This window comes from Micromonospora sp. NPDC092111, assembly GCF_044755745.1.
Taxonomy (GTDB): Bacteria; Actinomycetota; Actinomycetes; order Mycobacteriales; family Micromonosporaceae; genus Micromonospora.
The window spans coordinates 287,981-343,765 of record NZ_JBIVRQ010000006.1 but is presented as its reverse complement, the minus strand read 5'-3'; the positions used below and the strand labels follow the sequence as shown (position 1 = coordinate 343,765).

57 protein-coding genes, 2 tRNA genes, 2 pseudogenes and 1 riboswitch (2 of these 62 only partly in view) are annotated in these 55,785 nt (G+C 73.7%); of the genes and pseudogenes, 23 read left to right on the top strand and 38 right to left on the bottom strand.

All coding sequences use genetic code 11. The features are described 5' to 3' along the window. From ACIQG9_RS15785 to ACIQG9_RS15760, 6 genes are all read right to left on the bottom strand, one after another. Positions 1-1,997, bottom strand: partial view of an AAA family ATPase gene (locus tag ACIQG9_RS15785; RefSeq protein WP_400402420.1) — the 5' portion only. The gene continues 751 nt to the left of window position 1, outside the view; the window shows 1,997 of its 2,748 coding nt (coding positions 1-1,997); it begins with the start codon at positions 1,995-1,997; its stop codon lies off the left edge, out of view. Positions 1,998-2,131: 134 nt separating this feature from the next. Further along, positions 2,132-3,619, bottom strand: coding sequence for a hypothetical protein (locus tag ACIQG9_RS15780; protein ID WP_400402417.1), 1,488 nt, complete (start codon positions 3,617-3,619; stop codon positions 2,132-2,134). Positions 3,620-3,624: 5 nt separating this feature from the next. After that, on the bottom strand, positions 3,625-4,155 hold the full coding sequence (locus ACIQG9_RS15775; RefSeq protein WP_400402415.1) for a hypothetical protein: 531 nt from the start codon (positions 4,153-4,155) through the stop codon (positions 3,625-3,627). A gap of 99 nt (positions 4,156-4,254) precedes the next feature. Beyond that, positions 4,255-4,530 carry a hypothetical protein gene (locus ACIQG9_RS15770; protein ID WP_400402413.1) on the bottom strand — a complete coding sequence of 92 codons (276 nt, stop codon included), beginning with the start codon at positions 4,528-4,530 and terminating at the stop codon, positions 4,255-4,257. Between the two features lie 100 nt (positions 4,531-4,630). Then, positions 4,631-5,380, bottom strand: a complete 750-nt coding sequence (locus ACIQG9_RS15765; protein WP_400402410.1) for an ABC transporter permease — start codon at positions 5,378-5,380, stop codon at positions 4,631-4,633. Between the two features lie 125 nt (positions 5,381-5,505). After that, a complete protein-coding gene (locus ACIQG9_RS15760) occupies positions 5,506-6,813 on the bottom strand; it encodes an O-antigen ligase family protein (RefSeq protein ID WP_400402407.1) in 1,308 nt (435 codons plus the stop codon). Positions 6,814-6,886: 73 nt separating this feature from the next. Between ACIQG9_RS15760 and ACIQG9_RS15755 the strand changes: the two genes are divergently transcribed. After that, entirely contained in the window at positions 6,887-7,237 is a 351-nt protein-coding gene (locus ACIQG9_RS15755) for a hypothetical protein (protein ID WP_400402404.1), read from the top strand. 18 nt (positions 7,238-7,255) lie between these two features. Here the strand turns inward: ACIQG9_RS15755 and ACIQG9_RS15750 are convergent, their stop codons facing one another. The 3 genes from ACIQG9_RS15750 to ACIQG9_RS15740 all read right to left on the bottom strand — a co-directional run bounded on the left by ACIQG9_RS15750 (position 7,256) and on the right by ACIQG9_RS15740 (position 10,330). Further along, positions 7,256-8,479: a multidrug effflux MFS transporter gene (locus tag ACIQG9_RS15750; protein ID WP_400402473.1), complete on the bottom strand. Its 1,224-nt coding sequence runs from the start codon at positions 8,477-8,479 to the stop codon at positions 7,256-7,258. A 235-nt stretch (positions 8,480-8,714) separates the two neighbouring features. After that, positions 8,715-9,683: a siderophore-interacting protein gene (locus tag ACIQG9_RS15745; protein WP_400402402.1), complete on the bottom strand. Its 969-nt coding sequence runs from the start codon at positions 9,681-9,683 to the stop codon at positions 8,715-8,717. A gap of 86 nt (positions 9,684-9,769) precedes the next feature. Then, positions 9,770-10,330, bottom strand: coding sequence for a GNAT family N-acetyltransferase (locus ACIQG9_RS15740; protein ID WP_400402399.1), 561 nt, complete (start codon positions 10,328-10,330; stop codon positions 9,770-9,772). A 418-nt stretch (positions 10,331-10,748) separates the two neighbouring features. Between ACIQG9_RS15740 and ACIQG9_RS15735 the strand changes: the two genes are divergently transcribed. From ACIQG9_RS15735 to ACIQG9_RS15720, 4 genes are all read left to right on the top strand, one after another. After that, the gene (locus tag ACIQG9_RS15735; RefSeq protein ID WP_400402396.1) at positions 10,749-11,465 is read left to right on the top strand and encodes a tryptophan 2,3-dioxygenase family protein; all 717 of its coding nucleotides are present in this window, start codon (positions 10,749-10,751) and stop codon (positions 11,463-11,465) included. Between the two features lie 65 nt (positions 11,466-11,530). Next, the gene (locus ACIQG9_RS15730) at positions 11,531-12,808 is read left to right on the top strand and encodes a tryptophan 2,3-dioxygenase family protein (protein WP_400402394.1); all 1,278 of its coding nucleotides are present in this window, start codon (positions 11,531-11,533) and stop codon (positions 12,806-12,808) included. Next, on the top strand, positions 12,805-13,971 hold the full coding sequence (locus ACIQG9_RS15725) for an aminotransferase class V-fold PLP-dependent enzyme (protein WP_400402392.1): 1,167 nt from the start codon (positions 12,805-12,807) through the stop codon (positions 13,969-13,971). Before ACIQG9_RS15730 ends, ACIQG9_RS15725 begins: the two co-directional genes overlap by 4 nt. Further along, positions 13,968-14,999, top strand: a complete 1,032-nt coding sequence (locus tag ACIQG9_RS15720) for a methyltransferase (protein ID WP_400402389.1) — start codon at positions 13,968-13,970, stop codon at positions 14,997-14,999. Before ACIQG9_RS15725 ends, ACIQG9_RS15720 begins: the two co-directional genes overlap by 4 nt. 70 nt (positions 15,000-15,069) lie before the next feature. Here ACIQG9_RS15720 and ACIQG9_RS15715 read toward each other — a convergent pair whose 3' ends face one another. Continuing rightward, positions 15,070-16,086, bottom strand: coding sequence for a methyltransferase (locus tag ACIQG9_RS15715; RefSeq protein WP_400402387.1), 1,017 nt, complete (start codon positions 16,084-16,086; stop codon positions 15,070-15,072). A 65-nt stretch (positions 16,087-16,151) separates the two neighbouring features. After that, positions 16,152-17,156 (bottom strand): LacI family DNA-binding transcriptional regulator, encoded by a 1,005-nt coding sequence (locus tag ACIQG9_RS15710; RefSeq protein WP_400402384.1) that lies wholly within the window; start codon positions 17,154-17,156, stop codon positions 16,152-16,154. Between the two features lie 211 nt (positions 17,157-17,367). Here ACIQG9_RS15710 and ACIQG9_RS15705 point away from each other — a divergent pair, with 211 nt between their 5' ends. The 4 genes from ACIQG9_RS15705 (at position 17,368) to ACIQG9_RS15690 (ending at position 19,378) form a co-directional block, all read left to right on the top strand. Continuing rightward, on the top strand, positions 17,368-18,771 hold the full coding sequence (locus ACIQG9_RS15705) for a hypothetical protein (RefSeq protein ID WP_400402382.1): 1,404 nt from the start codon (positions 17,368-17,370) through the stop codon (positions 18,769-18,771). A 21-nt stretch (positions 18,772-18,792) separates the two neighbouring features. Further along, positions 18,793-18,865, top strand: a tRNA-Lys gene (locus ACIQG9_RS15700). Between the two features lie 9 nt (positions 18,866-18,874). After that, positions 18,875-18,946: transfer RNA gene (locus ACIQG9_RS15695), tRNA-Pro, on the top strand. A gap of 51 nt (positions 18,947-18,997) precedes the next feature. Continuing rightward, positions 18,998-19,378 (top strand): YccF domain-containing protein, encoded by a 381-nt coding sequence (locus ACIQG9_RS15690; protein ID WP_400402379.1) that lies wholly within the window; start codon positions 18,998-19,000, stop codon positions 19,376-19,378. A 240-nt stretch (positions 19,379-19,618) separates the two neighbouring features. On the opposite strand, the pseudogene ACIQG9_RS15685 reads toward ACIQG9_RS15690, so the two are convergent. Beyond that, positions 19,619-20,071: pseudogene (locus ACIQG9_RS15685) on the bottom strand (ABC transporter ATP-binding protein); the annotation flags it as partial. Further along, positions 20,068-21,144 carry an ABC transporter permease gene (locus ACIQG9_RS15680; RefSeq protein ID WP_400402377.1) on the bottom strand — a complete coding sequence of 359 codons (1,077 nt, stop codon included), beginning with the start codon at positions 21,142-21,144 and terminating at the stop codon, positions 20,068-20,070. The gene ACIQG9_RS15680 and the pseudogene ACIQG9_RS15685, both read right to left, overlap by 4 nt. 187 nt (positions 21,145-21,331) lie before the next feature. On the opposite strand from ACIQG9_RS15680, the gene ACIQG9_RS15675 reads away from it, so the two are divergent. After that, positions 21,332-22,498, top strand: a complete 1,167-nt coding sequence (locus ACIQG9_RS15675) for a sensor histidine kinase (RefSeq protein WP_400402374.1) — start codon at positions 21,332-21,334, stop codon at positions 22,496-22,498. Beyond that, on the top strand, positions 22,495-23,127 hold the full coding sequence (locus ACIQG9_RS15670) for a response regulator (protein ID WP_400402371.1): 633 nt from the start codon (positions 22,495-22,497) through the stop codon (positions 23,125-23,127). The genes ACIQG9_RS15675 and ACIQG9_RS15670 overlap by 4 nt, the downstream gene beginning before the upstream one ends. Positions 23,128-23,195: 68 nt before the next feature. Here ACIQG9_RS15670 and mnhG read toward each other — a convergent pair whose 3' ends face one another. From mnhG to ACIQG9_RS15625, 9 genes are all read right to left on the bottom strand, one after another. Beyond that, positions 23,196-23,561, bottom strand: a complete 366-nt coding sequence (mnhG, locus tag ACIQG9_RS15665) for a monovalent cation/H(+) antiporter subunit G (protein ID WP_400402368.1) — start codon at positions 23,559-23,561, stop codon at positions 23,196-23,198. Continuing rightward, complete coding sequence (locus tag ACIQG9_RS15660) at positions 23,558-23,821, bottom strand: monovalent cation/H+ antiporter complex subunit F (protein ID WP_400402365.1); 264 nt, start codon at positions 23,819-23,821, stop codon at positions 23,558-23,560. Before ACIQG9_RS15660 ends, mnhG begins: the two co-directional genes overlap by 4 nt. Then, complete coding sequence (locus ACIQG9_RS15655) at positions 23,818-24,411, bottom strand: Na+/H+ antiporter subunit E (protein WP_400402471.1); 594 nt, start codon at positions 24,409-24,411, stop codon at positions 23,818-23,820. The genes ACIQG9_RS15660 and ACIQG9_RS15655 overlap by 4 nt, the downstream gene beginning before the upstream one ends. A gap of 11 nt (positions 24,412-24,422) precedes the next feature. Next, on the bottom strand, positions 24,423-26,003 hold the full coding sequence (locus ACIQG9_RS15650; RefSeq protein WP_400402363.1) for a Na+/H+ antiporter subunit D: 1,581 nt from the start codon (positions 26,001-26,003) through the stop codon (positions 24,423-24,425). Beyond that, entirely contained in the window at positions 26,000-26,452 is a 453-nt protein-coding gene (locus tag ACIQG9_RS15645) for a Na(+)/H(+) antiporter subunit C (protein ID WP_400402361.1), read from the bottom strand. Before ACIQG9_RS15645 ends, ACIQG9_RS15650 begins: the two co-directional genes overlap by 4 nt. Next, positions 26,449-29,268 (bottom strand): Na+/H+ antiporter subunit A, encoded by a 2,820-nt coding sequence (locus ACIQG9_RS15640; protein ID WP_400402358.1) that lies wholly within the window; start codon positions 29,266-29,268, stop codon positions 26,449-26,451. The genes ACIQG9_RS15645 and ACIQG9_RS15640 overlap by 4 nt, the downstream gene beginning before the upstream one ends. A 143-nt stretch (positions 29,269-29,411) precedes the next feature. Continuing rightward, on the bottom strand, positions 29,412-29,891 hold the full coding sequence (locus ACIQG9_RS15635) for a TrkA C-terminal domain-containing protein (protein ID WP_400402355.1): 480 nt from the start codon (positions 29,889-29,891) through the stop codon (positions 29,412-29,414). A 114-nt stretch (positions 29,892-30,005) separates the two neighbouring features. After that, complete coding sequence (locus tag ACIQG9_RS15630) at positions 30,006-30,959, bottom strand: ion transporter (protein WP_400402353.1); 954 nt, start codon at positions 30,957-30,959, stop codon at positions 30,006-30,008. A gap of 704 nt (positions 30,960-31,663) precedes the next feature. Further along, positions 31,664-31,801, bottom strand: a complete 138-nt coding sequence (locus tag ACIQG9_RS15625) for a hypothetical protein (RefSeq protein WP_400402351.1) — start codon at positions 31,799-31,801, stop codon at positions 31,664-31,666. A 155-nt stretch (positions 31,802-31,956) separates the two neighbouring features. On the opposite strand from ACIQG9_RS15625, the pseudogene ACIQG9_RS15620 reads away from it, so the two are divergent. Beyond that, positions 31,957-32,316: pseudogene (locus ACIQG9_RS15620) on the top strand (DUF6529 family protein); the annotation flags it as partial. A 94-nt stretch (positions 32,317-32,410) separates the two neighbouring features. Here the strand turns inward: ACIQG9_RS15620 and ACIQG9_RS15615 are convergent. Both ACIQG9_RS15615 and ACIQG9_RS15610 read right to left on the bottom strand, forming a co-directional pair. Further along, the gene (locus ACIQG9_RS15615) at positions 32,411-33,196 is read right to left on the bottom strand and encodes a 2OG-Fe(II) oxygenase (RefSeq protein WP_400402348.1); all 786 of its coding nucleotides are present in this window, start codon (positions 33,194-33,196) and stop codon (positions 32,411-32,413) included. Between the two features lie 58 nt (positions 33,197-33,254). After that, on the bottom strand, positions 33,255-35,453 hold the full coding sequence (locus tag ACIQG9_RS15610) for a tetratricopeptide repeat protein (protein ID WP_400402346.1): 2,199 nt from the start codon (positions 35,451-35,453) through the stop codon (positions 33,255-33,257). Between the two features lie 353 nt (positions 35,454-35,806). On the opposite strand from ACIQG9_RS15610, the gene ACIQG9_RS15605 reads away from it, so the two are divergent. Continuing rightward, on the top strand, positions 35,807-36,364 hold the full coding sequence (locus ACIQG9_RS15605; protein ID WP_400402345.1) for a hypothetical protein: 558 nt from the start codon (positions 35,807-35,809) through the stop codon (positions 36,362-36,364). A gap of 27 nt (positions 36,365-36,391) precedes the next feature. On the opposite strand, the gene ACIQG9_RS15600 is transcribed toward ACIQG9_RS15605, so the two are convergent. The 3 genes from ACIQG9_RS15600 to ACIQG9_RS15590 form a co-directional block, all read right to left on the bottom strand. Further along, positions 36,392-37,024, bottom strand: a complete 633-nt coding sequence (locus ACIQG9_RS15600; RefSeq protein WP_400402342.1) for an SGNH/GDSL hydrolase family protein — start codon at positions 37,022-37,024, stop codon at positions 36,392-36,394. Between the two features lie 116 nt (positions 37,025-37,140). After that, on the bottom strand, positions 37,141-37,677 hold the full coding sequence (locus ACIQG9_RS15595; RefSeq protein ID WP_400402339.1) for an RNA 2'-phosphotransferase: 537 nt from the start codon (positions 37,675-37,677) through the stop codon (positions 37,141-37,143). Positions 37,678-37,763: 86 nt separating this feature from the next. Further along, complete coding sequence (locus tag ACIQG9_RS15590; protein ID WP_400402337.1) at positions 37,764-38,612, bottom strand: SDR family oxidoreductase; 849 nt, start codon at positions 38,610-38,612, stop codon at positions 37,764-37,766. Between the two features lie 103 nt (positions 38,613-38,715). On the opposite strand from ACIQG9_RS15590, the gene ACIQG9_RS15585 reads away from it, so the two are divergent. The 4 genes from ACIQG9_RS15585 to ACIQG9_RS15570 all read left to right on the top strand — a co-directional run bounded on the left by ACIQG9_RS15585 (position 38,716) and on the right by ACIQG9_RS15570 (position 42,033). Further along, on the top strand, positions 38,716-39,084 hold the full coding sequence (locus tag ACIQG9_RS15585; RefSeq protein ID WP_400402334.1) for a winged helix-turn-helix transcriptional regulator: 369 nt from the start codon (positions 38,716-38,718) through the stop codon (positions 39,082-39,084). Between the two features lie 119 nt (positions 39,085-39,203). Beyond that, positions 39,204-39,315, top strand: a riboswitch (SAM riboswitch). Positions 39,316-39,582: 267 nt separating this feature from the next. Beyond that, complete coding sequence (locus tag ACIQG9_RS15580; RefSeq protein WP_400402331.1) at positions 39,583-40,452, top strand: ABC transporter substrate-binding protein; 870 nt, start codon at positions 39,583-39,585, stop codon at positions 40,450-40,452. Between the two features lie 40 nt (positions 40,453-40,492). Beyond that, on the top strand, positions 40,493-41,290 hold the full coding sequence (locus ACIQG9_RS15575; protein ID WP_400402329.1) for an amino acid ABC transporter permease: 798 nt from the start codon (positions 40,493-40,495) through the stop codon (positions 41,288-41,290). Beyond that, positions 41,287-42,033 carry an amino acid ABC transporter ATP-binding protein gene (locus ACIQG9_RS15570; RefSeq protein ID WP_400402326.1) on the top strand — a complete coding sequence of 249 codons (747 nt, stop codon included), beginning with the start codon at positions 41,287-41,289 and terminating at the stop codon, positions 42,031-42,033. The genes ACIQG9_RS15575 and ACIQG9_RS15570 overlap by 4 nt, the downstream gene beginning before the upstream one ends. A gap of 77 nt (positions 42,034-42,110) precedes the next feature. On the opposite strand, the gene ACIQG9_RS15565 is transcribed toward ACIQG9_RS15570, so the two are convergent. The 6 genes from ACIQG9_RS15565 to ACIQG9_RS15540 form a co-directional block, all read right to left on the bottom strand. Then, on the bottom strand, positions 42,111-42,527 hold the full coding sequence (locus ACIQG9_RS15565) for a DUF1801 domain-containing protein (RefSeq protein ID WP_400402323.1): 417 nt from the start codon (positions 42,525-42,527) through the stop codon (positions 42,111-42,113). A 122-nt stretch (positions 42,528-42,649) separates the two neighbouring features. Then, positions 42,650-43,603: a twin-arginine translocase subunit TatC gene (gene tatC, locus ACIQG9_RS15560; protein WP_400402321.1), complete on the bottom strand. Its 954-nt coding sequence runs from the start codon at positions 43,601-43,603 to the stop codon at positions 42,650-42,652. Positions 43,604-43,621: 18 nt separating this feature from the next. Beyond that, positions 43,622-43,921, bottom strand: a complete 300-nt coding sequence (gene tatA, locus ACIQG9_RS15555; protein WP_400402319.1) for a Sec-independent protein translocase subunit TatA — start codon at positions 43,919-43,921, stop codon at positions 43,622-43,624. Positions 43,922-44,135: 214 nt separating this feature from the next. Beyond that, complete coding sequence (locus tag ACIQG9_RS15550; RefSeq protein ID WP_400402316.1) at positions 44,136-44,384, bottom strand: hypothetical protein; 249 nt, start codon at positions 44,382-44,384, stop codon at positions 44,136-44,138. Positions 44,385-44,394: 10 nt separating this feature from the next. Beyond that, complete coding sequence (locus ACIQG9_RS15545) at positions 44,395-45,405, bottom strand: helix-turn-helix transcriptional regulator (protein WP_400402313.1); 1,011 nt, start codon at positions 45,403-45,405, stop codon at positions 44,395-44,397. After that, entirely contained in the window at positions 45,402-46,400 is a 999-nt protein-coding gene (locus ACIQG9_RS15540) for a helix-turn-helix transcriptional regulator (protein WP_400402311.1), read from the bottom strand. The genes ACIQG9_RS15545 and ACIQG9_RS15540 overlap by 4 nt, the downstream gene beginning before the upstream one ends. Before the next feature lie 113 nt (positions 46,401-46,513). Here ACIQG9_RS15540 and ACIQG9_RS15535 point away from each other — a divergent pair, with 113 nt between their 5' ends. After that, positions 46,514-47,509 (top strand): cation diffusion facilitator family transporter, encoded by a 996-nt coding sequence (locus ACIQG9_RS15535; protein ID WP_400402309.1) that lies wholly within the window; start codon positions 46,514-46,516, stop codon positions 47,507-47,509. Between the two features lie 150 nt (positions 47,510-47,659). Next, complete coding sequence (locus tag ACIQG9_RS15530) at positions 47,660-48,757, top strand: DUF3866 family protein (protein WP_400402307.1); 1,098 nt, start codon at positions 47,660-47,662, stop codon at positions 48,755-48,757. A gap of 150 nt (positions 48,758-48,907) precedes the next feature. Here ACIQG9_RS15530 and ACIQG9_RS15525 read toward each other — a convergent pair whose 3' ends face one another. The 5 genes from ACIQG9_RS15525 to rfbA form a co-directional block, all read right to left on the bottom strand. Then, positions 48,908-49,456 carry a carboxymuconolactone decarboxylase family protein gene (locus ACIQG9_RS15525; RefSeq protein ID WP_400402305.1) on the bottom strand — a complete coding sequence of 183 codons (549 nt, stop codon included), beginning with the start codon at positions 49,454-49,456 and terminating at the stop codon, positions 48,908-48,910. A 121-nt stretch (positions 49,457-49,577) separates the two neighbouring features. After that, positions 49,578-49,775: a hypothetical protein gene (locus tag ACIQG9_RS15520; protein WP_400402303.1), complete on the bottom strand. Its 198-nt coding sequence runs from the start codon at positions 49,773-49,775 to the stop codon at positions 49,578-49,580. 61 nt (positions 49,776-49,836) lie between these two features. Then, on the bottom strand, positions 49,837-51,195 hold the full coding sequence (gene pafA, locus ACIQG9_RS15515; protein WP_400402301.1) for a Pup--protein ligase: 1,359 nt from the start codon (positions 51,193-51,195) through the stop codon (positions 49,837-49,839). A 68-nt stretch (positions 51,196-51,263) separates the two neighbouring features. Further along, on the bottom strand, positions 51,264-51,887 hold the full coding sequence (gene rfbC, locus ACIQG9_RS15510) for a dTDP-4-dehydrorhamnose 3,5-epimerase (RefSeq protein ID WP_400402299.1): 624 nt from the start codon (positions 51,885-51,887) through the stop codon (positions 51,264-51,266). A gap of 98 nt (positions 51,888-51,985) precedes the next feature. Continuing rightward, a complete protein-coding gene (gene rfbA, locus ACIQG9_RS15505; protein WP_400402297.1) occupies positions 51,986-52,849 on the bottom strand; it encodes a glucose-1-phosphate thymidylyltransferase RfbA in 864 nt (287 codons plus the stop codon). Between the two features lie 88 nt (positions 52,850-52,937). Between rfbA and rfbB the strand changes: the two genes are divergently transcribed. The 4 genes in view from rfbB to ACIQG9_RS15485 are tightly spaced (each overlapping or abutting the next) and all read left to right on the top strand, a layout consistent with a single transcriptional unit that may run on beyond the window. Further along, on the top strand, positions 52,938-53,939 hold the full coding sequence (rfbB, locus tag ACIQG9_RS15500; RefSeq protein WP_400402295.1) for a dTDP-glucose 4,6-dehydratase: 1,002 nt from the start codon (positions 52,938-52,940) through the stop codon (positions 53,937-53,939). Continuing rightward, positions 53,936-54,823, top strand: a complete 888-nt coding sequence (rfbD, locus tag ACIQG9_RS15495; protein ID WP_400402293.1) for a dTDP-4-dehydrorhamnose reductase — start codon at positions 53,936-53,938, stop codon at positions 54,821-54,823. Before rfbB ends, rfbD begins: the two co-directional genes overlap by 4 nt. Next, positions 54,820-55,209: a DUF2304 domain-containing protein gene (locus tag ACIQG9_RS15490; RefSeq protein ID WP_400402291.1), complete on the top strand. Its 390-nt coding sequence runs from the start codon at positions 54,820-54,822 to the stop codon at positions 55,207-55,209. Before rfbD ends, ACIQG9_RS15490 begins: the two co-directional genes overlap by 4 nt. Next, positions 55,202-55,785 carry the 5' portion of a glycosyltransferase family 2 protein gene (locus ACIQG9_RS15485; RefSeq protein WP_400402289.1) on the top strand. 118 nt of this gene lie beyond the right edge of the window, so the window shows 584 of its 702 coding nt (coding positions 1-584); the start codon lies at positions 55,202-55,204; its stop codon lies off the right edge, out of view. The genes ACIQG9_RS15490 and ACIQG9_RS15485 overlap by 8 nt, the downstream gene beginning before the upstream one ends.

Sequence of the window (55,785 nt, the reverse complement as noted above, 5' to 3'; positions counted from 1 at the left end):
TGGGCGTCGGCGCGGCGTAGACCGGCCTCGGCGATCTCCCCGGCGGCGGCGAGCCTGCCCTGGTAGGCGTCGAGCGTCCCGGCCAGCCAGGTCTCACCGACCAGGCCGGTGCCGAGTTGCTCGCCGAGTTCGCGGGCCGCCGCGATGTGCTCGCCGGCGGCGGTGAACCGGCCCGCCAACAGCTCGGTCTCGCCGAGGTGGGTCAGCAGTTCGTGCTGCGACGGCTCGTCGCCGCGCGCCGCCGCCCGGCCCAGCATGTCGCACAGCCTGGTCCGCGCCCGCGCGTGGTCGTCGATCGCCTTCCACCAGATCGCCGGCACCGTGCCGGACAGCCACGACGGCTCACCGTCCTCCAGCTTCCGCGCCCGGTCCAGCAGCTCGGTCCGGGCGGACCCACCGGCCCGCACCTCGTGGAAGAACAGTTGCAGCAGTGAACTGGCCAGCAGCGCCCGGTCACCGGCGGTGCCGGACAGCAGCGAGATCGCCGCCTCGGCGTGTCGCCGGCCCTGCTCCGGACCGTCCTGAAACAGGGCCAGGTGGGCGTGGATGCGTCCGGCGAGGGAGGTGCCGCCACGGGCCGCGGCCAACGCGCGTTCCGCCGCCGACACCGCGACCCCGAGGTCGTCGGCGGCCCAGCCCACCATCGCCCGCAGCAGCAGCGCCTCCGCGCGTTGGTCGCCGGAGAGCTGGTCGATCGCCGCGTCGGCGGCCGCACCCGCCGCCGCGTAGTCGCCGCTGTCGAAGCGGCAGCGGACCGCGGCCAGCCGCCACCGGCCCCGGTCACCGGCCGCCTCCGGCGGGGTGATCGCCGCAGCCCGTTCGTACAGTTCGGTGGCGACCTCGCAGGCACCCCGGGCACGTTGCCGCTCGGCCGCGCCGGCGAGTTCGCCGGCGACGGCGGCGTCCGGTTCCACCGTGCACCGGGCCAGTTGCCGCGCCCGCTCGTCCGGGTCGGCCACCGCATCGGCCAACCGGCGGCGCAGCCGGCGACGGATCCCGGAGGGGATGCCCGCGCGGACCGCCGTGGCGTAGGCCGGATGGGCGAAGTCGATCCCGTCCGGCGTGACGACCAGCAGGCCGGTCTCCTCGGCGGGATCGAGCGCGGTGGCCGGCACGCCGGCGGCCCGCAGGTCGCCGAGCGTGGGTGCGGTCAGCAGCGCGGCCAGTCGTACCCCGTCCCGGCTCTGCGCGGGCAGCGCCCGCAACGCGTCGGCGAGCAGTTGCTGGATCGACGAGGCGACCGGCAGGTCCTCGCCCGGCTGCGGTGGCCGGGGTAGCCGCAGCACGGCCCGCGCCATCTCGATGGCCATCAACGGGTTGCCGCCCGCGTCCCGGGCGATCTGGGCGAGCAGTGGCCGGCTGAGCGTCCGACCCAGCCGCGCCCGCACGACATGGTGCAGGGCGCCGACCCCCAGCGGCGTCAGGCCGATGCGGGTGACCGGGCTCCCGGCCGGGCCCTGGTCGAGCCCGAGCGGCGCCCCGGTCCCGGCCGCGTCGTCGTGGCGGCAGGTGACGAGGGTGGCGGGCCGAACGGCCATCCTGCGCAGGGCGAAACGCATCGCCCGTTCACTCGGCGGGTCCAGCCACGGCGCGTCGTCCACCGCGAACAGCACCGGGCCGGTGGTGGCCGTGAGCGCCGCCTCCAGCAGCGAGCGGACGGCGGCCCCGACCGCGCGTTCGTCGATAACCTCGGTGGAGTGCGACGCCAGCAGCACCACCTCGGCCGCGGCCCGCTGCGGCGGCGGCAGGGCCGGCACCCCGGCGGCCAGTGGCCGCAGCAGGTCCGCGAGCGCCGCGAACGGCAACACGGCCTCGGCCTCGGTCGGGGCACAGGCCAGCACCAGCCAGCCCGCCCGCTCCGCCTCGGCGACCAGCGCCCGCCAGATCGCCGTCTTGCCGATCCCGGCTGGTCCGTCCACGAGCACGGACGCCCCGGCGCTCAACGATCGCCAGGCCTGGTCGAGGACGGCGTCCCGGCCGGGGAGCGAGGCATCCACGGCCGGAGCATGACACGGTCGCGCAAGCTGCGTCAGAGGCGACACACCCGGTCAACGAGCGGCAGCCCGCGCGGGTACCTGTTCCGGGCGCGCGGCGAGAGGATCCTGCCCGGACGGGCGGGACGCGTCGACCGTCAGCCCGGTGCGCGCCCGCAGACCTGGACGTTCGGAATGACCTCCTCGTTGCGGTAGACGGCGGCGCGCGAGCTGATGCCGTGCTCCGGTGTGATGGGTTTGATGTTCAACACCTTGATGGGTTTCAGCAGGCTCAGGAACTTGTTGATCACCTCGACGACCGGTTCCAGGATCGTGTAGCCGATCCCGAAGACGGCCTTCACGCCGATCCCCACCCCTCGACACTGCGCGTAGGGCGCGCCCAGGGCCGACCCCAGCGTCGTCCCGTACGAGGTGACCAGCTCGAAGTAGACGCCGGCCTTGAACAGGAAGGCGTTGATCCCGACGCCGAACCGCACCCCGTGCTCGATGAGCAGACCCATCACGCCGACCGGTACGCCGGTGAGGGAGTTGAGCAGGCTCGTCTTGCGCTGGAAGTTCTTCGCCACCCGGGGCCCGAAGGTGCCGTTGGCGTACCCGAAGCCGAGCGACCCGGCCAGCGCGAACTCGCCGGCCCCCTTGATGGTGCCCAGCTTCGCGCCGAACGCGGTGGTGACGGCCAGCGTCTGGCTGATCGTGAAGGAGAGCGGGATCCCCGCCAGCAGGCCGATCGGGAAGGAGATGTCGACCGCGATGGGGAACGCCTTGCGGTGGTTGCGGCCGTCCTGGATACCGGCCTCGAAGTCGACCTTGATCCCGAATCCGCCGCTGATCTCCAACTCGGCCCGGGTCACCTTGCCCGCGCCGATGGCGAGGCGGAAGTTCGCGTCCGGCCGCTGGAAGGTCAGCGTCACGGTCCCCCGGAGCCGGACGCCGCCGTCGTCGTACCCGAAGTGCGCGCCGACCCCGTCGGTGCAGCACGTCGAGTAGACCGAGTACCCGTGGGCCTTCGTGTCGACCCCGCCGCCGCGCTGCGGGGCGGGCGGATCGGCCGGCGCGCGTCCGGGTGGCCGGCGGACCGGTCCGCTGCGGCCCAACCTGCTCGGCGGCGCGGGTTCGTCGTCGGCCCAGAACGGCTCCCCGGCCGAGTAGATGACCGGTTCGGCGAGGGTGATGCCCTTCTTGTCGAAGGTGCCGTCGCGGATCACCTCGGTGAGGTCCACCGGGCCGATCGTCACCAGCACGTCGTCGCCGTCCTCGGCGAGGTCGAGGACCCGGCCGACGGCCCGCCCGGTGACGAACATGACCTTGCCGGGTGCGAGGTCACCGACGTTCCTCGCGTCCCCGTCGATGCGCCAGGTCAGCCCGTCGGGCGTCACCGACCGGATCGAGCGGCCACCCCCGCCGACGACGACCACGTCGGGTTGGAGGGTGACGTCGGGGCCCGGCGCCGGGGCCGCCCCGTACCGCAGCTCCTGCTCGCTCGCCGGCCCGGTCCCGCCGGATCCGGTACCGGGCTGGCCGCCGTCGCAGCCGGTCAGCACGAGCAGCACGGCGACGGTGGCCGCGACCACGGCCCGGACGCGGCGGGTGGGTGGCGTCCGGCCGGGGCGCGCGGGTCGGGACACCGTACTCACATCCGACCGGCGGCCGCGCGGGCGAGCGCCTCCATCGGCGTACGGTTCTCCGCCGGGTCGTTGAGCCGCACGAGCCGGATCGCCACCCAGACGCCCGACTTGGCGAAGAAGGCGGCGCCGTCCTCAAGGTATGCCTCGTCGCCGATGCCGGTCAGCGTCGTGAAGTCGTGGCCGAGTTCGCGGTCGATGTCGAGCATCTTCTTCGCGCCGTCGCCGACGTAGACCTCCACCTGCGCGGTCGGCCCGCTGACCGGCGCGGTGTAACTACAGGTGTCCCGGACCGGCACCGCGTCCTCCAACGGCGTGCCGGCCACCTGCTCCGCGTCCGCCTTGGGGACCAGGGCACAGGCGTCCGGCAGGGCGGCCGTCGTCGGCGCCGCGGTGGGTTCGTCGGCGACCGGCAGCTCGGTGCTGGTCGCCCCGGGCCGGTCGGTGGCGGCGGGCTCGCCGCCGAGCCGACCGCAGCCAGCCGGTACCGCGAGGGCGAGCACCGCGGCGCCGAGCAGGGCAAGGTGGTTCCGTCGCATCGTAGGCTCCCGTCAGGCCAGGATCTCGTCGAGTGGCTTGCGCAGCGGTTGTCGGTCGGCGTCGAGGCCGCAGCTACCCATGATCAGACCGCCGCATGATCACGTCTCCTGGGCCGCGTCCGGTGCGTCCGGCTGCTCCGGGGAGAGCCAGGCCGCCGGGCAGAGCCGGTCGACCTGCCAGCCCACCGTGGCGGCCGCGGCGGCCACCGTTGCCGCGTCGGGGCCCTCGACGATCGCGAGCACCACGTCATCAGCCGGCAGGTGCACCGCCGCCACCAGCCGGACGCCCGGCCACGGCGGCAGCGACGCCAGCGCGGGCACGCTCTCGCCGCCCGAGGAGTCGTAGCGCTCCAGCGCGAACAGTTGACCGGTCACCTCTCGGACGGTACGGCCGCGCCAGCGCCGGGGAATCGGGTGTTTCCCTACGCACCCAGCGGTGCGCCCGACCGTGGCCGGCACCACGGCAACCCGACGGTCACTCCGTGGCCCGGGACAGCCGGCCACGGGCCACCAGTTCGACGGTGAGCACGACCGCGACGGCCTCCACCGCCAGCAGTCCGACCAGGACGAACAGTTGGGTGATCCCGGCCGTGAGCGGACCGGCCCCGCCGAGCAGCACGCCGACGAACGCGCCGGGCAGGGTCACCAGGCCCACCGTGCGGGTCTGGTCCAGCGCGGGGATCAGCGCCTGGCCGGCGGCGGGGCGGCAGACCAGCAGCACCGCGTCGCGGGGCGGCAGCCCCAGGGCCAGTGCCGCCTCGACCTCGCCCCGCCGGCCGGTCAGCTCGTCGAGGGCGCGCCGGCCGGCCAGGGAGGTGGCGGTCATCGCCCCGCCGATCAGGATCCCGGCGACCGGGATGATCGCGATCCCGCGCATCGGCACCAGGCCGGCCAGCAGGAGCCCCGCCACGACGGAGAGGCTGCCCGCCACGACGGGGAGCCCGGCCCACCAGCCGCGCCGGCCGCCGGTGATCCGCCGGCCGGAGGTACCCGTCGCGACCGCGCACATCAGCGCCACGAAGCCGGCGGTGGCCCACAGCGAGGCGACGATGGCGGCGATCAGCATCGACACCGCCGCCAACTGGATCGCGGCGCGGACGGCGGCGACGGCGATCTGCCGCCCGTGCCCGAGACGTCCGAGGGTGGCCACGGCCGCCGCCACGGCGGTCAGCAGGACCAGGGCCACGGCCAGTCTGGGGCCGACCACCAGCATCGTCGAGGACATCGGTGCAGTCTCGCCCAGCGGGGACGAGCCGGCGGTCGCGGGTTCCCCGTCCGCCCGATGGTGTCGCGGGTTGCCCGTCCGCCCGATGGTGCGGTGGGCCGGCTCGTCCGCCGTCCGCGCACCGGTTATCGCGGTTGCGTCACCGGTGGCGGGACCGGCGGGGCGGCGGCGCTGACCGGCCCGCCGGGTTCCCGGTTGACCGGGCCGTCGACGGCGGCGACGGCGAGCCCGACGGCGAAGAGCATCAGCGACAGGTTGATGTCGGTGAACCCGTAGAACGGCGTGATCACCAGGGCGACCACCGGGACCACGCTGAGCCACCTACCGGGCGCGCTGACCGCGGCGGCCGTACGTCGGGCGGTCAGCACGAAGAAGCCGACGAAGATCAGCAGCGCCGGGATGCCGTAGCTGTAGGCCATCAGCCACAACTGCCCCTGGGTGCCCAGTGGTTCGGCGGCCTGGGTGGTGTCGACCAACCGGGGTCCGCCGTAGCCGAGCAACGGCGACCGCAGCACGGCGTCGACCGTCTGGGCGTAGAGATCGGCCCGGTCGGTGGTGGAATCGGTGTTCTCCACCCGGTGGGAGATCAGGTCGCCCACCGGGATGACCAGCGTGGCGGCCCACGCCAGCACGCCCACCGCGCCGATCGAGACGATCAGCCGCAGGTCGCCGCGGACCAGCGCCCGCAGGCCGAGGTACACCAGCCCAGCGCCGACTCCGATGAACATTCCCCGGTTGAGCGTCAGGAACGCCGGCACCAGGGCCAGCGGCAGGGAGACCAGCAGCGCGACGCGCAGCGCGCCGGTCCGGGCCGAGGTCAGGTACGCGATCACGCACGGCAGGAGCACCGCGAACCCGGTGCCCCAGTTGTTGGTGTACGGATACGGGGCCGCGGTCCGGTAGTACGGGGTCCGGCCCAGCACGTTGTACTCGGTGGCGTGGCTGTGCACCAGCGCCCGGATGCCCCGGTTGCCGGCCATCCCGTCCGGCAGCAGTACCTCCACCGGGGTGGTGATCGCGAACGTGGGCTTGAAGACGCCGATCCAGCCCAGCGCGACCATACCCAGCCAGTAGCAGCCGAGCGCGCCGAGAAGTCGCTGCCAGCGCGCTCCCTCCCGGGCCGCGTTGTAGACGTAGACGTAGACGACGAAGGCGGTGCCGAGGAAACCGAGCCGCAACGAGTACATGAACAGCCCGCTGGCCCGGTCCATCCGGGTCGCGCTGACCACGACGACCGCGATCAAAGCCAGCCACCACGTCGCCCCGGTCGGCAGGCTGACCCGGCCCCGGGTGACCAGGAACGCGGCGAGCAGCAGCCCGAACAACGGCCAGCAGAGCTGCAGACCGCCGAGCAGCCACCACAGTGGCATGAGGCCGAACATCGCGTACAGCGGCCAGAGTGGCAGCTCGGCCTGTCGGCTCCGGCGTGGCACCTGGTCAGTCTAGGTAACCAACCAAGATCCAGGCTCGGCCGAAAGTCTGGAACGAATGGGTAGGCTGTCGCCCATGCCGACCCCCGCAGCCGCCTCCGCGGACGACCTCGACAGTCCCCTCGACCTGCTCGACGGCACCAGCAGCACCCTCGCGTCGGCGCAGGTCGGCCCGTGGGAGGTGATGATCGGCGGCGGTCCGGACCGGTTCGTCCTGACGGCCCAGTCGGCCACCGCCGTGCTCAACGGAGTCCGCCCGGACAGCGCCGCCGACAGCGACGACGCCACGGTCGACCTGACGGTGGGCGCGCAGGCCGTGGACTATCCGGCCCGCTACGTCCTCGACCGTGGCCAGGTCAGCCGGGCCCTCGACGCACTGCACCGCGGCGCCCTGCACGACGGCTCCTGGGAGCACCTGGAGGTCTGACCCGCGGGGCCGGTGCCCTCAGTGCGCGGTCGCGACCGCCGGTACCGGCTCCAGGTCGGCGAGCCGGGCCGGCCGGACGACGACGAGCAGCACCACCAGCGCCGCCACCATGCCGCCGGCCACCACCAGGGCCATCGCCACCGCGCCGGTGCCCAGCACCCCCACCAGCGGCGCGGCCACCGCGCCGACGCCGAACTGCACCGCGCCGAGCAGGGCGGACGCGGTTCCGGCCGCCTCGCCGTGCCGGGACAGGGCCAGGGCCGGCGCGTTCGGCATGGCCAGTCCGGCCGCCGCCAGCACCACCCACAACGACACCAGCAGGCTCGGCAGGCCGCCCAGCCCGGTCGCGGCGAAGCCGAGCAGCGCCACCCCGGCCACCGTGCCGACTCCCAGGGCGACGACGAGGATCCGCTGGGGCGGGTAGCGGCGCAGCAACCGGACGTTGAACTGGGTCGCCCCGATCAGCCCGACCGCGCCCGCGCCGAAGGCCAGCCCGAACTGCTGCTCGTCCAGCCCGTACCCGTCCTGTAGGACGAACGACGAGCCGGACACGTACGCGAACAGGGCCGCCATGGCCAGCCCGGCGACCAGGACCAGGCCCACGAACGTCCGGTCGCGCAGCAGCGAGCCGTACACGGCCACGGTCGCGACCACGCCGCCGCGCTGGCGCCGCCGCGCCGGCAGCGTCTCGGCCAGGCCGAACATGGCCACCACCACCAGCAGTACGCCGAAGACGGCCAGCGCCACGAACACGCCGCGCCAGTCGGTCCAGCGCAGCAGCCCGCCGCCGAGGGTGGGCGCGAGCACCGGCGCGGCCCCCATGACCAGCAGCAGCCGGGAGAGCAGGGTGGCGAAGGCCGCGCCGTTGAACAGGTCACGGACCACGGCCATCGCGACCACCGAGGCGGCGGCGACGCCGAGGCCCTGCACCACCCGCAGGACGCCGAGGACCGCGATGTTCGGTGCGACGACGCAGAGCAGCGACGCCACGACGTGCAGCGCGATGCCGGCGATCAGCGGTTTCCGCCGGCCGACAGCGTCCGACAGCGGGCCGATCAGCAACTGGCCGAGGGCGAGCCCCACCAGCGTGCCGGTGAGGGTCAACTGGACCGCCGCCGACGTGGTGTGCAGGTCGGTGACGATCGCGGGGAGCGCGGGCAGGTACATGTCGATGGTCAGCGGACCCACCGCGATCAGCGAACCGAGGACGAGCACGAGCCGCAGCCGTTGCCGGCGGCTCATCAGGTCGCCGGGCGTCAGCGCGGCCGTCGGCAGTTCGTGGGGCGCGGTGGCGGTGGCGTCGGTCATCGGGAGGTCTCCGACCTGTCGTGGTGCGGCCGGGCAGAGATCGGTACGGCTGTCACACCCTGCTTCAAATCCGGATCCGGTGGTCTGATTCCCGGCCCACCAAGAGGTAACGCGGGTCACAGTCGACGGTCACGCCCGGACGGCCACCGCCGACCACCGCCGGCCGGGGTCAGGCCGGGTCGGCGCGACCCAGCCGCCAGTATCCCATGAACGCCACCGCCCGGCGGTCCATGCCACGCTCGACGACCAGGTGTCGACGCAGGGCGCGGATGACGCCGGCCTCCCCCGCCAGCCAGGCGTACACCGGTACCGGCGCGGACGGGGCCGGGACCTCCCAGAGCACGGTCCGGTCGACGTCCACGTCGCTGATCGGCGCGGCGACCGGCTCCGCCCGGCCGGACAGCAGGTGCTCCGCTGCCGCCGCGACGGCGGGAACGAGGCGGCTGCCGTGCTCGCCGCCGTGCCGGGCCAGCCACCCGACCAGGACACCGGGTGGGGCCGCGACGGTCAGCTCGTCGGCCGGCTCGGGCACCTCCAGCAGCACCTGGCCCCGCGCGTCGTGCGGCAGCCGTTCCAGGATCGCGCAGATCGCGGGTACGGCGGTCTCGTCACCGGCCAGCAGCAGCCGGCCCGCGGTCGGTGGCCGGAACTCGACCCCGCCGTGCTCGCCCTCGTAGCCGGCGTCGGGTCCGAGGATGCCGGCCTCGTCGCCGGGGCGGGCCCGCCGGGCCCACCGGCTGGCCGGGCCGCCGTCGCCGTGCAGCACCAGGTCGATGTCCACCTCGGCCAGGTGGGGCCGGACCGCCCGGACGGTGTACGTGCGTACGGGGCAGCGCTGGTCTTCGGGCAGGGCCCGCCAGTGGGCGTACCAGTCGGCACCGCCGGGCAGGTGGACGCCGCGCTGCCCGGCCACCGGCAGTACCACCTTGACCCGCTGGTCGAAGCCGTTGTCGGCGAACCGGTCGAGGTCCGGGCCGGTGAAGGTGACGCGGAGGAACGACGGGCTGAGCCGGCGCACCGAGCGGACCTGCACGTCGAACAGCCGCCACGGCGTGACGGGCAGGGTCCGGGTCCCGACGCCGGCCGCGCCGGGGCGGGTGGTCCCCTGCCGCGGCGACCACGCTTGATCATTCACCATGAGGTTAGGTTAGCCTAAGCTCATGGTGGGCGGCGAGGGAGGTGCGCCCCGACCGCCGTCCGGGTGACGACCCCGCCCACCCGGGCTCACCCGCCCACCGCGCCCCGGTCCAGGAAGAGGAGCTGGGCCCGCTTGTCCGGCAGGTCGATCTGCGGGCCGGGCACGAAGCCGGCCCGGACGAGCCGGGCGACGGCCCGGTCGTTGCGCGCGTCCGGCTCGGCCACCAGGCGCAGCCGACTCGGATCGGCCAGCACGAAGTCGAGGAACGCGCCGAGGACCACCCCGGTGAAACCGGGCTCGGCACCGCCGTCCGGGGGGCCGATGAGCAGGTGGATACCGAAGTCGCCGGGCCGCACGTCGTAGCACTCCCCGACCGGGTCGGCCGCCGGCTCGTAGGTCTGGAACAGCGCCACCGGCCGGCCGTCCCGGTGGACCAGGTAGGCGTGGTGGGTGGCGAGCGAGTCGACGTACGCGTAGACCTCGCGCACCCGCTCGCGACTGGCCGCCCGCATGCCCCAGAACCGGGACCGCTCCCGCGTCACCCAGTCGTGGATCACGTCGGCGTCCCGGTCGGGCTCCACGGGCCGGATGGACACCTCGCCGAACCCGTCGATCCGACGCGTGCGGGAGGTCGGGGCAGTCGTCATCTCACTCCTTCGGGGCCTGACCGGGCGACCACCGTCGACCGCCACTCTCCACAGTCGGCCGTCCACCGTGCGTGGTGTTAGGGCACCCTAACCACAAATCGATCGGTGAGCAATCACACACGCCCGGCCACCTCCCCGACGGACAAAACCGGAACACCTAAGGCCAACAGGACCCTTCCCCACACCGCGACCGACACCATGTGACATGCCTACCATTCGTCGCCATTGACTGACGTGGGCCAATCTGTTATCGAACGCTTCCGGATAGCAGGAAGTCAGGAAACCTTCCCGAAACCGACACCAGAAAGATCGGACCCGGGGGTGACATATTGCTGTTCTTCGTTGGATAATTTCGGCCGTCATACGCCATGGCGTCGTCGGTTCCTTGGGGCCGTGCCGCTAACCGGAGGGAAAATCGGTGAAACGCGACCAGTCACCCGTGCTACCGGGCGACGGTGCCACGGACTACGCGCGCTACATGCGCACGGAAGCGCTGCTCGACCTGCAACGACACCCGGGAGAGGTGCTGCACCGCGACGAGCTCCTGTTCCAGGTGGCACACCAGTCGACCGAGCTGTGGCTGAAGCTGGCCGAGGCCGAACTGACCGAGGCGGTCCACCGGGTCGACGCCGGCGACCCGGCGGGGGCCGAGTCGCTGCTGACCCGGGCGACACTCGCGGTACGGCTGGTCACCGACCAGCTTGAGATCTTCCGGCACCTGTCGCCGGCCGCCTTCCAGACGATGCAACCGGCGCTGGGCAACGGCTCCGGCGCCGAGTCACCCGGCTGGCGGCGGGTCCAGGCCGCGAGCCGGCAGCTCGGCCGGGCCTTCACCGAGCACCTCGCCACCCGGGGCGCCACGCCGGCGACGTTCCGACCGACCGACCCCACCGACCCGGCCCACCGACTGGCCGAGGCGATGCTGGAGTGGGACGAGCGGGTGTCGCTGTGGCGGGTGCGCCACCTGCAGGTCGCCCTACGGATCGGGGGCCACGCCCCCGCCGGCACCCCGGGCAGCCCGGCGACGATGCTCGCCAAGCTCACCGGGCACCGGTTCTTCCCCGAATTGTGGCAGGCCCGGGTGGCCACCGCCGACACGCCGACCTGCGCCCATTCCCGACCCGACTCGCCCTGACAGTCCGCCCGCCCGAAAATCGTCGGTGCCCGCACCGTCGTAACTGACACAAACGGAATCCCGAGGTGCGGTTCGTGCGCGAACTGACGAGTTGGCTGTCCGGTGCGTCCGACCCCGATCGTTTCCCGTATCCGGCCGTGTTGGCGGAATTTCATCGGGTCGGCAAGCACTTTGTCGAAAAGGAACTGTTGGCCCTGTTGGACCAGGTCCGGGCGGAGGTGGCCGCGCGGCCGACGCCCGCCCCGCTCCTGTCCGCCTTCCTCGACGTGACGCTCGACAAATGGGATGCCCGGTACGACTACCGCAGCTACCTGGCGCTACGCCTGCTCCGGCTGCCCGGCGCCGAGGACGGCCTGGCCCACCGGTCCGACGACGCCGACCCGGCCGAGGGGAGACGCGACCGCGACCGGCTCCTCGTCGACCTCGTCGCCGACGCGCTCGCCTTCGAACTGGACGCCGCCGCCGACGCCACCGACCTGCTCCCCGAACAACGCCCGGGGCCGGCGGTGGTCGACAAGCGCTGCCGGCTCGGGGTCCGGGCCGTCGCCGCCGCCCTGGCCCGCCTCGGTCTGGCCGGTGCGGTCACCGACCCGGATCCGGCCACGGCGGCGGCCGAGCTGCACACCCTCGCCTCGGCCACCCGCGACACCGCCGGGCAGCGGGTCCTGCGGTTGAGCATGCTGCCGGTCTACGTGTCGCACGACGAATACCTGTTCATCCGGGTGCTCCAGGCGTACGAGTGCGTCTTCGCCGGGGTCGCCGACGAGCTGCACGCCACGGTCACCGCCCTGTCGACGGGTCACCCACCGGCGGCGGCCGACCGGCTGGCCTACGCCTGCGACCTGCTCACCACCGCCGGCCCGCTGTTCTCCCTGCTGGCCACCATGCAGCCGGCGTCGTTCCGGACGTTCCGGGAGTACACCGAGGGGGCCAGCGCCATCCAGTCCCGCTCCTACAAGCTCATGGAGTCGCTGTGCCGGGTCCCCGAGCCGGCGCGGCTGGACTCGGCCGCGTACCGGTCGGTGCCGGAGGTACGCGACCGGGTGCGGGCCGGGCAGCCGGTGATCGACCAGGCGTACCGGGCGGCAGTGCGCGCCGGCCGGCTCGGTGGGCCCGACCGTGACCTGGTGCGGCGGCGGATGGCGACGTTCGCCGAGGCGGTGCTCCAGTGGCGGCGCACCCACCACCGGCTGGCGACCCGGATGCTCGGCTCCCGCCCCGGCACCGGCTACACCGAGGGCACCCCCTACCTGGCGGCGGTCCGCTCGATCCCGGTCTTCACCACCGTGCCCCACGGTGCCCGTCCCGCCCCGAACGACCCGACTGGAGGCTGCCCCGAGTGAGCGGACCCGACCCCCACCCGCCCCGGTGCCTGGACGCCGCCGCGCACGCCGCGCTGCGGGCCGAGTTCCCGCTGCTGGACACCTGCGTCTACCTGAACAACAACTCCACCGGCGCGGTACCGAGGGGCGTCGACGAGGTGCTCGCCGACTACGGGGCGACGCTGCGCACCTGGCGCGACGACGTGTGGCAGGGCTGGCACGTCGGCCTCGACCGGTACGCCGACTCGGTGGCCGCCCTGATCGGCGCGCCCCCGGGCAGCGTGGTCACCGACGCCAACCTGAGTACGCTGCTCGCCCGGGTGGCGTCCTGCTTCGACTACCGCCCGCCGCGGGACCGGGTCGTCACCACCGACCTGGAGTACCCGACGGTGCCGTTCATCTTCCGGGCGTTCCGCCGCTACGGCGCCCGCCACCACCCGGTCGGCACCGGCGGCCCCCGGTTCGACCAGGACGCCCTCGAAGCGGCGATCGACGAGCGGACGCTGCTGGTCTGCGTGCCGCACGCGAGCTTCACCTCCGGCGCCACCATCGACCTGCCGCGCCTGGTCGCCCGCGCCCACGACGCCGGCGCCCTGGTCGTCGTGGACGCCTTCCAGACCGTCGGGGTGGTGCCGCTGGACGTGACCGCGCTCGGCGTCGACGTCGTCCTCGGCGGCGCGCACAAGTGGCTCTGCGGCGTCGGCACCGCCTTCCTCTACGTACGCCCGGAGCTGGCGGTGGAGCTGGAGCCGGCGGCGACCGGCTGGCAGGCCGGCGACCGGGCGTTGACCTTCCAGCCGTCGACCGGCTGGGCGCCCGGCGCCCGACGGTTCGCCGGCGGCACGCCGTACCCGCTCACCTCGCTGCTCTCCCAGGTCGGCCTGGACCTGCTGGCCGGGGTGGGCGTCGAGGCCATCCGGCGGCACTCGCTGGCGCTGACCCAGCGGGTCCTGGACCGGGCGGCGGCGGCCGGCATCGACGTGGTCAGCCCCACCGAACCGGACCGGCGCGGCGGCGTGGTGTGCCTGGACGTCGCCGACGGCGAGGCGGTCAAGCGGCGGCTGGCCGAACGGGACCTGATCTGTAGCTGGCGGAGCTGGCTGCGGGTCGGCCCGCACGTCTACAACACCCTGGACGAGGTCGACGTCTTCATGGACGCGCTGGAGAAGGAGCTGGACCGGTGACCGTCACCCTGTCCCCGCGGGCGCTGATGAGCCTGCTCGCCAACGGACCCAAGGCCATGGACGTGCTGGAGACCGCGCTCACCATGGGCCTGCTCGACGCGCTGGAACCCGGGCCGGCCCGCCTCGACGCGCTGGCCGCCCGGTTCGAGGTGCGGACGCTGCGGCTGTACAAGTTCCTCGACTGCCTGGAGAGCCTCGGCTTCGTCACCCGCGGCCAGCAGGGCGACGGCCTCGCCGGGACCACCTACCGGGCCGTACCGGGGCTGCGGGACGCCGTCGCCGCGGTGGTCGGTCCGGGCGCGCTGGAACGGGACCGGGACCGGTACCCGTGGCGGCTGCTGCACGGCCGGCTGGCCGAGAGCCTGCGCGGCGAGGTCAGCATGAGCGACGACGACTTCGCGTGGCCGCCGAAGACCGACGCGCAGACCGCCGACTTCGAGCGCAGCATGGCCGTCGGGCTCGGCCCGGTGACCGAGACGATCCGGCGGCACGCCGACCGGCTGTGGTCGGACCGGCGACGCCTGCTGGAGGTCGGCGGCGGCGACGGCACCCTCGCCGCGCACGTGCTCGACAGCACCCCGACGCTGCGGGCCGACGTGTACAACCTGCCGGCGGTGGCCCCGCTGGTGGCGGCCACCCGGGTCGAGCGGGGCCATCCGGACCGGTTGGGCTTCGTCGGCGGGGACTTCCTCACCGAGCCGCTGCCGCCGGGCTACGACGCGCTGTCGTTCGTCCGGGTGCTGCACGACTGGCCCGACGAGGTGGCCCGCCGGCTGGTCGAGCAGGCGTACGCGGCGCTGGAGCCCGGCGGGTTGCTGCTGATCTGCGAGGAGTTCCGCACCCCGGACCGGCTGGCGATGCAGTTCTTCTGGAGCTACTTCCTGATCGGGGTCGACAGCTGTGTGAGCCGGCTGCGGGAGGTCGAGTACTACACCGGCCTGCTCAAGGAGGTCGGCTTCGAACGGGTGGCGGTGCTGCCGGGCGGCTGGGAGCTGGTCACCGCGTACAAGCCGGGGACGGCCGGCTGACCCGTCCGCCGGCGGCGTGAACGGCCGCCGGCGGACCCCGGCCCGGCGCGGGGCGGGGCGGGGTGCGCGGTCAGGGCCGGCGGGCCACCACCGCGCCGTTGGCGCCCGGGGCCTCGAACGGCACCGTCCGGACGTCGACGAAGCCGGCGTCGGTGAGCCAGGCGGCGTACTCGGCGCCGGAGTAGTTCTTGCCGCCCTCGGTCTCGACGAGCATGTTCATCCCCATCAGCGCGGCCTCCGACGGGCCGGTGCGCTCGTCGTTGAGCAGCAGCTCGCAGACGACGACCGCCCCGCCGGGCGGCAGCGCGACGTGGCACCTGGCCAGCAGCGCGCGGTTGGTCGGCTCGTCCCAGTCGTGCAGGATCATGCTGAGCAGGATGACGTCGTGCCCGCCCGGCAGCGCCGGGTCGGCGAGGAAGTCACCGGGGATGGTGCCGATCCGCCCGGTCAGGCCCTCGGCCGCGATCCGCTCCTCGGCCCGGGCGCAGACGTGCGGCAGGTCGAGGATCGTCGCCCGGAGGTCCGGCAGGCGGCGGCACAGCTCGATCGGGAACGCCCCGGCCCCGCCGCCCACGTCGAGCAGCCGGCTGTGCGCGCCGAAGTCGTACGCGTCGGCCAGCGCCCGGGCGGTGAAGCTGGAGGTGGCGAACATGGCGTCCCAGAACTGGGCCACCATCTCCGGGTCGGTGGTGTCGAACATCGACTGCTGCTCGCTCGGGTCCCAGGTGAGCGGCCGGTTGGCGCGCAACGCCTCGCCCACCCGGTGCCAGGGCAGGTAGGTGCGCAGGTCGGAGTAGCGGACCTGGGCGCCGAAGTAGTACGGCCGCCCCTCGACCAGGAACTGCTCGGCCAGCGGGGAGTTGCGGTAGCCGTCGCCGGCCTTCTCCAGCAGACCGAGGGACGCGCTGGCGGCCAGCAGCAGGTCGGCCGGGCGCTCGTCGAGCCCGAACTCGGTGGCGGCCTCGGCCACGTTGATGGTCCGACCACCGGCCAGCCGGGTGAACAGGCCGAATTCGACGCCGACGGCGAGGGTCTTGAACCCCCAGACACCGGCGACGAGACGCATGAGAGGAGTGGGAGTGTCCATCGATACATAAGATCATGGATCGCTGGCGGATCGAAGGGATCCGCCCTTTTTGTCGATGTGCCGGGTCAGGCCGCGCCGCGTGCCGGGGCGGTGGACCCACGGACCACCAGCTCCGGCTCGAAGAGCAGCTCGTCGGTGAGCACGCCGGCCCCCTCGATCTGGGTCACCAGCAGGTCGACCGCCGCCTGGCCCATCGTCTCGATCGGCTGCCGGACCGTGGTCAGCGGCGGATCGGTGCAGGTCATGAACGCCGAGTCGTCGAAGCCGACCACCGAGACGTCGTCCGGCACCGCGCAGCCCAGCCGGCGTACCGCGCGGATCGCGCCCAGCGCCAGCACGTCGCTGGCGCAGACGATGCCGGTGACCCCGCGCTGGACGAGCTTGGCCGCCGCCACCCGGGCCCCCTCCATGGAGAAGCTCGACCGCTCCACCCACTCCCCCGGCTCGTCCCAGCCGGCGATCCGGCCCATCGCCGCCAGCTTGCGGCGCGACGGCACGTGGTCCTCCGGACCGAGCACCATGCCGATCCGCTGGTGGCCCAGCGACCGCAGGTGCCCGTACGCCTGCTCCACCGCGACCGCGTCGTCGGTCGACACCCGGGGGAACGCCAACTCGTCCACCCCGGCGTTGACCAGCACCACGGGCAGTCCCCGGTCGGTCAGCCGCCGGTAGTGGTCGTGCGTCGCGTCCGCCAGGGCGTACGACCCGCCGGCGAAGATGACGCCGGAGACCTGGTGGTCCAGCAGCATCTCCACGTAGTCCGACTCGGGCACGCCGCCGATGGTGCGGGCGCACAGCGCCGGGGTGAACCCGCGCTGGGCGAGCGAACCCGTCACCACCTCCGCCAGCGCCGGGAAGATCGGGTTCTGCAACTCGGGCAGCACCAGCCCGACCAGCCGGGCCCGCTGGCCGCGCAGCTTGGTGGGGCGCTCGTAGCCGAGCACGTCGAGGGCGGTCAGCACCGCCGTCCGGGTCGCCTCGGAGACCCCGCCCCGCCCGTTGAGCACCCGGCTCACCGTGGCCTCGCTGACACCCGCCTTGCGGGCCACCTCCGTCAACCGCTTCGTCACGACGTGGAGCCTACGTCAGATCGCTGAAAGAAATGAACAGCGACGTGCCCGCTGATGTCATCGATCCGTCAGCCCGCCGCCCGTCCCCGGCATCCCCGAGCCCGCCGGAGGACGCCCGTCGGCGGGTCGGCCGGTCACTGGTACGCCCCGGGCCCCCTGCGACGGCGAATCGGATTGCCGCCGGGTTCCGCCCGCTGCCACGATCGCCGGTATGTCGACCGCCGAGCCGTCCGCACCGGACCCGCTGACCGCGCTGCACGCCTCCCTCGACCAGCGGCGCCGGCCCGAGGACGTCGCCCTGCTGGTGCTCCGGGCCGTCGGCGACCGGCTCGAACCGCAGGACCGGATGCTGATCGGCCGGGCCGCCCGCGCCGCGTCCCGGTGGAACGGCTGGAGCTCCATGTCGGACGACTTCGCCCACCCGGTCGGCGGCACCCGGCAGGTGGCCGCCGCACGGCGGCTGTTCGCGCTGCCGGCCGACGACGTCGACCCGGACGACCCGACGTCGCTGCTCGACTTCACCCTCCGGCTCGGCGAGTCCCTCGGCGCCGTCGATCCCCACCGGCTCGACTTCCAGCACGACCGGCTGAACCGGCTGGGCCGGGCCGCCGCCGGGATCGAGCTGTCCAAGCGGCAGTACAACCGGCGGTTCCGGGTGACCCGGCGGGTGGCCGCCAAGGCCGGACGGCTCGACACCGAGCATTCCCGGCGACAGCTCACCATGGTGGCCCGTTCCGGATTCGCCGCCGGCATCCCGCTGGCGGCGTTCGTCGCCGACCCGTGGGCCGCGAGCTTCGTCGCGTACCTCACCGCCCGGCGCAAGCTGCGCCGCGAGTTCACCCTGTCCGGCCGGGACAACCCGTACGACGAACTCGCCGACCTGCTCTTCCACCGTTGCCTCGCCGCCCCGGAGACGGACTGGTGGATGATCGCCCAGGTCCACCCGACCCCGCCGGTCCTCGCCCGGCTCACCGACCGGCAGCGCGGTGAGCTGCTGGGCCGCTGGTGGGCGACGATGCGTCAGGTCGCCACGCTGCTCGCCCGGGTCTGGTCGGCCAGCACGTTCGACCGGGCCACGATGATCGTGCGGCGGGGCAACGACTCGTCGACGTGGAACCTGCTCTGCGGCGCGTACAACACCGCCCGCGCGGCGTGGATCGCCACCCTGGACGCCTCCGGCAGCCTCGGCCTGCTCGACGCCGCCTGTCCCGGCAAGGCGATGATGCTGATCGCGGCGGACCTCGCGGCCTGGCACCGGTCCACCGGCGGAGGCCCGCACCCCGACACGACGGTGTGGGCCCGGCTGCCGCTGCCCTGGGACGTCCTCGACGGCACCGCCACCTGCACCCGCGCGGACGTCGTCGCGGCCTGCGCGGACGCCGGCGTCGACGGCGTGCGGTCCGGCTGGCTGGCACCCCGCCCGGACGGGCCGGTCGGCACGTTCCGGCCGACGCCGGAGCTGGTGCACGGGGTGTCCGTGGTGGACCCGGCGTGGGCCTCGGCCCTGCGCGCCGCCGGGGCCTTCTCCGGCCGTGCGGGCGGTGGCGGGATCACCGTCCCGGCCGACGTCGTCGTCGGCGAGCTGCCGCAATCGGGTGGACAGCCGACGCCGTGATCCGGCACCATCGCTGGACGCCCCGCCGTAGCTCAGCGGTAGAGCGCCCGGCTCTTAACCGGGTGGACGCTGGTTCGAGCCCAGTCGGTCGGGACCGCGGAGATCCGTCGTAGCTCAGCGGTAGAGCAGCCGGCTAGGGACCGGCCGGACGCCGGTTCGAGCCCGGTCGACGGATCTCCGCTCCGCGCCCGCCGGGACGGTGGCGGACGCCGGTCACGATGGAAGAATGATTCGCTTCGTCCTGAACGTACTGTGGCTCATCCTCGGCGGCGGAATCGTGCTGGCCCTCGGCTACTTCGTCGCCGCGCTGATCTGCTTCGTCCTCGTCATCACCATCCCGTTCGGGGTGGCCTCGCTGCGGCTGGCCTCGTACTCGCTGTGGCCGTTCGGCCGCACCCTGGTCGCCAAGCCGGGGGCCGGCGTCCCGTCCGGGCTGGCGAACGTGCTGTGGGTGCTGCTGGCGGGCTGGTGGCTCGCCCTGTCCCACCTGGTCGCCGGGATCGCGCTCTGCGTCACGATCATCGGCATCCCGTTCGGCATCGCCAACTTCAAGCTCGTCCCGGCCGCGTTCTGGCCGCTCGGGCGGGAGGTCGTCGAGGCGCCCTGACCCGATCGGCCCGCAACGCCCGGACGGCACCCGGAGCAGGCCGTCGACCAGCTCGGTGACCCGGTCGACCCGGTCCAGGTGGGTGCGGTCGTGGGTGACCAGGACGGTGGCGGTGCCCCGGTCCCGGGTGAGGCCGGTGAGCAGCGCGATCACCGCCGCACCCCGGTCGTGGTCCAGGGCGCTGGTGGGCTCGTCGACCAGCAGCACCGCCGGGTCGTTCATCAGGGCACGGGCGATGTTCACCCGCTGCCGCTGCCCGCCGGAGAGCTGGTGCGGACGGCGGCCCGCCTGGTCGGTCAGCCCGACGGCGTCGAGCAGTCCGGCCGCCCGGCCCCGGGCCGTACCGGGGGAACGCCCGTCCAGGTGGGCCATCACCAGCAGTTGCTCCAACGCGGTGAGCGACGCGATCAGGTTCGGTTGCTGGAAGACGATCCCGATCCGTTCCCGGCGCAGCGCCCCGGTCCCGGCGCGGCTCAGCCCGGTGGTGTCGGTGCCGGCCACCACGACCCGACCGGCGTCCGGGGTGACCAGGGTGGCGGCCACCGCCAGCAGGCTGGACTTGCCGGAGCCGGACGGCCCGACGACCGCGGTGGTGGTGCCCGCCGGCACGGTGAGGCTGACTCGGTCCAGGGCGGTCAGCCGGGTGTCGCCGTCGGGGTAGGTGAGGGTGACGTCGGTCAGGTCGAGGCTCATCGGGTGCTCCCCAGGGCGGTCAGCGGGTCGACGGAGGTGATCCGGCGGACGGACAGCGCGGCGCCGACCGCGCCGAGGACGACCAGCACGGCGGCCGGCACCAGTACCGCGCCGGCGGTGAGCGCGAACGGCACCCGCCCGCCGACCGCCGCGCCGACGGCCACGGCCAGCCCGGTGCCGACGGCAGTACCGGCGACCAACAGCACCAACGCCTGCCCCAGGGCGTCGCGCAGCAGGTAGCCGGTGCCGCCGCCGAGCGCCTTCAGCACCGCCACGTCACCGCTGCGCTGGATCGTCCAGACGGTGAAGAACGCGCCGACGACCAGCGCGGAGATCACGAAGAGCAGGCCCCGCATCAGTTGCAGCGACCCGTTCTCCGAGGCGTAGGAGTCGATCGCGGACAGCGCCGCCGACCGGGTGACGGTGCGGGTGCCCAGCCGCCGGTCGGCGGCGGCCAGGTCGGGATCGCCGGTGGTGCGCAGCACGACGACGGTCGCGGCGTCGTCGGCCGTGCCGGGGGCCAGCCGCCGCCAGTCGGCCAGCGTGGTCCAGACCACCGGGGTGTGGCTGTACGACGCGTCGCCGGCCACTGCGGCGACGGTCAGCGACCGGCCGGCGATGGTCACCGGCTGACCCGGCCGGACCGCGAGGGCGTCGGCGGCACCGGTGGACAGCACCACCCGCCCGTCGGCGACCGGAGCGGCCCCGGACGGCAGGCCGGCGCCCGGCAGGACGCCGAACACGGCGAGGGCGGCCGTCCGGTCCCCGGCGCCGGCCCGGGTGGTGGTGATGCCCAGCGGGTCGGCGGCGGTCACCCCGGGCACGTCCCGCCAGCCCCGCCACTGCTCCCCGGTCACCCGGGAGCCGGTGAGGGACAGCTCCCGCCCGGCCGCCGGGGCGGCGAACGCCAGGTGGTCGGCGGGCAGCCCGGTCACCGCCGAGGTGCTCTCCCGGCCCAGCCCGGCGGTGAGGCCGGACAGCAGCACCACGAGCAGGGTCATCAGGGTCACGACGACGCCCATCAGGGCGAACCGCCCCTTGGCGAAGCGCAGGTCTCTCCAGGCGACGAACACGGGGCCCCAGCCTTTCCTGTGGACGTCCACCGCGCCGGGTGGCGCGGCGGACCGGTCACCACCGTCGCCCCGCCGTACCCCCGGCGCATCGACCCGGGGAGCGGAGCGCGGACCCTCGAACGAGGCGTACCGGGATCAACCCTTTGGTTGATGGCGACGGCCCACCCCGGCCTAGCCTGGACTGATCGTGACCACCGACCACTCGCCCGAGCCGTCGCGGACCCTCCGCGCCGGCCTGCACGTGCTGGTCGGGGTGCTGGTGGCGGTGGTGGTCGTGCGCGCCGTGACCGGGCCGACGGCACACCGCGCGGCGGTGCTGGCCGCCTCGGCCGTACTGGCCGCCGTCTACGCCGCCGGGCCCACGTTGCCCCGGCGACCACGGGTGGCGTGGGGGTGGCTGGCGGCGCTGGCCGCCGCGTGGCTGCTGCTGCTCGCCCTGACCCCGGACGGGGTGTGGCTGGCGTTCCCGCTGTTCCTGCTCCAGTTGCACCTGCTGCCGGCGCGGTGGGGCCCGGCGGCGGTGGTGGTCACCACCGCGCTGGCGGTGGTGGGCGTGGTCCGGCACCAGGGCGGGCCGACGCCGGGCGCGGTGCTCGGCCCGGTCATCGGCGCCGCCGTCGCGGTCGCCACCGTCCTGGGCTACCAGGCTCTCTACCGGGAGAGCGAACGCCGGCGGCGGCTGATCGAACAGCTCACCGCCACCCGCGCCGACCTGGCCGCCGCCGAGCACACCGCCGGGGTGCTCGGCGAGCGGGAACGGCTGGCCCGGGAGATCCACGACACCCTCGCCCAGGGACTGTCGAGCATCCAGCTACTGCTACGCGCCGCCCAGCGGGCGATGCCGGAGCGCGCCGACGTGGCCGCCGGGCACGTCGAGCAGGCCCGGCGGGCGGCGCAGGACAACCTCGCCGAGGCCCGCCGGTTCGTCCACGCGCTCAGCCCGCCCGCCCTGGACGCGCGGTCGCTGCCCGACGCGCTGCGTCGGCTCTGCGCCGCCACCACCGACCGCTGCGCGCCGGCCGTGCGTTTCCGGCTCGACGGCGTACCGGTGCCGCTGCCCACCACCCACGAGGTGGCGCTGCTGCGCATCGCGCAGTCGGCGCTGGCCAACGCGGTCCGGCACGCCCGGGCGGGCCGGGTGGAGCTGACCCTGAGCTACATGGGTCCCCGGGTGGCGCTGGACGTGGTCGACGACGGGGTCGGCTTCGACCCCGCCGGGCGGGGTGCCGGCTTCGGGCTGGCGGCGATGCGGTCCCGGGCCGCCGAGCTGGGCGGCACGCTCGCGGTGGAGACCACACCCGGGCAGGGCACCGCGGTCGCGGTCAGCGTCCCCCGCCCCGGGGTACCCGGATGAGCGACCCGATCCGGCTGCTGATCGCCGACGACCATCCGGTGGTCCGGTCGGGCCTGCGCGCCCTGCTGGCCACCGAGCCGGGGTTTGAGGTGGTCGCCGAGGCCGCCACCGCCGAACGGGCCGTGGCGCTGGCCGCGTCCGGGCCGGTCGACGTGGTGCTGATGGACCTCCAGTTCGGCGCGGGCATGCAGGGCGCGGAGGCCACCGCCGCGATCACCGCCCGCCCCGACGCGCCCCGGGTGCTGGTACTCACCACCTATGACACGGAGGCCGACATCCTCGCCGCCGTGTCCGCCGGCGCCACCGGCTACCTGCTCAAGGACGCGCCGCCCGAGGAACTCGCCGCGGCGGTACGCACGGCCGCGGCGGGCGGTTCGGCGCTCGCCCCGGCGGTCGCGCACCGCCTGATCGGCCGGCTGCGCGCCCCCGGGGTGGCGTTGAGCCGCCGGGAGACCGAGGTCCTCCAACTCGTCGCCGAGGGGCTGTCCAACCAGCAGGTCAGCCGGCGGCTGCACCTGAGCCAGGCCACGGTCAAGACGCACCTGGTGCACATCTACGGCAAGCTGGGCGTGGACTCCCGCACCGCCGCGGTCGCCGCCGCGACCGGTCGGGGCCTGATCCGGCGCTGACCGCCACCGCGACCCCGACGCCGGACCCCGGCAGGCGGCGGCTCCGGTGGTGGGGACGATGGCCGGCGTCAGTCCCGGCGGCCGGCGTGGATCCGGTCGAGGTGGGCGGCGAGTTCGTCGGTGACCAGCAGGTCGGTGCGGATCCGGTCGTGCGGGTAGCCGGCCCGGCCGATCATGTGCGCGGCCACCGGCGCGGTGGCGAGCTGGAACGCGCCGACCAGCACCAGGGTGGTGATGTCGACGCCGGTACGCAGCCGCAACCCGCAGCCGAGCAGCACCAGCAGCAGGCCGAGGACCTGCGGCTTGGCCGCCGCGTGCATCCGGGACAGCAGGTCCGGGAAACGGACCAGGGCGACCCCGGCGGCGAGGCTGAGCAGCGCGCCACCGAGCAGGCATGCGGCGGCGACGACGTCGAGCACGGCGTCGAGGGTCATCGGTCGGTCCTCCGGGCGGCGAACCGGGCGACACTGACCGACCCGACGAAACCGAGGATCGCCAGCACGACGAGGATGGGCAGCGCGGTCGCGTCGCGGCTGTACGCGGCCTCGGTCGCCACGGCGGCGACCACGATCGCCAGCAGCACGTCGGTGGCGACGGCCCGGTCGAGCACGGACGGCCCCCGGACGATGCGGGTGAGGGTGAGCCCACCGGCCACCGCCAGCAGGACGGTGACGATCACGGCGACAGCGGTCATCTCGGGATCCCTTCCGGAGTGGACGGTGGGTGCGCGCGGAGCAGGCGCCGCTCCCCCGCCGAGCCGATCGCCTCGACCAGGCGGGCCTCCAGGTCCTGGACGTCGCGGCGGAACCGCTCGACCTCGGCCGGGGTGCGGACGCCGAGGACGTGGACGTAGAGGGCGCCGGTGTCCCGGTCGGCCTCGAGGATGAGGCTGCCGGGCACCAGGGACAGCGCCTCGGCGGTGAGGGTCAGATTGAGGTCGGACCGGACCCGCAGCGGCACCGCGATGATCGCGCCCCGGGGGGTGTGCCCGAAGCGCAGCGCCAGGACGGCGATCTGGACGCTGGCCGCCACCAGGTCCCACAGGAACCGCAGCGCGAAGCGCAGCAGCGGCAGCGGGCGCAGCCGCCCGCCGAAGGTCACCGGGGGCAGCGGGAACACGGTCAGCACCACCAGCGCGACCACCAGCCCGCTGAGCACGTTGGCCCAGCTGAACGTCCCCCACAGCAGCACCCAGACGGCGACCAGCACGGTCACCGCGACGACCCGGTTGCGGCGTCGCGCCCGGCGGGTCAGCGGCGGCTCGTCGGGCCACCGCGGCGGCATCGGATCGTCGGTCACGGCGTACCCCCCGGGTAGACGGCCTCGACGTACGGGGTGCGGCGCAGCAGGTCGTCGGCGGCGTCGGAGCTGAGGTCGAACAGCGGTCCGGCCACCACGGTCAGCGCCAGCCCGAGCACCACCAGGGCAACGGTGGGCGCGATCATCAGGCGGGGCAGCATCGCGCCCGGGTGGGCGTCCCGGTCCGGCCCCCGGTAGGGCTGCTCCACCCCGTCGGTGCGGACGGTGTGCACGCTGTCCTGCGGCTCGGGCATGTCCGGGTGCGGGCGACGCCAGAACGCGAGGTTCCACACTCGGGCGATGGCGTAGAGGGTGAGCAGGCTGGTCAGCAGCCCCCCGGCGACCAGGCTCCAGGCCAGCGGGCCGCCGTCGTCGACGCCGGCCTGGACCAGCCCGAGCTTGCCGAGGAAGCCGGAGAAGGGTGGGATCCCGGCCAGGTTCAGCGCCGGTACGAAGAACAGCACGGCGAGCAGCGGCGACAACCGCGCCAGACCGCCCAGCCGGTCCAGGGCGGTGCTGCCGCCCCGGCGTTCGACGAGCCCGGCGGCGAGGAAGAGGGTGGTCTGGATGGTGATGTGGTGCACCACGTAGAAGATCGCGGCGGCCAGCCCGAGCGACGAGCTGAGCCCCACCCCGAACAGCATGTAGCCGATGTGGCTGATCAGGGTGAACGACAGCAGCCGTTTGATGTCGGACTGGGCGACCGCGCCGAGGATGCCGACCAGCATGGTCAGCCCGGCGACCACCAGCAGCAGGTCCGCCGTCCGGCCGCCGGGGAACAGCAGCGTCTCGGTGCGGATGATGGCGTACACGCCGACCTTGGTGAGCAGGCCGGCGAAGACGGCGGTGACCGGCGCGGGGGCCGTCGGGTAGCTGTCCGGCAGCCAGGCCGACAGCGGGAAGACGGCCGCCTTGATGCCGAAGGCGAGCAGCAGCATCCCCTGGAGCACCAGCCGCAGGTTGTCCGGCAGCGCGTCGAGCCGGTCCACGAGCTGGGCCAGGTTGAGGGTGCCGGTGGCGGCGTACACCAGCCCGATCGCGACCAGGAAGATCAGCGACGAGAGCAGGCTGACCACGACGTACGTGGTGCCGGCCCGGATCCGGGTCTCGGTGCTGCCCAGGGTGAGCAGCACGTAGCTGGCGACCAGCAGGATCTCGAAGCCGACGTAGAGGTTGAACAGGTCACCGGAGAGGAAGGCGTTGCACACGCCGGCGGTGAGCACCAGGTAGGTGGGGTGGTAGACCGACAGCGGGGTCTCCTCGTGGCCGTCGGCCATGCCCTGCCCGATGGAGTACACCAGTACGCACAGGGTGACGGCGGCGGAGACCACCAGCATCAGCGCGGCGAGCTGGTCGGCGACCAGCACGATGCCCAGCGGCGCGACCCAGCCGCCGACCTCGACGACGAGCGGCCCGTCGACCGACGCGCGGACCAGCAGCGTGGCGGCCACCGCGACGGTCGCGGTGAGCACGGTGAGGCTGACCCAGCGCTGGGCGCGGGGACGGCCGGCCAGCAGCAGGGTCAGGGCCGCGCCGAGCAGCGGCATCACCACCGGCAGCGGAACGAGGTACGTCATGCGTCCCGCCCCCGCCCGGTGGGCAGGGCCACCGGCTCCCGCTGGTCGTCGGAGTCGGGCTGGTCGGCGTCGTCGGTGCCCGGCCCCTCGTCCCGGTCGGCCAGGTCCATGATGCGGCGGTCCTCCACGTCGTCCTGCACCTCGTCGTGACCGTTGAGGTGCCAGCTCCGGTACGACAGCGCCAGCAGGAACGCGGTCATGCCGAGGGTGATGACGATGGCGGTGAGCACCATCGCCTGTGGCAGCGGGTCGCTCATCTCCGCCTGGTCGGTGGTGCCCACGATCGGCGGTCCGCCGGCCCGGCCACCGGTGAGCAGCAGCAGGTTGGCGCCGTTGCCGAGCAGGATGACGCCCATCAGCACCCGGGTGAGGCTGCGTTCCAGCAGCAGCGTCACCCCGGCGGCGAACAGCACGCCGACCACCAGGACGTAGGTGAGGTTGGGGGTCACACCAGCTCCTTGTCCCGTACGTCGTCGTGGGCGCTCTCCTGCTGCCGGTCCATCTCGGCGCCGAGGCTGCGCAGGATGTCCAGCACCAGGCCGACCACGATCAGGTAGACGCCGACGTCGAAGAAGACCGACGAGACGAAGTGGACGTGGCCCAGCAGCGGCAGGTGGAAGTCGAGCACCGCGCTCTGCAGGAACTCCCCGCCCAGCGGCATCGCCACCACTCCGGTGCCGATGGCGAGGAAGAGCCCGGCGCCGAGCAGCGCGCCCGCGTCGACCGGCGCGGCGGCGTTCAGCTCGCGGCGTCCACCGGCCAGGTAGCGCACGGCCAGCGCGAGGCCGGCGACCAGCCCGGCGGCGAACCCGCCGCCGGGGGCGTTGTGGCCGGAGAAGAGCAGGTAGACGGAGAAGAGCACGATGGCGTGGAAGAGCAGCCGGGTGACCACCTGGAGGATCACCGAGTGCCGGTGCGGCTCGAAGCCGGCGGTCAGCCAGCGCGGCCCGCCGGACGTCGGGCGGGGGCCGGGGACGGCGCTGCGCCGGTCCAGGTCCCGGGAGCGGCGGAAGATCAGGCTGGCCACGCCGGTGGCGGCCACCACCAGGACGGCGATCTCGCCCATGGTGTCCCAGGCGCGGATGTCGACCAGGGTCACGTTGACCACGTTCCGGCCGCCGCCGTAGGAGACCGCCTCGTCCGGGAACCGCGCGGAGATCGGGGTGGCCAGCCGGCCGCCGGCCGCCACCCAGGACATGCCGGCGACGACCGCGCCGACGGCGACGCCGATCGCGATCCGCCCGCGCCGGCTGGCCCGGATCGGCCGTTCCGAGAACTTCGCCGGCAGCCGGCGCAGCACCAGCGCGAACATGACGATGGTGACGGTCTCCACCAGGAACTGGGTCAGCGCCAGGTCGGGTGCGCCGTGCAGGACGAACAGCAGGGCGGTGCCGTAGCCGGCGACACCGACCAGGATCATCGCGGTGAGCCGACGCAGCGCCCGGGCGGCCATCACCGCGACGACGATCACCATGGCGGCGACGACGGCCTGCAACGGGGTGTCCCAGGCCCGGAACTGCCGTGGCCACGGGCCGCCGGCGACCAGCGCCCCGCCGGGCAGCACGACCAGCACCACCAGGATGACCGCGAGGTAGAACGGCAGCGACCCGCGCTGGGTCGCCCCGGTCAGCTCCACCGCGAGCCGGTCCACCCCGGCGACCAGCCGCTCGTACCCGGCGGCGCCGTCGAGCGGCGTCCACCGCGCCGGCCGCAGCCGACCCCGGTGGATCAGCAGGAACATCCCCACGCCGGCCGCCACCGCGAGCGCCGACAGGCCCAGCGCCGGGGTCAGGCCGTGCCAGAGCGCCAGGTGGTAGCCGGGCCCGGTCGAGGAATAGCCGTCGGCGTACGGGGCGAGCAGCCCGTCGAGCGCCGGAGCGCCGAGGCCCGCCGCCAGCCCGGCGGCGGCGAGCAGCGCCGGTGGGGCGAGAAACGACCAGCGCACCGGGTGCGGGTCGGTCGGCGCGACGCCGGGCTTGGCGGCGAACGCGCCCCACAGGAACCGCAGCGTGTACGTCACGGTCAGCGCCGAGCCGAGCACCACCCCGGCGAGCACGAGCAGGTCGGTTGTCCCGCCCTGCCGGAACGCCTCGAACGCGGCCTCCTTGGCGACGAACCCGGCCAGCGGCGGCAGCCCGGCCATCGACGCGGCGGCCAGCCCGGCCACCACGGCCAGCGCCGGCAGCCGGCGGCCCAGGCCGCTCAGCTCGCGCAGGTCCCGGGTCCCGGTGGCGTGGTCGACGATCCCGACGACGAGGAACAGCGTGGCCTTGAACAGGGCGTGGGCCAGCACCATCGCCGCGCCGGCCAGCGCGGCGTCCCGGGTGCCCGCGCCGAGGACCACCATCAGCAGGCCGAGCTGGCTGACCGTGCCGTAGGCGAGGAGCAGCTTCAGGTCCGTCTGGCGCAGCGCCACCCAGGCACCGAGGAAGAGGGTGGCCAGCCCGGCGAGGAGCAGCACCACCCGCCACGCGGTCACCCCGGCGACCGCCGGGCCCATCAGGGCGACCAGGAACACCCCGGCCTTGACCATCGCGGCGGCGTGCAGGTAGGCGCTCACCGGGGTGGGCGCGGCCATCGCCTCGGGCAGCCAGAAGCTGAACGGCACGATCGCCGACTTGCTGAGCGCGCCGAGCAGGACCAGCACCAGCGCGGTGACCAGGTAGCCGCCGGAGGGCAGGTCGGCGGCGACCACCGACCAGCGGTAGCTGCCGGCGTGCTGGCCGAGCATGACGAAGCCGGCCAGCATGGCCAGGCCGCCCAGGGTGGTGACCAGCAGGGCCCGCATGGCGGCCCGCCGGCTGGCCCGCTTCGCCGGGTCGTAGCCGATCAGCAGGTACGAGAAGACGGTGGTCAGCTCCCAGAACACGTAGAGCAGCAGCAGGTCGTCGGAGACCACCAGGCCGAGCATCGACCCGGCGAACGCGACGAACACCGCGGCGAAGCGTCCCAGGCCCGGGTCGTCGGAGCGGAAGTAGCGGGCGCTGTAGGCCAGCACCAGTGCCCCGACCCCGCCGACCAGCACGACCATCAGCCAGGACAGGGTGCCCATCCGCAGGGCGAGGGCCAACCCGATCCGGGGTACCCACGGCCACGTTTCCACCACCGGCTCGCCCGCCCGTACGCCACCGGTGTGGGTCAGCGCCCAGACCAGGGTCGCCGCCGGGGCGAGCGCCACGGCGTACAGGGCGCGTCGCCCCCAGCGGCGTACCAGCCCCGGGGCGACCACGGCTGCCAACGCGTGGAGCGCCACCAGGACCAGCACACAGCCTCCTCAAAGATCGATGGCGGGGCCACCCACCCCGTACGGGGTGTGCGGGACCGGCGGCGCGGGACCGGGGTCCTCGTGTCGCGCGGCCACCGGATGCGGTGGCTCCACAGTGGTTGTTCGGTCTGTCGTGCTACCGGTCAGTGGCCGGCGAGCACGTCGGTGGCGGCCGTGGTGGCCGCCTCCGCGCCCGCGACGACGACCTCGTCGCCGGCGAGCAGGACGTAGTCGTCGCCGGGGGTCGGGACGACCCGGCCGGCGCGGACCACCGCCAGCAGTGACAGCGGGCGGCCGGACAGCGCGGTGTCCCGCCAGCGCCGCCCGTCGGCCGGGCCGCCCACCGCGACGGGTATTCGGACCACGGTGATGCCGGGCAGTTGTCGTTCCAGCTCGGCCAGGTGGTCGATGGTGACCGCCTGGTCGAGCACCCCGGCCACCGCCTGCGCCTCGGACTGGTCCAGCACCAGCGTGCAGAGCGCGGTGTCGCTGTCCTCGGGGTGGTAGATGACCACGTCCCGCCGCCCGCCCAGGTGCGAGATGACCCCGGCCCGCTGACCGTGCGCGGTGGTGAAGCGCTGGCAGAGTCCGACCCCGGGAATGACCGTACGTTCGAACCTCATGCCGACCCTCCTCGCCCACCATCCAGGGGGTCTCGACCGGTAACGGCCGTACGCCCCTTCATCCCTATCATGATCAGAACCCGATCGCCCACCGCCGCCTCCCACCTGGTGGGATCAGTGGACGCCGGGCCGGCCGGCCTCCTGCTGCCGGTGCCGGGCGGGCGCCTCGTCCCGGTCGATGCGCAACTCCCGCTCCAGCTCCACGACGACCGCGCGCAGGTCGTCCAGCCGCTGGCTGATGGCGATCCGGTCCACCTCGTCGGGCACCCCGTCGCCGTCCTCGTCGTAGCCGGGGGCCAGCCCCTCGGTCATCTCCAGCCGGCGCGCCTCCTCCATCGAGTTGACGATGACCGCGATCAGGATGTTCAGCAGCAGGTTGACGGTGATCATCACGTAGCTGACGTAGTAGAGAAGGGTCCACGGCGACAGCGCCATGGCCTGTTCGACGAGGTCCGGCAGGTTCTCCAGGGAGAGCAGCACGAACAGGGTCAGCAACGACCGGCCGATGTCGCCGTACTGCTCCGGGTACGCCCTACCGAAGATCAGCCACCCGGCCATGCCGTAGACGTAGAGCGTCACCATGGCCAGCGCGAGGAAGCCGCCCACGCCCGGGAGGCTGCGCCACAACGCGTTCACGATCGTGCGCAGCCCCGGCGAGAAACGCACCAGGCGCAACACCCGGGCCACCCGGACGACGCGCAGCAACGCCGAGTCGCCGTGCAGGCCGGGGACGAAGATGGCCGCGATCACCACCAGGTCGAAGACGTTCCAGCCGTGCCGCAGGAAGTCCTGCGGCCGGCGGCCGTACGCCAGCACCCGGACGGCGATCTCGGCCACGAACGCGACCCGGAAGGACAACTCCAACCAGTACAGCGCCGGCCGGGCCGGCCCGAGGTCCGGGTAGGTCTCCACCCCGAGCACCGCCGCGTTGGCCATGATGAGGACCACGATGGCAACCTCGAAGCGACGCGAGCGGGCGATCCGGGCGCAGCGCGCGGCCAGCCCGGGCGGGCGCGCGGCGGCGGGGTCGGGGGCACGCCGTTGGTCGGGAGCGGGAGCGGCGGACACCGGTCACCGGGCTCCGGGGCGGTACGGGAACGCGGCGGCCATGCCGACACCCTATCGAGCGATCGGCCCGCGTCGCGTCGCGCGACCGACCACCGCCGCGATCGGACCAGACCACCGCCGCGATCGGACCACCGACGTCGCCCACCACGGGGTCGGACCTCCACAGTGCCTGGTCACCCTCCGCGACGATGCCGGGACGGCCGGGCCGGCGCGATCGTTGCGGAATCCGGGCCGATCCGGACGGCGACACCGCGGACACCGGTGCCGATCTCGCCCGGAATTGAACGACTCGGGCCCCGACGCCGTAGTTCCCGGTGAAGGGAGCTGCTCATAAAGCGCATGACCCCGTTGCTCACCCTGCTGACCGGGACGGGCCTGGCCGCCGTCCTGTTCGCGATGAGCGCCCAGGCGGCACCGCGTACCGCCGACCCGAAGGGGCCGGCATCCGCGACGGCCACGCCCGAGGCCGCCGTCGCGTCGCCCGTCGCACCGACGAGCCCGCAGGCGGATGCCACCTCGGCGCCGGCGGAGCAGCGGGGCCGGCCGGGCACGTCCAGCGCCCCGCCACCGGCCACACCCCCCGCCGCCAGGCCCGACTCCCACTGGACCGGTCGGCTCGACGGCGGCGCCTCCGGGAAGTTGGTGATCGGCCAGCGCCGGTGGAAGTTCACCGCGAAGCAGACCGGCACGCCCGACCCGGTCCTCTACCGGGCCACCGCGCAGCAGCGCCGGGCCGGCGTCGACGGCGGGTGGATCATGCTGCCGGACGGCAGCCAGATCGGCGTGGTCACCCGTGACGGCACACCGGTGGGCGCCCCGCCGCTGGACCCCGCGTTCGGCACCACCATCCTCGACGGCCGGACGGTCACCGCGGCGCCGGTGGCGGCCGACCCGGGCCCGGTGCATGATGACGGCCCGCCGGAGATTCGAGACCGGCGCCGGACCCGACGCGGACGACGGGCCGGCCGTCCGGGTCCTACCCGACCTCCCGCCCGCCGTGATCCCACCCGCCCCGACCGGCGCGCCGCCGGTATCGCTGGTCGTTCCGCTGCTGGTCGGGGCGGCGGTCACCGTGGCCATCGGGGCGTACGCGCGGGTCCACCAGCCGACCGGGATCGCGGTCAACGTGGCCGGCTTCTCCAGCCCGCAGACGGTCAAGGTGTGGCTGGGCAGCGGCGCGGCGGCCCTCGCGGTGGTGCAGCTCTGCTCCGCGCTGGCGATGTGGGGCCGGCTCGGCGGCTTCTCGCCGTCCTGGGCGGGTGCCGCGCACCGGTGGAGCGGCCGGGCCGCGTTCCTGCTGACCGTACCGGTGGCGGTGCACTGCCTGTACGCGTTGGGCTTCGCCGACCACGACCTGCCAGCCGCTGCCGCCCCGGGGCGCATCCGGCTGACGTGACGCCGGCCGACGCCCGGCCCCCCGCCACGAGCCGGCGGTCGGGCCGGCCCGACGGTCAGGCGAAGATCAGCAGTGGGTCGGTCTCCGCGCGCACCCCGACGAAACAGGCGGCGGAGGTACGGCAGCCCGCACGCACCTCGCGCACCCCGTGCATCCGGCCCGCCTCGAACATCACCAGATCGCCCTTGCCGGGCAGCACCGTGTCGTGGGGCGGGCCGACCCGCTCGGGCTCGATGCCGTAGTCGAACGGGTCCGCCTTCCACGCGACGAACTCCTCCTCCGAGAGGTGCCCCCAGAAGTCGATCTCACCGCCGTCACCGGGCTCCGGCACCTCCAGGTAGATGTTCACCCCCAGCCGCCGCCGCAGCCGGTACCCGTCCAGCAGCGGGATCTGCCGGCGGTCGATGTGCGGGCGGCCCCGGCCGCCGGGGGTCATCCGACGCAGCACGCCGGGAAGCATCATCCGCCCCTCGTGCCGGCCGACCGTCGCCCCGTACGCCCACATCTCGTCGAGGTCGAGCCGGATCAGGTCGGTGGGCGACTGCCTCCCGCCGAACACCTCGTGCCGGATCAGCCGGGTCGTCGCCGGTGCGTCATCGAGGTAACGGCGGACGATCTCCCCGCCGTTAGCCACCTCCCCCATCGACGTCCCCACGCTGGTGAACTCCTTGGTGAGCAGGAAGTTCGCCGCTTCGGCGGCGGCCACCACCCGGGGCAGCGCAGCAGCGCACTCCGCCGGTGGGTAGTACTCGCGGTGCCAGATGACGTCGATCTCCCCGGTGGCGAGCTCGCGCAGCGAGTCGGGGGTCAGTCGGTCGCTGCGGCGCAGGTGTTCGCTCACGTCACTCCCTCGTCAGGCTGGCTGCCGTGGTGGCGGCCCGGACCGCGCTGTCCATCCGTCAGCCGCCCTGCAACTGCCGGAGATCCGCCTCCGCCCGTACCGTCTCGGTGTGGTCCTCACCGAGGATCCGCCGCCGGTCGGCGACCACCCCGGCGAGCACCTTCTCCGCCTCGACCCGTTCGCCGGTGGCGACCAGCGCCTCGGCCAGGGTGTGCCGGGCGGCGATCATCGCGAAGTGCTGGACCTGCCGCTTGGCGGTGTCGGTGCCGAGGATCTGCCGCAGGTCGGCGAGCGCCTCGACGGCCTGCCCCTCCTTCAACCGGCAGATGTCGAGGGTGTGCCGGACGGTCAGCGTCTCGAAGTGGTCGGGGGCCCAGTGCCGCAACCGGATCTCCAGGATCTCGGCCAGCTCCGCGCGGGCGTCGGCGTACCGGCCCTGGGCGACCACGGCGCGGGCCAGGCTGTGCCGGGCGGTCATGGTGTCCCGGTCCTCCGGCCCACGGACCCGGAACTCCGCCCGGACGATGTCCCGCAGCTCCTGCTCCGCCTCACCCCAGCGGCCCTGTTCGAGGATGGTCCGGGCGAGCTTGTGCCGGCTGGCCAGGGTGTTGCGGTGCTCCCGGCCGAGCAACGCCGCGCGGGCCGGGATGATCTCGCGGAGCTCCTTCTCGGCCCAGGCCAGGTGCCCCTGCTCCAGCGCGGCCCGGGACCGCTCGTGCCGCAGGCTGAGCACCGCCCGTTCCCGCAGGTCGAGGCCGATCCGCAGGCAGGCGGCCAGGCACCGGTCGAGGAAGATCTCCGCCTGGCCGGGCAGCCCGACGGCCAGGATGTACCGGGCGATGAGCCGGGCCAGGTCGAGCGCGACGGTGAGCAGGTCGGGCCGGTTGCGGGGAAGCTCCCCCGCGTCGAAGAAGGCCAGCACCGCGCCGGTCGTCGGCGGGGCCAGCACGTGCCAGCTAGCCCACTTGTCCGGCTCGTCGGGGTCGAACTCCTCCTCGCGCGGGCGGTCCGGGTCCCGCAGCCGCAGCGCGTCCAGCAGGTTGAGCACCAGCTCGTGGTAGGCGGCCCGGTCGGCGACCACGTTCGGGTGGTCGTGGACCAGCTCCCGCACCAGCGGGTGCAGGGTCACCACGTGCGCCACCGGCGACTGCGCGGGCAGCGACTCGATCACGCTCAGGTCGACCAGGGCGAAGTCGGCCAGCGACCGGAGCACCTCGCGCAGCCGGTCCTCGCCGATCTCCCCGATCAGCGGCGACGCGGACAGCCGCGCCGGGTCCAGCAGCACCTGGTACGGGATCGGCGCGTCCCCCAGCGACGCCAGCAGCCGCAGCATCGGACGGGCCTGGACGAGACCTCGCCCGCCGAGCAGGTCCAGGGACATCTCCCAGGACTGCACGACCGGACGTACCGCCCGGTCGAAGGCGCTGGAGGCGGGGCGGGTCGTCCCGGCGCCAGTACGGCGGTTCAGCGCCTCCCGGTAGCCGTCGAAGGTTCGGATCGAGCCGCCGGTGCCACCCACCGGGATGCGGTTGGCCTCGGCCAGGTACGTCCCGGCGCCGCGCAGGGCCAGCGGGTGACCCTTCAGCCGGGTGGCGAGCGCGACGGCCTGCCCGGGGGTACCCGGCGCGTCCCCGGCGAGGTCGATCAGCACCTGGGCGGCGTCCGGCGGGGACAGCTCCCGGACCGGGTGCATGGTGGACCACTCGCCCCAGGTCTCCTGGCGGCCGTCCCGGGTGGTGACGAGCACCAGCCCGTTGCGGGTGCGGGGCTGCCGGAACCACCCGGTGCCCTCGGCGACCTGGCCGTCGGCGGGGGCCAGCAGGGTCGGCTCGTCGGCGTTGTCGAAGATGAGCAGCCACGGCCGGTCCGATTCGTTCAGCAGCGTCCACACCAGCTCCACCGGGCTGCGGGCCTTGCCCGCCCAGGCCAGGTCGAGTTGGCTCTCCGGCGCCTGGAGCTGGCCGGCGACCTCCCGCATGCCCGCGCTGACCCGCGCCGAGTCCTTCGCCGAGATCCACCAGACCAGCCGGCCGCGCTCCTCCAGCCGGCGGGCCACCTCCAGCGCGGTCAGGCTCTTGCCACAGCCGCCCAGTCCCCAGAGGATCTGGGCCGCCTCCTCGGCGGCGCGGGTGGTGCCGGCCGGGGGTTCGGCGGCCCGCAGGATCGTCTCGACCAGCTCGTCGCGGCCACGCAGGGGTAGCCGGCCGCGCCGGGGCGGGGTGATGGAGAAGCCGGCGTCCTGCGCCGAGCCGGTCATCGTCGACCGACGCCCGGGCCGGGGACCGGAGCACGACGGCGGACGCCGGCCGGGGACGCCTCGCCGGACAGCGCGACCGCACCGGGCCGACGCATCCGAGTCTGGTGAACGGGACTGGTGGGGCTCATCTGACCTCCCGGAGGGGCGGGACGACAGGGGACACGGCGACCGGGTCGAGGGGGTGTGGCGACGACCGGTCGTGGTGATCCGTGCCCCAACCCTACCCGTCCGCAGCGCTGGTATCACTCCGGGTGGAACTGCCCGGCACGAACGTGCCGGTCGGCCGAACGGGACGGGCCGGGCCCGCCGGCCGAGCAGTGGAAGGCTGGCGGGCCGTCGGTACCGTGCGGGCCATGTCGACAGTGGAGCTCGTGGCGTGGCTGCCCGCGCACTGGCACATCGACTGGGGTTCCGTGCCGGACTGGTTCGGTGGGCTCGGCACGGTGGGCGCCCTGCTCTTCGGCGTGCTCAGCCTCCGGCGGGAGATCCGGGCCCGGCGGCGCGAGGACCGGGCCGCCCGGGCCCGCCAGGCCCGGCTGGTGTCGGCCTCGGCCCGGATCGAGGGGGGCGGGGTGCTGCGCGTCCGGGTCGCCAACGACAGCGACGGGCCGGTCTTCGACCTGGCCGTCGCCCCGGAGGTGCCGACCGCGGACTCCGGTGCCGGCGCCGTGGTGCCGGTCGCCGCGGTGACCGGGCCGGTCGACCGGCTCAACGGCCACCGCGACGGCGAACTCTTCGTCACCGTCGACCGGTCGGTCGACCTGACCGCGTACGCGTCGGCGACGGTCGAGCTGCGCTTCACCGATCAGCAGGGCAACCGGTGGCGCCGCCGGGGCGGCCAGGAGCCGGAGCTGGACCTGGGCGCCGAGCCGCCCCGTCGGCGTCTCCGGCTGCCGTGGCGGCGCGGCTGACCCGTCCGGCGCCGTGCCGGCGGCGGCTCAGGCCGTCGGGGTGACCACCGCCAGCCACCGCTGGGCCAGCACCGCGTGCCCGTACGGGGTCAGGTGCACCCCGTCGGTGGTCCAGACCCGGTCGTCGACGTCCGCGGACTGGAACAGCGCGTCCACCGCGACCAGCGTCGCGTCGAACTCGGCGGCCAGCGTCCGCACCGCCTCGACCTTCGGGTCGAGGTCGGCCCGCCAGGTGCGCTGCCGGTCGTCGAGCGGGATGAGGAACGGCTCCATCAGCACCAGCCGGACGTCGGGCAACCGCGTCCGGGTGGCGGTCAGGAGCTGCCGGTAGTCGGCCGCGAAGTCCTCGACCGTGGTCGGGTCGTCCCCGTCGTAGCGCCGCCAGGTGTCGTTGATGCCGATCAGCACCGTCACCACCTGCGGGTCCAGCGCCAGGCAGTCGGTCTCCCAGCGGGCCCGCAGGTCCCGTACCCGGTCCCCGCCGATCCCCCGGTTGCGGAAGGTGGCCCGGTGGGCCGGGTGGCGGGCGGTGAACCAGGCGGCGGCCATCATCGCCCAGCCCACACCCAGGTCGCCGCCGTCGGTCCGGTCGCGTCCGGCGTCGGTGATGCTGTCACCGATGAACAACACCCGCCCGCCACGGGGCACCTCCACCGTCATCGCGCGCCTCCCCTGTGGTCACATCCGGCCGCCATCATCGCGCGATCCCGGCGGCGGCACCAGCGGCCCGACGGTGTCCTGGCCCGGGCCTGTCGGTCGGCCACCGCCGGCCGCGCTCAGGCCAGGTAGGACGGCGGCACCGCGTCGGTGAGCCAGACCCCGTTGGCGCTGCGGTAGAAGAGGTGCCCGTCCCGGGCCATCGCCGCCGCGTCCACCGTGAGCACCACCACCGCACCGCCCCGGCGGGCACCGACCCGCCGGGCCGTCGCCACGTCCGACGACAGGTGTACGTGGTGCCGCCCGCCCCGGTGCAGGCCGGTGGCCCGGATCGAGTCCAGTGCGGCGGCCCCGGTGCCGTGGTGCAGGCGGGGCGGGGGTGGTTCGGCGGTGAGCCCCAGGTCGACCGGGTAGGAGTGGCCCTGACTGGCCCGGATCCGCTCGCTGCCGTCGGCGTCCCGGGTGACGGCGAAGCGCTGCTTGTCGTTGCCGGTGACCACCGCGTCGAGGTCGGCCCGGTCGATCCGCAGGGCGGCGAGCAGGTCGTCGACGCGCACCCAGCCGCCCTGGTCGGGGGTGAGGCCGAACCGGCCGGGCTGGTGGCGCAGCGCCAGGGAGATCCGCTTGCTGACCCGCACCAGCGTCCGTTGGTCCATGTCGGACATTGTCGGTGCGGCGGCGGCCCGGTTCCACCCCTTATCCGCCCCCGCCCCGGGCGGGCCGGGGCGGGGGCGGTGTCGGCTCACCGGGTGGCGCGCAGCGCCTCGGCGAGGGTGGTGGGTCGCCGGCCGATCAGCTTCTCCAGGTCCTCGACGGGCACGTACAGCGCGCCCTGGGCGAGGCCACGGTCGGCGTCGGCCAGCACGGCGGCGTACGGCTCGGGCAGCCCGGCCGAGACGAGCAGCGCGGTGTACGCCGGCACCGACAGGTTGGTGTAGCGGACCTGCTGGCCGCTGTGCCGGGACACCTCGGCGGCCAGTTCGGTCAGGGTGAACGCCTCGCCGCCCAGCTCGTAGGCCCGGCCGGCGTGGCCGTCGGTGGTGAGCACCTCGGCGGCGGCCTCGGCGTAGTCGGCCCGGGTGGCGGCGCTGACCCGGCCGTCGCCGGCGGACCCGGCGACGCCGTGGGCCAGGTAGGTCGGTAGCTGGGCGGTGTAGTTCTCCAGGTACCAGCCGTTGCGCAGCAGCACGTACGGCAGGCCGGAGTCGCGCAGTTCCTCCTCGGTGACCCGGTGCTCGGCGGCCAGCAGCAGGTCGGAGGTGTCGGCGTGGACGATGCTGGTGTAGACGACCAGGCCGACGCCGGCCTCCCGGGCAGCGGCGATCACGTTGCGGTGCTGCGGCACCCGCTGGCCGGCCTCGCTGCCGGAGACGAACATCAACTTCTCGGCGCCGGCGAAGGCGGTCCGCAGCGAGGCGGGGTCGGTGTAGTCGGCGGCCCGGACGACGACGCCCTGCTCGGCGAGGTCGGTGAGCCGGCCCACGTCCCGCCCGAGCGCCACGATCCGGCCGGCGGGTACGCCCCGGCGCAGGAGGGACTCGACGATCAGGCGGCCCAGGTGGCCGGTGGCGCCGGTGACGACGACGGACATCTCGCACTCCTTCGGTTGGTCCTGCTGTCGCACCTGGGCAACGGGAAGGATTCCCCGATACTTCCCGTTGGAGAGTAGGCACCTTGAAGTTTGTCACGTACTGATGGAGAGTAAGCAGGTGGAACCCGACCCGTTCAACCGCAACTGCGGCAGCCGGCAGGTCATCGACCGCATCGGCGACCGGTGGAGCGTGCTGGTCGTGCTGACCCTCGCCCACGGCGGCAAGCGCTACGGCGAGTTGGCCGGGCACATCGACGGAATCAGCCAGAAGATGCTCACCCAGACCCTGCGCGGGCTGGAACGCGACGGTCTGGTCACCCGGACGGTGCACGCCAGCGTGCCGCCCCGGGTCGACTACGCCCTCACCGACCTCGGCCGCAGCCTGCTGGATCTGGTCTCCGGGCTGGAGGCGTGGGCCACCACGCACCTCGCGGAGGTGGAGGCGTCCCGGGCCCGCTACGACGCCCGCTGAGCCACGCCGAAGTCCGGGCGCACCCCGTCCCCCGGCCGTCCCGCCCGGTAAGGAGCGGACGTGAGGGCCGTCATAACGGCTGGACGATCACCCCGCGTCTGCTGCTAGCCTGCTGCACAGGTCATGAGCGCCAGCGTCAAGCCCCGGCTCGCTGGCCGGCAACCCTCCTCCACGGTGGGGTGCTCCGGGTGAAGACCAGGCACCGGTGTGGCACCGGTGCAAGCGTGGCCTGGTTCCCAGGTCAGCACCGACCCAGGAGAACCATGTCTGCTCACCGTCCCGCCCCACCCGGCGGCACCGCCCCGGCGACCCCGCGCACGACCGGCGTCCGGCTGGTCAAACGGCGGCACGTCGACCTGATGCGGGTCTGCAGCGACGCCTGTCGCCCGTCGACCACGCGGTAGACGCCCCCTTACCTCGTACCACCGCAGCGGCCTGCCTGTCGGCGTGCCGTCGGCGACGCATGCCCGTCGCCGCCCGACCAACCCGGAGACACCTGTGCGATTCCTGCCCTCCCTGTCCAAGGTCGCCGCGCTCGGCGCCGCCGCCGTCCTCGCCGCCACCGCCCTGACCGGCTGCGGCGACGACTCCGCCAGCCCGGCGGAGAACCCGTACGGCCTGCTCCAGCCCGGTGTGCTGCGCGCCGGCACGCTCACCGACGCGCCGCCGAACGTGTACCTCAAGGACGGCACGTTCACCGGCTTCGACAACGACCTGCTCGTCGCCGCCGCGGCGAAGGTGGGCCTGCGGGTCGAGTTCGTCGGCACCGACTTCTCGGCGCTGCTCTCGCAGGTCAACAACCGGAAGTTCGACATCGGCAGCTCCTCGATCACCATCACCGAGGCGCGCCGGAAGACCGTGGACTTCGGCAACGGCTACGACTTCGGCTACTTCGGCCTCGACGTGCCGGCCGGCTCCCCGATCACCGGCTTCGACCAGCTCGCCGGCAAGCGGGTGGTGGTCGTGCAGGGCACCGTGCAGGACGACTACGCCACCGGCAAGAACCTGGACCCGGTGCGGGTGCCCGACTACAACGGCGCGATCAACCAGCTCAAGGCCGGCACCGCCGACGCCTGGATCGCCCCGGCCGAGATCGGCGAGAAGTCCGCCGCGGACAGCAACGGCAAGATCACGGTGGCGGCCAAGGAACTCAGCCCGGCCCCGACCGCGTACGCCTTCGCCAAGGGCAACGACAAGCTGCGCGAGGCGCTGAACAAGGGCCTGGACGAGGTCATAGCCGACGGGACCTGGACGAGGCTCCAGGAGCAGTACTACCCGGGTCGGCCGGTCCCGGCCGAGTTCACGCCGGGCAGCGGCGGGGTCACCGTCCCGAGCGCGGCAGCGCCGTCGGCGTCGGCCGGTTCCTGACGTACGCGACCACGAGCGAGCGGGGCGGTAGGAGAACCTGATGGATCCGTTGAGCACCCTGTGGGAGACCTTCTTCGACTGGGACTCCATGCGCGAGGCGCTGCCCGAGATGCTGACCGTCGGGCTGCCCAACACGCTGATCCTGGCGGTCTCCGCCGCCCTGCTCGGCTCGGTCCTGGGCATGCTGCTGGCCATCGCCGGCATCTCCCGGACCCGGTGGCTGCGCTGGCCGGCCCGGGTCTACACCGACATCTTCCGGGGCCTGCCGGCCGCGGCGACCATCCTGCTGATCGGCGTCGGCCTGGCCCCGCTCGGCATGCAGGTGTGGGGACCAAACCCGTACCCGCTGGGCGTCCTGGCGCTGTCACTGATCGCCGCCGCCTACATCGGGGAGATCTTCCGCTCCGGCATCCAGAGCGTGGAGGCCGCCCAACTGGAGGGTGCCCGGGCACTCGGCTTCTCCTGGGGCGAGGCCATGCGCCTGGTGATCGTCCCGCAGGGCGTACGCCGGGTGCTGCCGGCCTGGGTCAACCAACTGATCGCCCTGATCAAGGACTCCAGCCTGGTCTACTTCCTCGGGCTGCTGGCCAGCCAGCGGGAGCTGTTCCGGATCGGACAGGACTACGCGGCCAACACCGGCAACCAGTCCGCACTGCTGCTGGCGGGCCTGTGCTACCTGGTGCTGACCGTACCGCTGACCCACGCGGTCAACTGGATCGACCGGCGGCTGCGCCAGGGCCGCGCGGCCACCATCGACCCCGACGACGACGGCGGGCTGGCCCTGGCCGGTGAGACCGCCCTGCCCCAGCCGCGCCCGACCCGGGAGGACCCGCGATGACGGCCACCACCACCAGCACCTCGGTCAGCCTCGGCGTCCGGGGCGTGCACCTGGCCTTCGGGGCCAACCGGGTGCTGCGCGGCGCGGACCTGGACGTCGCCCGGGGCGGCACCGCCTGCGTGATCGGCCCGTCCGGCTCCGGCAAGTCCACTTTGCTGCGTACGGTCAACCGGCTGATCGAGCCGGACGCGGGCGACGTGCTGCTCGACGGGCGCAGCGTGCTGCGCGACGACCCGGACGCCCTGCGCCAGCGGGTCGGGATGGTCTTCCAGCAGTTCAACCTCTTCCCGCACATGACCGTGCTGCGCAACATCACCCTCGCGCTGCGCAAGCTCAAGAAGCTGCCCGAGGAGGAGGCCGTCCCACTCGCCCGGGCCCAACTGGAGCTGGTCGGGCTGGCGGCCAAGGCCGACGCCCGGCCGGCGCACCTGTCCGGCGGGCAGCAGCAGCGGGTGGCGATCGCCCGCGCGCTGGCCCTGCGACCACAGGTGATGCTCTTCGACGAGGCCACCTCGGCGCTCGACCCCGAACTGGTCAAGGGGGTGCTCGGGGTGATGGCCGACCTGTCCGCCGGCGGCATGACGATGGTGGTGGTCACCCACGAGATGGGATTCGCCCGCGAGGTCGCCGACACCGTCGCGTTCATGGACCACGGGGTGGTGCTGGAGGCGGGCGAACCGGCGGCGGTCTTCGAGGCGCCGCAGCACCCACGACTGCGCCGCTTCCTGTCCCAGGTGCTCTGACCGGGCCCGTCGCCGACCCCGTCCTGGGGCGACACCCGGGGTCGGCGGCGAAGAGGGCACCCGTGTCCCGAACGCGGTCAGGAACTGGCTCGGTCGACGCCCTTGCGTACCCGCACCGAGCGGTCGACCAGTTCACGCAGGACAGCCAGGTCGACGCCGTCGAGGCTCTTCAGGTAGAGGCAGCCCTTGCCGGTCTTGTGTGGCCCGAGCCGGGCGACCGCCGACGCGTACCGCTCTTCGAACCCACCGACGAGGTAGACCACCAGGTGTTGCTTGCGCGGCGAGAAGCCGGCGAGGGCGCTGTCGCCCTCCCGGCCGCTGTCGTAGCGGTAGTGGTAGCGGCCGAAGCCGATGATGGACGGCCCCCACATCACCGGCTCCTCGCCGGTGATGTCGCGCATGAGCGCGATGAGTCGACGGGCGTCGACCCGCCGGCTCTCGTTCGGCACGGCGGCGAGGAACTCCTCGACCGACTGCCCGGTCGGCGCTGTCATACCCGCATCGTAGGCGCTCACCGGAGCAGGTCCACCGCTGATCCCCCTCCCCCCGCCGCGGACGACGACGCCGCCCCCGGTGAGCGGGGACGGCGTCGGTCGCAACGCAGCGTGGGTCGCGGTCAGGTCATGTCGTCGTAGCGGCGGTCGATCGGCTTGGGCGGGGCCACCGGCTCCGGTGCGCCCACCGACCCGGACGGCGACAGCTCCGGCGTGGCCTCCACCGGTTCGTCGTCCAACTCCAGCGGTGACACCTCGTCGTCGCTCAGCCCCGCGTAGGCATCCTTGCCCCGCCCCCGGCGCCGGTCGTTGATGAACGCCACCCCGACCGCGACGAAGTACAGCAGTGACAGGGCGGCAGCCAGCAGCGTCATGCCGAACGGGCCCGGGTCCGGAGTGGCGATGGCGGCGAAGGCGAAGCAGATGAAGATCACCGCGCGCCACCAGCTCAGCAGGCGCTTCGCGCTCGCCACACCGGTGAAGTTGAGCATCAACAAGATCAGCGGGAACTCGAACGCCACCCCGAACAGCAGGATCATGTTCGTGACGAAGGAGATGTAGCGGGTCACCTCAAGCTGGGTGGACAGGCCCGTGACGCCGGACTCCATCAGGAACGCGAGACCCTTGTCCACCACCAGGTAGGCCAGGAGCGCTCCGGCGGCGAACAGCGGCGCCGCGATCGAGACGAAGACGTACGCCCACTTGCGCTCGTGCCGGTGCAGGCCGGGCGCGATGAACGCCCATAGCTGGTAGAGCCAGACCGGCGCGCCGATGATCAGGCCGATCCAGAGCGCCAGCTTCAGCTTGAGGATGAAGCCGTCCGCTGGTGACAACTGGAGGAACTGCTGGCACTCGCCGAGCGCGTCGGTGGCACCGGGCAGCCGGCAGTACGGCTCCTTCAACAGGTTGAACGCGGGCTGGGCGAGCCAGAAGCCCGCGATCAGACCCACCACGATCGCCAGCGAGGCGCGGAACAGTCGGTTCCGCAACTCGCGGACGTGCTCCATGAGCGTCATGGAGCCGTCGGCGGCCCGTTCGAAGGTGCTGGGGCCGCGCTTACGGAGCGCGAAGGCCACGGTGATCGGGCCCTTCGGTCAGTTGTCGCGGACGCGCTGCACCGGGTCGACCGGCGGGGCGACCGGCTGCTGCGGAGCCTGCTGCGGGGTGTACGGCTGCTGCTGCACGTGCTGCGGCGGCAGCGGCTGGTAGCCGGCCTGCGCGTCGGCCTTCTCGGCCAGGTCGCGGTCGTCGTCCTGCAGGCTCTTGGTCTCCGCCTTGATGATCCGCAGCGAACGGCCGAGCGAGCGGGCCGCGTCGGGGAGCCGCTTCGCGCCGAAGAGCAGAATCAGCACGACCACGAGTACGGCGATGTGCCACGGCTTGAGGGCACCCATGGGAAGCTCCAGTCGCTCTGTGTCGAAGGGTGGGTCGCCGCCCATCGTACGTGCGTAACGGGCCGTTGCCACCCGCCGGGCCCCTGCTGGTGCGCCCCGGCCGGTGAAGTCTTGACCACCGCCGAGTGTCCCGTCAACCACCTGGACGGGTTCACGGGTGCGCGAAACGGACGCCGATCGCGCAGCGGACGCGCGATCCACCGACCGCCGTCGATTACTTCCCGCGCTTGGCCCTGATCAGTTCCACTCGCTGCTGGGTCGTCTCGCTCTGCCGCTGGAGCGTCTCGACGCGCTCCTGCAACGCCTCGGCCGCCGCCCGCAGGGCATCCGCCTCGGCCCGGCGTCCCTGCAACGCCACCGCCGCCCGACGCAGCCGGGGCAGCCGCGCCAGCACCGGACGGACCGCCAGGGCCAGCACGACGAGCGCGAACAGCAGCACCGCGAGCACGATCCACTTCACCACGGCGGTCAGCCTACCGGGGGGTCGCCGCATCCGCCGGGTCGGCCGAGGCCACCGGGGTGGCGTACGCCTCCAGCGCGGCGGCGGCCTGGGCGCGGACCTGGTCGGCCAGCTCGACCGGGGCGACCACGGTGACGTCCGGGCCGAGCCCGAGCACGAAGCGGCGGGCCCAGCCGAGGTCGGTCACCCGCAGCGACACCAGCCACCGGTCGCCGTCCACCTCGATCCGCTCGCACGGGTAGTACTCGGTGATCCACCGCTCCCCCCGGCCGACCCGCAGGGTGATCAACGGCAGGTCCGGCGAGGGGCGGAACACCCCGTCGCGCAGATCGTGCGGGCGGGCCTGCGGCGGCACCACGGCCGGCTCGTCCAGCTCGACCACCGCGTCGATCCGGTCGGCCCGGAACAGCCGGACCGCCTCGGCCCGGCGGCACCACGCCTCGACGTACGCCCGGCCGTCGACCATCAGCATCCGCAGCGGGTCGATGGTGCGTTCGGTGCTCTCGTCCCGGGCGGCCGTGTAGTAGGTGATCCGCAGCGCCCGTCGCCGCTCCACCGCGGCCCGCAGTTCCTGCACCCGCCGGCCCTCGCCGGGCAGCCGGACCGCCACCGGGGCGCCCACCAGGTCGCCGGCCGCGTTCTCGATCTTCGCCAGGGCCCGTTCGACGGCCTCCCGGTTGGCCACCCCCGGGGTCTCGGCGAGCATCCGCAGCGCCACCACCAGGGCGAGCGCCTCGTCCGGGGTGAGCCGCAGCGGCCGGTCGATGCCGGCGTCGTAGGTGATGGTCACCCGGTCACCGTCGAAGGCCATGTCGATCAGGTCACCCGGGCCGTAACCGGGCAGCCCGCAGACCCAGAGCAGCTCCAGGTCCTCGCGGAGCTGCCGCTCGGTGACCCCCAGGTCCCCGGCGGCCTCGGCGATCTCGATGCCCGGCCGGGCCAGCAGGTAGGGCACCAGGTTCAGCAGCCGGGCCAGCCGGTCGGCGGAGGTGCGCGAGCCGCCCCGGGCGGCCGGGCGGGTCACCGGGCACCCCCGGCCACGGCCAGGTCGTCGTGCCGGGCGGCGATCTCCTTGAGCCGTTGGATCACCGCGTCGCGTACCTCCGGCGGGTCGAGGACCCGCACGTCCGGGCCGTAGCCGACGAGTTGCCCGGCCAGCCCGTCGGGGTCGGCGTAGGGCAGGACCAGGCGGTCGCCGTCCGGGCCGGGCACGCACCGCACCGCCCACCGGCGCAGGCCGGCGGCCCGGCCCGGGGCGGCCAACACGGTGGCCCGGCCGGTCCGCTCGACCGGCCCGGACCAGCGGGCCACGTGACTGATCAGGTCCAGCCCGGTGGGCGGTTCGTAGGCCCCCGGCTCACCGGCCACCCGGACCGCGCCCACCACCCGGGAGAGCCGGAAACAGCGGGTCGCCGCCCGGTCCCGGTCGTGCCCGACCACGTACCAGCGGCCACGCCAGCAGACCACGCCCCACGGCTGCAACCGGCGGCGGGTCGGCGCGTCCCGGTCCGGCACCCGGTAGTCGAAGCTGACCTCGCGGCGGTCCCGGGCGGCGGCGGTCAGCGGCCCGAACGACGGGTCGACCGTGACCATCGGCTCCAGCCCGAGGGTGGCCTGCGGGTCGACGTCGACGCCCGCCGCGCGCAGCTTGGCCAGCCCGGACGACGCGGCGGCGGCCAGCCCGGCGTGCTGCCAGAGCCGGGCGGCGATGCCCACCGCGGCGGCCTCGTCCGGTTCGAGAGGAATGTCGGGCAGGGCGTACTCCCGGTGCGCGATCCGGTAGCCGGGCTCGGCGTCGAAGACGCTGGCCGTCCCGGTCTCCAGCGGCACCCCCAGCTCGCGCAGTTCCGCCTTGTCCCGCTCGAACTTGCGCTGGAACGCCTCGTGCTCCTTGGCGTCGTCCGGATCGTGCTCGTAGCCGGGCACGGTCGCGGCGATCTGCGCGGCGGTCAGGAACCGTCGGGTGGACAGCAGGCAGATCACCAGGTTGACCAGGCGTTCGGTACGGCTCCGCGACACGGGGTGAACGCTAGCAGCCCGCGCGCCGCGCCCGTGCACCCACGCGGGCCCGGCGTGGTGGACTCGCGCCGGACGCCGAACAGGGCGGACCGGCCGGCTCTAGGGTGAGGCGCATGTCGGATGCCGAAGGCAAGGCCGGGAGCGTCGGCACCGTCCTGGTGGCCGGCTCGGCGAATCTCGCCGTCGCGGTGGCCAAGCTGGTCGCCGGGTTGATCTCCGGCTCCGCGGCGATGCTCTCCGAGGCCGCCCACTCGGTCGCCGACACCACCACCGAGGCGCTGCTCTACCTGGCGCTGCGCCGTGGGGCGCGGCCCGCCGACACCCGGCACCCCTTCGGGTACGGCAAGGAGAGCTACGTCTGGGCGTTCCTCGCCGCCCTGTTCACCTTCGTCGCCGGGGCCGGCTTCGCCATCACCCACGGCGTGACCACCATCCTGGTGCTCCAGCACAGCGGCAACTACCTCGTCTCGTACGTGGTGCTGGTGATCTCCTTCGTCGTCGAGTCGGTGTCGCTGACCCGGGCGGTACGCCAGATCCGCGGCGAGTCCCGTCGCTGGCGGACCACGCCGCGCCGGTTCCTGCGGCTGACCGCCGACACCACCGTCAAGGCGGTCTTCCTGGAGGACAGCGCCGCCCTGGTCGGCCTGCTGATCGCCGCCGTCGGCCTCAGCCTGTCCCACCTCACCGGCGACGAGCTGTGGGACGGCCTCGCCTCGATCCTGATCGGCCTGCTGCTGCTCGTCGTCGCCATCGTCCTCGCCAAGAGCAACATCTCGCTGCTGGTCGGCCGGGCGGTGCCCGAACGGCTGCACCAGGAGATCGAACGGGAGCTGGCCGGGCTGCCGACGGTGGACCGGATCGACACCCTGCTGACCATGCAGCTCGGCCCGGAGGACATCCTGGTCGCCGCCAAGGTCGACTTCCGCGACGACGCCACCGGCGCGGACATCGAGGCCGCCGCGGACGAGGCCGAGCGCCGGCTCATCGGCCGCTACCCGGAGATCGAGTTCGTCTTCCTCGACCCGACCCGATCGATGCCCGGTACCGACGGACGGCACGCCCGGCGTACCCAGGGGCAGACCGGCCAGCAGACCGGCGACGAGTCCTGACCCGGCGGGCCGGCGGGCCTGCGGGCACGAGCCGACGGCACCGGGCCGGAACCCACCGACCCGACGGTGACCTCGCCGCCGATGAGGACCGACCAGGAGCCGGCGGACCCGCACGCGACCGGTGGACCGGTCGCCGATAGCGTGCCGGGCATGGTGCGATGGCGGTCGGGAACGGTCACGGCGGTGCGGCGACGGTGGGCCGGCGCGGTGGAGCTGGACGTCGCGCTGCCCGATGGCGCCACCATGCGCGCCCTCGCCTACCCCGCCCTGGTCGGCGACCCCGAGCCGGGCGACCGGGTGCTGCTCAACGCGGGCGCGCTGCTGATGGGGCTAGGCACCGGCGGGTACGCCCTGGTGGTGGCGCTGCCCGACCGGCTGCCCGCCGACCCGCCCCGGGCCGGGGACACCCGCGACGCCGGTCACCTGGTCAAGGCCCGCTACACCCCGCTCCAGCCGATCATGCTCGGGGTCGACGAGGAGGCGTCGCCGCACCACGCGCTGCTGGCCGCCGTCGACAGCCTCGACGACCTGCCGGTGGTCACCGCCGACCTGCACTCCGCGCTGCCGGCGATCCTCGCCGGCATCCACGCCGACGCCCCGGACGCCCGGGTGGCGTACCTGCTCACCGACGGTGGGGCGCTGCCCGCCTGGTTCTCCCGCACGCTGGACGGGCTGCGCGACGCGCTGGTCGGCACGGTCACCGTCGGGCAGGCGTTCGGCGGCGACCTGGAGGCCAGCACCGTGCACAGCGGCCTGCTGGCCGCCCGGCACGTGCTGCGCGCCGACGTGGCGATCGTCGCGCAGGGCCCGGGAAACCTGGGCACCGGCACCCGCTGGGGGTTCTCCGGGGTGGCCGTCGGTGAGGCCGTCAACGCCGTCGCCACCCTCGGCGGCCAGCCGGTCGGCTCGCTACGGATCTCCGACGCCGACCCCCGCCCCCGGCACCGGGGGGTGTCGCACCACAGCCTGACCGCGTACGGGCGGGTGGCGCTGGCCCCGGCCGAGCTGGTCGTGCCCGACGGTCTCCCGCCGGGGTTGGCGGCCGAGGTGGACGCCGCGCTGGCCCCCCTCGCCGCGCGGCACACCCTGGTCCGGGTGCCCACCGACGGCCTGGACGCCGCGCTGCGCGCGCTGCCGGTGACGCTGTCCACGATGGGCCGGGGCCTGGACGCCGACCACGGCTACTTCCTGGCCGCGGCGGCAGCCGGCCGGCACGCGGCCGGCCTGCTCGGCGGCCCGCCCCGCTGAACCCCGCCCCGGCGGCTATCCGACGGCGGCGGCCAAGCGGTGTTCGGGGGCGGCGAGGGCGCGGGCGCCCCGGGCCGCTGCGGTGTCCCCGCCCGCCGGATCGTCGGCGTCGACCGGACTCCGGCACCCGGTGCCGGGTTGACCGGCGGGTCAGCCCGCCCGGTAGCCGTGGGCCACGATCCGCGCCGCGGACGCCTCGTACCGCTGCGCGTCGTCGGGGGCGAAGGTGCCCAGGCCGTCGACGTACCGGTTGAACATGCAGAACGCGGCGGCGATCAGCACGGTGTCGTGGATCTCCAGGTCGGTGGCGGCCTCGGCGCGTGCCGCCTCGACCAGCTCCGTGGTGACCCGACGGCCGTCCACCTGCACGGCGGCGGCGATCTTCAGCAGGGCGCGAAGCTTGGCGCTGATCGGCGCGGTGTCCGGGTCGGCGCGCACCTGGTCGACCAGGGTCATCCCGGTGGGCAACTGGGCGGCGGCGAACGCGGAGTGGGAGGCGCAGCAGAACCGGCACTCGTTGAGGCCGGAGACGTAGGCGGCGATGAGTTCCCGCTCCCCGGGCGTCAGCGTCGGGTGCGGGGCCCGCAGCAGCACCTCGGCCAGCGCGTTGAGGGGCTTCGCCGTCTCCGGCCGGTAGATCATCGGTCCGCTGATCCCGGGGAACGCCTTCTCGTCGAGACCCAGATCGATGTGCGCCACCGGCCACCCCTGTCGGTCGTCGACGGTCTCCGTCGGACCGTCGACGAACCAGTGTGCCGGGCCGGGGAAGCCCGCTCAACTCCTCGCGTGCGCACCTGCCGACGACGCCCGCCGACCGGGATCAGCCGACCAGGAAGATCAACGCGAGCCAGCCGACCACGATGGCGACCAGCGCCACCACCAGCACCCAGGTCGGCACCGTGTACTCGCCCCGACGGTTGCGCTCGACCTCGGCGCGGATCTTCTCCCGGCGGCGTTCGATCCAGTTCAACCGCTCGGTGCCGCCGCGCTCGCGGTCGGATGGTTCGGAAGTGTTCATCGCGTCGCCAGCGTACCGGTGGCGCCGACGGCCGGTGTCGGGCACCGGCCGTCGGGACCGGTCACATGCTGGCGATCAGCCGCTCCACCCGCTCGTCGTACGCCCGGAACGGGTCCTTGCAGAGCACGGTGCGCTGCGCCTGGTCGTTGAGCTTCAGGTGCACCCAGTCGACGGTGAAGTCGCGCCGCTTCTCCTGGGCGTGCCGGATGAACTCACCACGCAACCGGGCCCGGGTGGTCTGCGGCGGGGTCTCCTTCGCCTCGAAGATCTCCGGGTCGGTGGCCACCCGGTCCACCTGGCCGCGCCGCTCCAACAACCCGTAGAGGCCCCGGCCCCGGCGCAGGTCGTGGTAGGCGAGGTCCATCTGCGCCACCCGGGGGTGCGACAGCGGCAGGTCGTGCTTGCGCTGATAGCGCTCGATCAGCCGGAGCTTGGTCACCCAGTCGACCTCCCGGGCCACCGGCTCCAGGTCACCGCTCTCCACCGCGCTGAGCACCCGGCCCCACAGCTCCACCACCCGCTTGGCGGTCTGGTCACCGCCCCGGCGCTCCACGAACTCCGTCGCCTTGGCCAGGTATTCCTGCTGGATCTCCAGGGCGCTGACCTCCTTGCCGGAGGCGAGCCGCACCTTGCGCCGGCCGGTGATGTCGTGCGACACCTCCCGGATCGCCCGGATCGGGTTCTCCAGCGACAGGTCGCGCATCACCACCCCGGCCTCGATCATCCGCAGCACGATGTCGGCCGAGCCGACCTTGAGCAGCGTGGTGACCTCGTTCATGTTGGAATCGCCGACGATGACGTGCAGCCGCCGGTAGCGCTCGGCGTCGGCGTGCGGCTCGTCCCGGGTGTTGATGATCGGCCGGCTGCGGGTGGTCGCCGACGAGACGCCCTCCCAGATGTGCTCGGCCCGCTGGGACAGGCAGTAGACCGCACCCCGCGGGGTCTGCAACACCTTGCCCGCGCCGCAGATCAACTGCCGGGTCACCAGGAACGGGATGAGCACGTCGGCGAGCCGGCCGAACTCCCCGTGCCGGGACACCAGGTAGTTCTCGTGGCAGCCGTACGAGTTGCCGGCCGAGTCGGTGTTGTTCTTGAACAGGTAGATCTCACCCGCGATGCCCTCGTCGTGCAGCCGCTTCTCCGCGTCGACGAGCAGGCCCTCCAGGATCCGCTCACCGGCCCGGTCGTGGGCGACCAGGTCGGTGACCGAGTCGCACTCCGGGGTGGCGTACTCCGGGTGCGATCCGACGTCCAGGTAGAGCCGGGCGCCGTTGCGCAGGAACACGTTGCTCGACCGGCCCCACGACACGACGCGGCGGAAAAGGTACCGGGCGACCTCGTCAGGGGACAGCCGCCGCTGCCCGCGGTAGGTACAGGTGACGCCGTACTCGGTCTCGAGGCCGAAGATTCGCCGCTCCATGATGTGACATTAGCCGCCCGAAGGCCCCGTTCGTCACTGTCACCGCACAGCTCGTGCACTCCGATGGATCAAATGCCGTCCGAGTACGACATTCCGTCCGGCCCCAACCCCGCCACGAACGACCGGCAGGACGCGAAGTCGGGGAGCCCTCCCGACTCGCGGACCTGCGCCAGGGTCGGCGCGGCGGCGTCCCGGGCGGAGAGCTGCGGCACGTCGGCCGGCCACTCGATGCCCAACTCGGTGTCGAGGGGATGCACCGCGTGCTCAGCCTTCGGGTTGTAGGGGGTCGAACAGAGATAGCTCAGCGTGGCGTCGTCGGTCAGCGCGCAGAAGCCGTGCCCCAGCCCCTCCGCGAGGTAGACCGCGCGCCGGTCGGTGTCGTCCAGCCGGACACCCTCCCACCGGCCGAACGTCGGCGACCCGGTACGCAGGTCCACCACCACGTCCAGCACCGCGCCGCGTACGCAGGTCACGTACTTGGCCTGGCCGGGCGGGACGTCGGCGAAGTGGATGCCGCGCACCACGCCCCGGGCGGAGACCGACAGGTTGGCCTGGGCCAGCCGCAGCGGGTGGCCCACCGCCTCGGCCAGGTGGTCGAACCGGTACCACTCCATGAACAGGCCACGCGGGTCACCATGCTGCTGCGGGGTGATCTCCCAGGCGCCCTCGATGCTCAACGGACGAATCTTCACCGCGAAATCTCCGTTCCCGACTGCGGGTCTCGCCGCAGCGGCTCGCTCCTCGCGCGCACCGCGCACCTGCCATGCCGACCGGGCGGCCGGCCGGCGTGCTACTCGGCCAGCAACCCGAGCAGGTAGTCGCCATAACCGCTCTTGGTCAGCGGCTCGGCCAACGCGCGGAGCTGGTCGTCGTCGATCAGGCCGGCCTGCCAGCAGACCTCCTCGACGCAGCCGATCTTCATGCCCTGCCGCTCCTCGATGACCCGGACGAACTCGCCCGCCTGCATCATCGAGCTGAAGGTGCCGGTGTCCAGCCAGGCGGTGCCCCGGTCGAGCACGGTCACCGACAGCTCCCCGGCCTCCCGGTACGCCTCGTTCACCGCGGTGATCTCCAGCTCGCCCCGGGCGCTCGGGGTGAGCCCAGCGGCGATCTTGACCACCCGGTTGTCGTAGAAGTACAGGCCCGGCACCGCGTAGCGGGACTTCGGCCGGGCCGGCTTCTCCTCGATCGACAGCACCTTGCCGTCGGCGTCGAAGTCGACCACGCCGTACGCCTCCGGGTTGGCCACCGGGTAGGCGAAGACCCGCCCGCCGACCAGGTCACCGTTGGCGGCCAACTGCCGGCCCAGCCCGACGCCGTGGAAGATGTTGTCGCCCAGCACCAGCGCCACCGAGTCGTCGCCGATGAACTCCGCGCCGAGCACGAACGCCTGGGCGATGCCCTCCGGGCGGGCCTGGACGACGTACTCCAGCCGTAGGCCCCACTGGCTGCCGTCGCCGAGGAGCCGCTGGAACTGGCTCTGGTCCTCGGGTGTGGTGATCACCAGGATCTCCCGCACGCCGGACATCACCAGCGTCGAGAGGGGGTAGTAGACCATCGGCTTGTCGAAGATCGGCATCAGCTGCTTGGAGACCGCCCGGGTGATCGGCCACAGCCGGGACCCGGTGCCACCCGCGAGAAGGATTCCACGCACCCGGGGAGCCTACCCGGACCGACGCGAACCGGACACCGGGGTCAGGGTCCCCGGGCCCGCACGCCGATTCGCGTACACTTCCGTCCCCGTGAGGATTCTCGTCACCGGCGGAGCCGGATTCATCGGGTCGGAGTACGTACGGATGCTGCTGGGCGTGCCCGGCGGCGACGCTTCCGGCGTGCCCGCCGTCGATCCCGCCATGGTGACCGTGCTGGACAAGCTCACCTACTCCGGCAACCTGGACAACCTCGCGCCGGTGCGCGAGGACCCCCGGCTGCGCTTCGTGCGCGGCGACATCTGCGACCCGGCGACGGTCGACGAGGTGGTCGCCGGTCACGACGTGATCGTCCACTTCGCGGCGGAATCGCACGTGGACCGCTCGATCGCCGGCGCCGCGCCGTTCGTCACCACCAACGTGCTGGGCACCCAGACCCTGCTGGACGCCGCGCTGCGCCACGGCACCGGCCGGTTCGTGCACGTCTCCACCGACGAGGTGTACGGCTCAATCGACACCGGCTCCTGGACCGAGACCTGGCCGCTGTCGCCGAACTCGCCGTACTCGGCCTCGAAGGCCGGTTCCGACCTGCTCGCGCTGGCCTACCACCGGACCCACGGCATGGACGTGGTGGTCACCCGCTGCTCCAACAACTACGGGCCGTACCAGTTCCCCGAGAAGGTCATCCCGCTGTTCGTCACCAACCTGCTCGACGGCGGCACCGTGCCGCTCTACGGCGACGGCGGCAACGTCCGGGACTGGCTGCACGTGCACGACCACTGCCGGGGCATCGCGATGGTGGCCCACCAGGGGCGCGCCGGTGAGGTCTACAACATCGGCGGCGGCACCGAGCTGAGCAACAAGGAGCTGACCGGCCGGCTGCTGGAGGCCTGCGGCGCCGGCTGGGAACGGGTCGTCCCGGTCGACGACCGCAAGGGCCACGACCGCCGCTACTCGCTGGACATCGGCAAGATCAGCGCCGAGCTGGGGTACGCCCCGAGCATCGACCTCGACCGTGGGCTGGCCGAGACCGTCCGCTGGTACGGGGAGAACCGGGCCTGGTGGGAACCGCTGAAGACGGTGCCGGCCGCGTGACCCGGATCCTCGTCACCGGCGCGAGCGGCATGCTCGGCCGGGATCTGCTGGGCGTCCTCGACACCCGCCCGGACCTCACGGTGACCGCCGCCACCCGGGCTGACCTCGACATCACCGACGCCGACGCCGTGCGCGCCGCCGTCGCCGGCCAGGACGTGGTGTTCAACACCGCGGCCTGGACCGACGTCGACGCGGCCGAACGGGACGAGGCGGCAGCGACCGCGGTAAACGGGCACGGCGTGGCGAAACTCGCCCAGGCATGCGCCGCCGCCGGGGCCCGACTGGTGCACCTGTCCACCGACTACGTCTTCCCCGGCGACGCGGACACCCCGTACCGCGAGGACGCGCCGACCCACCCGATCAACGCGTACGGCCGCAGCAAGGTCGCCGGGGAGCAGGCGGTGGCCCGGTTCCTCCCCGACACCGGCTACCTGGTGCGGACCGCCTGGCTCTACGGCGGCCACGGCCGCAACTTCGTCTCCACCATGCTCGGCCTGGCCGCCACCCGGGACCACCTCGACGTGGTCGACGACCAGCACGGCCAGCCCACCTGGTCGTACGCGCTGGCCACCCGGCTGGTGGCGCTCGCCGACGCGGCACTGGCCGGACGGGCCCCCGCCGGCATCTACCACGGCACCTGCTCCGGCCAGACCACCTGGTACGGCCTGACCCGCGCCGCCTTCGCACTGGCCGGTCTCGACCCGGATCGGGTACGACCCACCACGAGTGACCGGTTTCCGCGTCCGGCCCCGCGACCGGCGTACAGTGTGCTAGGGCACGACCGCTGGGCCGAGGCCGGCCTGCCCCCGCTGCCGGACTGGCGCGACGCGCTGTCCGACGCCTTCGACTCCGCCACTCCACCCGCCCTGCGGAAGGTCGCATGAAGCTCACCCTCGTCACCGGTCTGACCGGCCTGATCCTGCTCGCCACGATCGTCGAGCTGCTGCGCCGCCGTCAGCTCCGCGAGAAGTACGGCATGCTCTGGCTCGGCGTACTGGTCATCGTCATCCCGTTGTCGCTGTTCCCCCGGCTGCTGGACAACGTGGCCGGCTTCTTCGGCGTGGTCTCCGGGGTCAGCCTCGTACTCTTCCTCGGCATCGTCTTCCTGCTGCTGGTCTGCGTGCACCTGAGCTGGGAGGTCAGCGCGCTGGAGGAGGAGACCCGCACCCTGGCCGAGGACTTCGCCCTGCTCCGCGCGCAGATCGACGCGGAGCGGGCCGCCCGCGGCACCGATGCCGCCCGAGACGAACTGGTGTCCCACGATGGTTAACGGCAAGCGCGTCCTGATCATCATCCCGGCGCTCAACGAGTCCGGGTCGATCGCCGACGTGGTCGGCGAGGTCCGCGGCGAGCTGCCCGGCGTCGACGTGCTGGTCGTCGACGACGGCTCCACCGACCGCACCGCCGCGGTGGCCGCCGCCGCCGGCGCCCGGGTGGCGAAGCTGCCGTACAACCTGGGGGTGGGCGGGGCCATGCGGCTCGGCTACCGGTACGCCCGGGACAACGGCTACGACGTCGCCATCCAGATCGACGCCGACGGCCAGCACGACCCCCGCTACGTGCCGAAGCTGGTCGACCTGCTCGACGACAACGACCTGGTCATCGGTGCCCGGTTCGCCGGCGAGGGCGACTACACCGTGCGCGGCCCCCGCCGCTGGGCGATGGTGATGCTCTCGGGCGTGCTCTCCCGGGTCGCCAAGACCAAGCTGACCGACACCACCTCCGGGTTCCGGGCCGCCAACCGGCGGGTCATCGAGATGTTCGCCGGCTGGTACCCGGCCGAGTACCTCGGCGACACGGTCGAGACGCTGGTGCACACCGCCCGGCGCGGCTACCGGATCCGCCA

Coding starts and splice junctions, on each gene's coding strand:
- ACIQG9_RS15610 (WP_400402346.1), bottom strand. CDS start 35,453: ATGACCGGCTCGGCGCAGGACGCCGGCTTCTCCATCACCCCGCCCCGG.
- ACIQG9_RS15520 (WP_400402303.1), bottom strand. CDS start 49,775: ATGAACACTTCCGAACCATCCGACCGCGAGCGCGGCGGCACCGAGCGG.
- mnhG (WP_400402368.1), bottom strand. CDS start 23,561: ATGACCCTCGACGCCGTGCTCGACGTCGTCGCCGCCGCATGCCTGCTC.
- ACIQG9_RS15575 (WP_400402329.1), top strand. CDS start 40,493: ATGGATCCGTTGAGCACCCTGTGGGAGACCTTCTTCGACTGGGACTCC.
- ACIQG9_RS15490 (WP_400402291.1), top strand. CDS start 54,820: ATGAAGCTCACCCTCGTCACCGGTCTGACCGGCCTGATCCTGCTCGCC.
- ACIQG9_RS15775 (WP_400402415.1), bottom strand. CDS start 4,155: ATGCGACGGAACCACCTTGCCCTGCTCGGCGCCGCGGTGCTCGCCCTC.
- ACIQG9_RS15705 (WP_400402382.1), top strand. CDS start 17,368: ATGTCGACCGCCGAGCCGTCCGCACCGGACCCGCTGACCGCGCTGCAC.
- ACIQG9_RS15585 (WP_400402334.1), top strand. CDS start 38,716: ATGGAGAGTAAGCAGGTGGAACCCGACCCGTTCAACCGCAACTGCGGC.
- ACIQG9_RS15740 (WP_400402399.1), bottom strand. CDS start 10,330: ATGACGACTGCCCCGACCTCCCGCACGCGTCGGATCGACGGGTTCGGC.
- ACIQG9_RS15745 (WP_400402402.1), bottom strand. CDS start 9,683: ATGGTGAATGATCAAGCGTGGTCGCCGCGGCAGGGGACCACCCGCCCC.
- tatA (WP_400402319.1), bottom strand. CDS start 43,921: ATGGGTGCCCTCAAGCCGTGGCACATCGCCGTACTCGTGGTCGTGCTG.
- ACIQG9_RS15755 (WP_400402404.1), top strand. CDS start 6,887: ATGCCGACCCCCGCAGCCGCCTCCGCGGACGACCTCGACAGTCCCCTC.
- ACIQG9_RS15655 (WP_400402471.1), bottom strand. CDS start 24,411: ATGCCGCCGCGGTGGCCCGACGAGCCGCCGCTGACCCGCCGGGCGCGA.
- ACIQG9_RS15635 (WP_400402355.1), bottom strand. CDS start 29,891: ATGAGGTTCGAACGTACGGTCATTCCCGGGGTCGGACTCTGCCAGCGC.
- ACIQG9_RS15590 (WP_400402337.1), bottom strand. CDS start 38,612: ATGTCCGTCGTCGTCACCGGCGCCACCGGCCACCTGGGCCGCCTGATC.
- ACIQG9_RS15535 (WP_400402309.1), top strand. CDS start 46,514: ATGTCGGATGCCGAAGGCAAGGCCGGGAGCGTCGGCACCGTCCTGGTG.
- ACIQG9_RS15660 (WP_400402365.1), bottom strand. CDS start 23,821: ATGACCGCTGTCGCCGTGATCGTCACCGTCCTGCTGGCGGTGGCCGGT.
- ACIQG9_RS15595 (WP_400402339.1), bottom strand. CDS start 37,677: ATGGACCAACGGACGCTGGTGCGGGTCAGCAAGCGGATCTCCCTGGCG.
- ACIQG9_RS15570 (WP_400402326.1), top strand. CDS start 41,287: ATGACGGCCACCACCACCAGCACCTCGGTCAGCCTCGGCGTCCGGGGC.
- ACIQG9_RS15565 (WP_400402323.1), bottom strand. CDS start 42,527: ATGACAGCGCCGACCGGGCAGTCGGTCGAGGAGTTCCTCGCCGCCGTG.
- ACIQG9_RS15600 (WP_400402342.1), bottom strand. CDS start 37,024: ATGACGGTGGAGGTGCCCCGTGGCGGGCGGGTGTTGTTCATCGGTGAC.
- ACIQG9_RS15690 (WP_400402379.1), top strand. CDS start 18,998: ATGATTCGCTTCGTCCTGAACGTACTGTGGCTCATCCTCGGCGGCGGA.
- ACIQG9_RS15765 (WP_400402410.1), bottom strand. CDS start 5,380: ATGTCCTCGACGATGCTGGTGGTCGGCCCCAGACTGGCCGTGGCCCTG.
- ACIQG9_RS15670 (WP_400402371.1), top strand. CDS start 22,495: ATGAGCGACCCGATCCGGCTGCTGATCGCCGACGACCATCCGGTGGTC.
- ACIQG9_RS15605 (WP_400402345.1), top strand. CDS start 35,807: ATGTCGACAGTGGAGCTCGTGGCGTGGCTGCCCGCGCACTGGCACATC.
- ACIQG9_RS15530 (WP_400402307.1), top strand. CDS start 47,660: ATGGTGCGATGGCGGTCGGGAACGGTCACGGCGGTGCGGCGACGGTGG.
- pafA (WP_400402301.1), bottom strand. CDS start 51,195: ATGGAGCGGCGAATCTTCGGCCTCGAGACCGAGTACGGCGTCACCTGT.
- ACIQG9_RS15650 (WP_400402363.1), bottom strand. CDS start 26,003: ATGACGTACCTCGTTCCGCTGCCGGTGGTGATGCCGCTGCTCGGCGCG.
- ACIQG9_RS15750 (WP_400402473.1), bottom strand. CDS start 8,479: ATGAGCCGCCGGCAACGGCTGCGGCTCGTGCTCGTCCTCGGTTCGCTG.
- ACIQG9_RS15715 (WP_400402387.1), bottom strand. CDS start 16,086: ATGGACACTCCCACTCCTCTCATGCGTCTCGTCGCCGGTGTCTGGGGG.